Annotated in this window: 65 protein-coding genes (1 of these 65 only partly in view); 50 read left to right on the forward strand and 15 right to left on the reverse strand. The window is 58.7% G+C overall.

The features are described 5' to 3' along the window. The first annotated feature begins 552 nt into the window (after positions 1–552). The 13 genes from AAF358_21315 (at position 553) to AAF358_21375 (ending at position 8,421) form a co-directional block, all read left to right on the forward strand. Positions 553–912 (forward strand): hypothetical protein, encoded by a 360-nt coding sequence (locus AAF358_21315; GenBank protein MEM7708106.1) that lies wholly within the window; start codon positions 553–555, stop codon positions 910–912. A gap of 504 nt (positions 913–1,416) precedes the next feature. Beyond that, positions 1,417–1,671, forward strand: a complete 255-nt coding sequence (locus tag AAF358_21320; GenBank protein MEM7708107.1) for a hypothetical protein — start codon at positions 1,417–1,419, stop codon at positions 1,669–1,671. Next, positions 1,652–2,908 (forward strand): aminotransferase class V-fold PLP-dependent enzyme, encoded by a 1,257-nt coding sequence (locus tag AAF358_21325; protein MEM7708108.1) that lies wholly within the window; start codon positions 1,652–1,654, stop codon positions 2,906–2,908. The genes AAF358_21320 and AAF358_21325 overlap by 20 nt, the downstream gene beginning before the upstream one ends. Positions 2,909–3,198: 290 nt before the next feature. Next, positions 3,199–3,477 carry a type II toxin-antitoxin system RelE/ParE family toxin gene (locus tag AAF358_21330; GenBank protein ID MEM7708109.1) on the forward strand — a complete coding sequence of 93 codons (279 nt, stop codon included), beginning with the start codon at positions 3,199–3,201 and terminating at the stop codon, positions 3,475–3,477. Continuing rightward, positions 3,477–3,764, forward strand: a complete 288-nt coding sequence (locus AAF358_21335; GenBank protein MEM7708110.1) for a HigA family addiction module antitoxin — start codon at positions 3,477–3,479, stop codon at positions 3,762–3,764. The genes AAF358_21330 and AAF358_21335 overlap by 1 nt, the downstream gene beginning before the upstream one ends. Before the next feature lie 51 nt (positions 3,765–3,815). After that, positions 3,816–4,313, forward strand: a complete 498-nt coding sequence (locus tag AAF358_21340; GenBank protein MEM7708111.1) for a hypothetical protein — start codon at positions 3,816–3,818, stop codon at positions 4,311–4,313. Positions 4,314–4,400: 87 nt separating this feature from the next. Continuing rightward, positions 4,401–4,751, forward strand: coding sequence for a hypothetical protein (locus AAF358_21345; GenBank protein ID MEM7708112.1), 351 nt, complete (start codon positions 4,401–4,403; stop codon positions 4,749–4,751). 521 nt (positions 4,752–5,272) lie between these two features. Then, positions 5,273–5,617, forward strand: coding sequence for a transposase (locus AAF358_21350; protein ID MEM7708113.1), 345 nt, complete (start codon positions 5,273–5,275; stop codon positions 5,615–5,617). Positions 5,618–5,738: 121 nt separating this feature from the next. Next, positions 5,739–6,296 carry a GNAT family N-acetyltransferase gene (locus AAF358_21355; GenBank protein MEM7708114.1) on the forward strand — a complete coding sequence of 186 codons (558 nt, stop codon included), beginning with the start codon at positions 5,739–5,741 and terminating at the stop codon, positions 6,294–6,296. A 72-nt stretch (positions 6,297–6,368) separates the two neighbouring features. Continuing rightward, on the forward strand, positions 6,369–6,746 hold the full coding sequence (locus tag AAF358_21360; GenBank protein MEM7708115.1) for a hypothetical protein: 378 nt from the start codon (positions 6,369–6,371) through the stop codon (positions 6,744–6,746). Positions 6,747–6,832: 86 nt separating this feature from the next. Continuing rightward, the gene (locus tag AAF358_21365; GenBank protein ID MEM7708116.1) at positions 6,833–7,288 is read left to right on the forward strand and encodes a GNAT family N-acetyltransferase; all 456 of its coding nucleotides are present in this window, start codon (positions 6,833–6,835) and stop codon (positions 7,286–7,288) included. Between the two features lie 94 nt (positions 7,289–7,382). Then, positions 7,383–7,775, forward strand: a complete 393-nt coding sequence (locus tag AAF358_21370) for a hypothetical protein (GenBank protein MEM7708117.1) — start codon at positions 7,383–7,385, stop codon at positions 7,773–7,775. 280 nt (positions 7,776–8,055) lie between these two features. After that, entirely contained in the window at positions 8,056–8,421 is a 366-nt protein-coding gene (locus AAF358_21375; protein MEM7708118.1) for a VOC family protein, read from the forward strand. Positions 8,422–8,817: 396 nt separating this feature from the next. Here the strand turns inward: AAF358_21375 and AAF358_21380 are convergent, their stop codons facing one another. Further along, a complete protein-coding gene (locus AAF358_21380; GenBank protein ID MEM7708119.1) occupies positions 8,818–9,180 on the reverse strand; it encodes a hypothetical protein in 363 nt (120 codons plus the stop codon). 14 nt (positions 9,181–9,194) lie between these two features. Between AAF358_21380 and AAF358_21385 the strand changes: the two genes are divergently transcribed. Beyond that, entirely contained in the window at positions 9,195–9,524 is a 330-nt protein-coding gene (locus AAF358_21385; GenBank protein ID MEM7708120.1) for an antibiotic biosynthesis monooxygenase, read from the forward strand. A gap of 66 nt (positions 9,525–9,590) precedes the next feature. Here AAF358_21385 and AAF358_21390 read toward each other — a convergent pair whose 3' ends face one another. Further along, positions 9,591–10,220, reverse strand: coding sequence for an NAD(P)H-binding protein (locus AAF358_21390; protein MEM7708121.1), 630 nt, complete (start codon positions 10,218–10,220; stop codon positions 9,591–9,593). Positions 10,221–10,326: 106 nt separating this feature from the next. Between AAF358_21390 and AAF358_21395 the strand changes: the two genes are divergently transcribed. From AAF358_21395 to AAF358_21470, 16 genes are all read left to right on the forward strand, one after another. After that, complete coding sequence (locus tag AAF358_21395) at positions 10,327–10,977, forward strand: TetR/AcrR family transcriptional regulator (protein ID MEM7708122.1); 651 nt, start codon at positions 10,327–10,329, stop codon at positions 10,975–10,977. Positions 10,978–11,230: 253 nt separating this feature from the next. Beyond that, positions 11,231–11,458, forward strand: coding sequence for a hypothetical protein (locus AAF358_21400; GenBank protein ID MEM7708123.1), 228 nt, complete (start codon positions 11,231–11,233; stop codon positions 11,456–11,458). A gap of 3 nt (positions 11,459–11,461) precedes the next feature. Beyond that, positions 11,462–11,971, forward strand: a complete 510-nt coding sequence (locus AAF358_21405; GenBank protein ID MEM7708124.1) for a GNAT family N-acetyltransferase — start codon at positions 11,462–11,464, stop codon at positions 11,969–11,971. 37 nt (positions 11,972–12,008) lie between these two features. Continuing rightward, positions 12,009–12,935, forward strand: coding sequence for an NAD(P)H-binding protein (locus tag AAF358_21410; GenBank protein MEM7708125.1), 927 nt, complete (start codon positions 12,009–12,011; stop codon positions 12,933–12,935). 133 nt (positions 12,936–13,068) lie between these two features. Next, positions 13,069–13,956, forward strand: a complete 888-nt coding sequence (locus AAF358_21415; GenBank protein ID MEM7708126.1) for a c-type cytochrome — start codon at positions 13,069–13,071, stop codon at positions 13,954–13,956. Between the two features lie 115 nt (positions 13,957–14,071). Then, positions 14,072–14,488: a hypothetical protein gene (locus AAF358_21420; protein MEM7708127.1), complete on the forward strand. Its 417-nt coding sequence runs from the start codon at positions 14,072–14,074 to the stop codon at positions 14,486–14,488. Between the two features lie 60 nt (positions 14,489–14,548). Beyond that, positions 14,549–14,893 carry a DUF4440 domain-containing protein gene (locus tag AAF358_21425; GenBank protein ID MEM7708128.1) on the forward strand — a complete coding sequence of 115 codons (345 nt, stop codon included), beginning with the start codon at positions 14,549–14,551 and terminating at the stop codon, positions 14,891–14,893. Between the two features lie 65 nt (positions 14,894–14,958). Further along, positions 14,959–15,324: a DUF2200 domain-containing protein gene (locus tag AAF358_21430; GenBank protein ID MEM7708129.1), complete on the forward strand. Its 366-nt coding sequence runs from the start codon at positions 14,959–14,961 to the stop codon at positions 15,322–15,324. Between the two features lie 159 nt (positions 15,325–15,483). After that, positions 15,484–15,777: a hypothetical protein gene (locus AAF358_21435; protein ID MEM7708130.1), complete on the forward strand. Its 294-nt coding sequence runs from the start codon at positions 15,484–15,486 to the stop codon at positions 15,775–15,777. 75 nt (positions 15,778–15,852) lie between these two features. Further along, positions 15,853–16,260, forward strand: coding sequence for a hypothetical protein (locus tag AAF358_21440; GenBank protein ID MEM7708131.1), 408 nt, complete (start codon positions 15,853–15,855; stop codon positions 16,258–16,260). A gap of 37 nt (positions 16,261–16,297) precedes the next feature. Beyond that, positions 16,298–16,654, forward strand: coding sequence for a DUF1428 family protein (locus AAF358_21445; GenBank protein MEM7708132.1), 357 nt, complete (start codon positions 16,298–16,300; stop codon positions 16,652–16,654). A 67-nt stretch (positions 16,655–16,721) separates the two neighbouring features. Further along, the gene (locus AAF358_21450; protein MEM7708133.1) at positions 16,722–17,123 is read left to right on the forward strand and encodes a hypothetical protein; all 402 of its coding nucleotides are present in this window, start codon (positions 16,722–16,724) and stop codon (positions 17,121–17,123) included. Positions 17,124–17,133: 10 nt separating this feature from the next. Continuing rightward, complete coding sequence (locus AAF358_21455; protein MEM7708134.1) at positions 17,134–17,544, forward strand: DUF2784 domain-containing protein; 411 nt, start codon at positions 17,134–17,136, stop codon at positions 17,542–17,544. 28 nt (positions 17,545–17,572) lie between these two features. After that, a complete protein-coding gene (locus tag AAF358_21460; GenBank protein MEM7708135.1) occupies positions 17,573–18,238 on the forward strand; it encodes a hypothetical protein in 666 nt (221 codons plus the stop codon). 231 nt (positions 18,239–18,469) lie between these two features. Next, positions 18,470–18,952 carry a DUF3224 domain-containing protein gene (locus tag AAF358_21465; protein MEM7708136.1) on the forward strand — a complete coding sequence of 161 codons (483 nt, stop codon included), beginning with the start codon at positions 18,470–18,472 and terminating at the stop codon, positions 18,950–18,952. Between the two features lie 276 nt (positions 18,953–19,228). Then, positions 19,229–19,384, forward strand: a complete 156-nt coding sequence (locus tag AAF358_21470; protein MEM7708137.1) for a hypothetical protein — start codon at positions 19,229–19,231, stop codon at positions 19,382–19,384. Between the two features lie 431 nt (positions 19,385–19,815). On the opposite strand, the gene AAF358_21475 is transcribed toward AAF358_21470, so the two are convergent. From AAF358_21475 to AAF358_21490, 4 genes are all read right to left on the reverse strand, one after another. After that, positions 19,816–20,295, reverse strand: a complete 480-nt coding sequence (locus tag AAF358_21475; GenBank protein ID MEM7708138.1) for a potassium channel family protein — start codon at positions 20,293–20,295, stop codon at positions 19,816–19,818. After that, positions 20,292–23,399: an efflux RND transporter permease subunit gene (locus AAF358_21480; GenBank protein ID MEM7708139.1), complete on the reverse strand. Its 3,108-nt coding sequence runs from the start codon at positions 23,397–23,399 to the stop codon at positions 20,292–20,294. The genes AAF358_21475 and AAF358_21480 overlap by 4 nt, the downstream gene beginning before the upstream one ends. Before the next feature lie 8 nt (positions 23,400–23,407). Then, a complete protein-coding gene (locus AAF358_21485) occupies positions 23,408–24,403 on the reverse strand; it encodes an efflux RND transporter periplasmic adaptor subunit (protein MEM7708140.1) in 996 nt (331 codons plus the stop codon). Positions 24,404–24,522: 119 nt separating this feature from the next. Beyond that, complete coding sequence (locus AAF358_21490; GenBank protein MEM7708141.1) at positions 24,523–26,862, reverse strand: TolC family protein; 2,340 nt, start codon at positions 26,860–26,862, stop codon at positions 24,523–24,525. 236 nt (positions 26,863–27,098) lie between these two features. On the opposite strand from AAF358_21490, the gene AAF358_21495 reads away from it, so the two are divergent. The 4 genes from AAF358_21495 (at position 27,099) to AAF358_21510 (ending at position 31,503) form a co-directional block, all read left to right on the forward strand. Continuing rightward, positions 27,099–28,043 carry an AraC family transcriptional regulator ligand-binding domain-containing protein gene (locus AAF358_21495; protein ID MEM7708142.1) on the forward strand — a complete coding sequence of 315 codons (945 nt, stop codon included), beginning with the start codon at positions 27,099–27,101 and terminating at the stop codon, positions 28,041–28,043. A 193-nt stretch (positions 28,044–28,236) separates the two neighbouring features. Further along, the gene (gene hpaE, locus AAF358_21500; protein ID MEM7708143.1) at positions 28,237–29,745 is read left to right on the forward strand and encodes a 5-carboxymethyl-2-hydroxymuconate semialdehyde dehydrogenase; all 1,509 of its coding nucleotides are present in this window, start codon (positions 28,237–28,239) and stop codon (positions 29,743–29,745) included. A 29-nt stretch (positions 29,746–29,774) separates the two neighbouring features. Beyond that, entirely contained in the window at positions 29,775–30,626 is an 852-nt protein-coding gene (gene hpaD, locus AAF358_21505) for a 3,4-dihydroxyphenylacetate 2,3-dioxygenase (GenBank protein MEM7708144.1), read from the forward strand. Between the two features lie 22 nt (positions 30,627–30,648). After that, the gene (locus AAF358_21510) at positions 30,649–31,503 is read left to right on the forward strand and encodes a fumarylacetoacetate hydrolase family protein (protein MEM7708145.1); all 855 of its coding nucleotides are present in this window, start codon (positions 30,649–30,651) and stop codon (positions 31,501–31,503) included. A 24-nt stretch (positions 31,504–31,527) separates the two neighbouring features. Here AAF358_21510 and AAF358_21515 read toward each other — a convergent pair whose 3' ends face one another. Both AAF358_21515 and hpaH read right to left on the reverse strand, forming a co-directional pair. Then, positions 31,528–32,328: an aldolase/citrate lyase family protein gene (locus AAF358_21515; protein ID MEM7708146.1), complete on the reverse strand. Its 801-nt coding sequence runs from the start codon at positions 32,326–32,328 to the stop codon at positions 31,528–31,530. Continuing rightward, the gene (gene hpaH / locus AAF358_21520; protein MEM7708147.1) at positions 32,325–33,167 is read right to left on the reverse strand and encodes a 2-oxo-hept-4-ene-1,7-dioate hydratase; all 843 of its coding nucleotides are present in this window, start codon (positions 33,165–33,167) and stop codon (positions 32,325–32,327) included. The genes AAF358_21515 and hpaH overlap by 4 nt, the downstream gene beginning before the upstream one ends. Positions 33,168–33,318: 151 nt before the next feature. Between hpaH and AAF358_21525 the strand changes: the two genes are divergently transcribed. The 4 genes from AAF358_21525 to AAF358_21540 all read left to right on the forward strand — a co-directional run bounded on the left by AAF358_21525 (position 33,319) and on the right by AAF358_21540 (position 36,133). Continuing rightward, complete coding sequence (locus AAF358_21525) at positions 33,319–33,897, forward strand: hypothetical protein (GenBank protein ID MEM7708148.1); 579 nt, start codon at positions 33,319–33,321, stop codon at positions 33,895–33,897. Between the two features lie 50 nt (positions 33,898–33,947). Further along, positions 33,948–34,289 (forward strand): hypothetical protein, encoded by a 342-nt coding sequence (locus tag AAF358_21530; GenBank protein ID MEM7708149.1) that lies wholly within the window; start codon positions 33,948–33,950, stop codon positions 34,287–34,289. A 37-nt stretch (positions 34,290–34,326) separates the two neighbouring features. Beyond that, on the forward strand, positions 34,327–34,863 hold the full coding sequence (locus AAF358_21535) for an N-acetyltransferase (protein ID MEM7708150.1): 537 nt from the start codon (positions 34,327–34,329) through the stop codon (positions 34,861–34,863). Between the two features lie 154 nt (positions 34,864–35,017). Continuing rightward, positions 35,018–36,133 (forward strand): NAD(P)-dependent alcohol dehydrogenase, encoded by a 1,116-nt coding sequence (locus tag AAF358_21540; GenBank protein MEM7708151.1) that lies wholly within the window; start codon positions 35,018–35,020, stop codon positions 36,131–36,133. Here the strand turns inward: AAF358_21540 and AAF358_21545 are convergent. Next, entirely contained in the window at positions 36,130–37,410 is a 1,281-nt protein-coding gene (locus AAF358_21545) for an MFS transporter (GenBank protein ID MEM7708152.1), read from the reverse strand. The two genes, AAF358_21540 and AAF358_21545, sit on opposite strands and share 4 nt — an antisense overlap. Positions 37,411–37,433: 23 nt before the next feature. Further along, positions 37,434–37,661: an RNA-binding S4 domain-containing protein gene (locus tag AAF358_21550; protein MEM7708153.1), complete on the reverse strand. Its 228-nt coding sequence runs from the start codon at positions 37,659–37,661 to the stop codon at positions 37,434–37,436. A 229-nt stretch (positions 37,662–37,890) separates the two neighbouring features. Here AAF358_21550 and AAF358_21555 point away from each other — a divergent pair, with 229 nt between their 5' ends. After that, positions 37,891–38,766 (forward strand): isocitrate lyase/PEP mutase family protein, encoded by an 876-nt coding sequence (locus tag AAF358_21555; protein ID MEM7708154.1) that lies wholly within the window; start codon positions 37,891–37,893, stop codon positions 38,764–38,766. Between the two features lie 27 nt (positions 38,767–38,793). Here the strand turns inward: AAF358_21555 and AAF358_21560 are convergent, their stop codons facing one another. From AAF358_21560 to ccsA, 3 genes are read right to left on the reverse strand one after another with little or no spacing between them, the layout of a single operon-like run. Then, a complete protein-coding gene (locus AAF358_21560; GenBank protein ID MEM7708155.1) occupies positions 38,794–39,165 on the reverse strand; it encodes a PilZ domain-containing protein in 372 nt (123 codons plus the stop codon). A gap of 50 nt (positions 39,166–39,215) precedes the next feature. Beyond that, positions 39,216–40,505 carry an HlyC/CorC family transporter gene (locus AAF358_21565; protein ID MEM7708156.1) on the reverse strand — a complete coding sequence of 430 codons (1,290 nt, stop codon included), beginning with the start codon at positions 40,503–40,505 and terminating at the stop codon, positions 39,216–39,218. A gap of 12 nt (positions 40,506–40,517) precedes the next feature. Then, positions 40,518–41,324, reverse strand: a complete 807-nt coding sequence (gene ccsA / locus AAF358_21570) for a cytochrome c biogenesis protein CcsA (protein MEM7708157.1) — start codon at positions 41,322–41,324, stop codon at positions 40,518–40,520. Positions 41,325–41,411: 87 nt separating this feature from the next. Between ccsA and ffh the strand changes: the two genes are divergently transcribed. The 11 genes from ffh (at position 41,412) to ald (ending at position 53,252) form a co-directional block, all read left to right on the forward strand. After that, entirely contained in the window at positions 41,412–42,791 is a 1,380-nt protein-coding gene (gene ffh / locus AAF358_21575; GenBank protein ID MEM7708158.1) for a signal recognition particle protein, read from the forward strand. A gap of 168 nt (positions 42,792–42,959) precedes the next feature. Further along, the gene (gene rpsP / locus AAF358_21580) at positions 42,960–43,220 is read left to right on the forward strand and encodes a 30S ribosomal protein S16 (protein MEM7708159.1); all 261 of its coding nucleotides are present in this window, start codon (positions 42,960–42,962) and stop codon (positions 43,218–43,220) included. A gap of 7 nt (positions 43,221–43,227) precedes the next feature. Beyond that, positions 43,228–43,719, forward strand: a complete 492-nt coding sequence (gene rimM / locus AAF358_21585; GenBank protein ID MEM7708160.1) for a ribosome maturation factor RimM — start codon at positions 43,228–43,230, stop codon at positions 43,717–43,719. Between the two features lie 68 nt (positions 43,720–43,787). After that, positions 43,788–44,549: a tRNA (guanosine(37)-N1)-methyltransferase TrmD gene (trmD, locus tag AAF358_21590; GenBank protein ID MEM7708161.1), complete on the forward strand. Its 762-nt coding sequence runs from the start codon at positions 43,788–43,790 to the stop codon at positions 44,547–44,549. Then, positions 44,549–44,902 carry a 50S ribosomal protein L19 gene (gene rplS, locus AAF358_21595; protein ID MEM7708162.1) on the forward strand — a complete coding sequence of 118 codons (354 nt, stop codon included), beginning with the start codon at positions 44,549–44,551 and terminating at the stop codon, positions 44,900–44,902. The genes trmD and rplS overlap by 1 nt, the downstream gene beginning before the upstream one ends. 115 nt (positions 44,903–45,017) lie before the next feature. Then, entirely contained in the window at positions 45,018–46,949 is a 1,932-nt protein-coding gene (gene htpG / locus AAF358_21600; protein MEM7708163.1) for a molecular chaperone HtpG, read from the forward strand. Continuing rightward, positions 46,946–47,323 (forward strand): RNA-binding S4 domain-containing protein, encoded by a 378-nt coding sequence (locus AAF358_21605; protein MEM7708164.1) that lies wholly within the window; start codon positions 46,946–46,948, stop codon positions 47,321–47,323. Before htpG ends, AAF358_21605 begins: the two co-directional genes overlap by 4 nt. A gap of 155 nt (positions 47,324–47,478) precedes the next feature. Continuing rightward, positions 47,479–48,729 carry a DUF819 family protein gene (locus AAF358_21610; protein MEM7708165.1) on the forward strand — a complete coding sequence of 417 codons (1,251 nt, stop codon included), beginning with the start codon at positions 47,479–47,481 and terminating at the stop codon, positions 48,727–48,729. Positions 48,730–48,854: 125 nt separating this feature from the next. Further along, positions 48,855–50,582 carry an insulinase family protein gene (locus tag AAF358_21615; protein ID MEM7708166.1) on the forward strand — a complete coding sequence of 576 codons (1,728 nt, stop codon included), beginning with the start codon at positions 48,855–48,857 and terminating at the stop codon, positions 50,580–50,582. Beyond that, the gene (locus tag AAF358_21620; protein ID MEM7708167.1) at positions 50,579–52,084 is read left to right on the forward strand and encodes a pitrilysin family protein; all 1,506 of its coding nucleotides are present in this window, start codon (positions 50,579–50,581) and stop codon (positions 52,082–52,084) included. The genes AAF358_21615 and AAF358_21620 overlap by 4 nt, the downstream gene beginning before the upstream one ends. Positions 52,085–52,145: 61 nt before the next feature. Further along, the gene (gene ald, locus AAF358_21625; protein MEM7708168.1) at positions 52,146–53,252 is read left to right on the forward strand and encodes an alanine dehydrogenase; all 1,107 of its coding nucleotides are present in this window, start codon (positions 52,146–52,148) and stop codon (positions 53,250–53,252) included. A 19-nt stretch (positions 53,253–53,271) separates the two neighbouring features. Here the strand turns inward: ald and AAF358_21630 are convergent, their stop codons facing one another. Together AAF358_21630 and proB are read right to left on the reverse strand one after the other, a co-directional pair. Then, positions 53,272–54,570, reverse strand: coding sequence for a glutamate-5-semialdehyde dehydrogenase (locus AAF358_21630; GenBank protein ID MEM7708169.1), 1,299 nt, complete (start codon positions 54,568–54,570; stop codon positions 53,272–53,274). Next, positions 54,567–55,332, reverse strand: the 3' portion of a protein-coding gene (proB, locus tag AAF358_21635) for a glutamate 5-kinase (protein ID MEM7708170.1). The gene runs 347 nt beyond the window's last position; only the last 766 of its 1,113 coding nucleotides appear in the window; the start codon falls outside the window, past its right edge — the gene reads right to left on this strand; it ends in the stop codon at positions 54,567–54,569. The genes AAF358_21630 and proB overlap by 4 nt, the downstream gene beginning before the upstream one ends.

The following is a 55,332-nucleotide window of genomic DNA, read 5'->3' on the forward strand; positions in this document are numbered from 1 at the left end:
CTGCATGGGTGGACTCCTCCGTTTCCAATTGCATAGCAATTTTGGCACCTAGATGCCGGGCGACCGGTCCCAACCTACCGGTGGGACGTGAGGAGTCCATTTCACCACTGCAGCTGACCAGCTACGCTGGCAGCTGAGCATAGTCGTTAGGCATCTTGGGGTCAGAATGAACCTTCTAGAAATCGTCGAATCACTGTCTGAAATAGAGAGCGAGCTCACGATATATGCCGCTAAACCCTGGTCGGCCTCATCTGATGCTTTGGCAGCGGAAGAGGATGGTTCTTCGCCAAAAGCTGCCCGATCCAGAGGGTTGGATTATTTTCTAGATTTTCATAGCGCAAGAGATCTTAGAGGACTGGCTGCAGGCAGTCTCTCCAACTGCCACTGCCCAACAGCAGTGCCAACGAATAATTGAGTACGCAGAAAATGACGCATAGCGAGCAGTGCTATCCAAGTCTCTCGTCGGGTGCTTGCGGTTGGGCTCTGCCTAACAAAAGGCTTCAGCTGACCGGCTTCGCCGGCAGCTGAGCCAAGTCGTTAGGTGTCATCCGCATGAAGCGCAAAGCTGTTGGCAAAACCGACCTTATGGATCGAAATGCTTTTGTGTCCGAGGCAAATCGGCGATTTCCTGAGTTCAAGTCTCAGTATGGCGAGTCGTCCCAAGAACTATGCCTAGTCGTTAGAGCGATGGACAGACATTTAAAGAAGTTCAATCGAGCGAGGGCCATTCTCGGCAAGTCGATGATCCGGCCATCTGAAATGGAGAAGGTCAAGGCGCCAGTAGTCGCAGATCCGTTAGTGGCTGGAGTAGAACAGTGGCCTGTTTCGATGGACGGCGAATTTGAGGTCGTTGATGATGGATATTCGGAGTTCGATCATGTGTTCGCTCTAACTGTGATAACTCAGACTTGAGCTGACGGACAGTGTCGGATTTGGTCGAAACTCCATCTAAGCGGACGTTGAAAGTCCTCCTTCTCCGGGGTTCTAGATGGCCGAGAACGGCCATTTGCGGACGAATGGGATCTCCTAAGAAGCGGAGATGACACTTGGTCCCGTTCCCTGAGAATCCGAGGCCATCTCTTTCGCGGTCCATGGCAACGGCAGACTGCTCATGGTTGGCTTGTGCCGCTAGGGCGGTTAAGGGTCGATTCGCCAACTTCCATCTCGCCGCGTCGCGACGTCCGAATAACCATCGCCCGCGACATCGCGTGCCGGCCAGAATCGAATCGCTAGCAGGCACGTTGCCAGCCGGCTTTATCCACGATCATATTCGCGGTAAAAATCCTCGATTATCGTAGCAGCGTACATCACTAAAAAATGCTGTAGCGCCTGATTCTCAGTCGATTGCATTATTCGGCAATGGCAACAGCGCGCAACATACTTGACCTCTCCAAGTCTTGGTACCATGGTACCAATATGAAACTGGAACGCGTACAAACCGGTGTGCGATTGGAAAAGAGCCTTTTGAAGGTCTTGAAGGGCTTGGCCGAGCATCTGAATATTTCCCTAGGACAATTGATCGAAGGGATGGCGTTACATGCTTTTGAAGACGTCTCGCCATTTACAGAACGGACGCGCTCGAAAATCCAACAACTCAAAGAAGTGTACGAATTAGAGTTAACGGCTGATGATAGCCACAATATGGGAGATCATGATGGTGACGCGGCGTAGACTTATTGAAGGCGGGTTTCTGGCTGGCGCAGCGATAGCGTCGGGTTGTTTCAGCTCTCAAAACGCATCCCAAGAAGCGCCCTTTTGGACGCAAGTCAGAGAGGCGTTTCCTACACGCTCCGGAACGATCAGCCTATTGCACACTGGCGGCGGCGCAACACCCACTGCCACCCTGGAGCAGTTGGCCAGTTATCAAGACGCGATGGCAAGCGGAAGGGGTTATTCAGACCCTGTTTTAGCGTCACTGAAGGAGAGCGGCTCCTCTGAAGCACTCAGGATACGAATGGCAAAAGCCTTCGGATGCGAAAAGGACGAAATAGCGCTCACCCGAAACGCTATGGAAGGGCTTGCGATCGGATTGCTGGGAATTGACTTAGAGCCAGGTGACGAAGTGCTAACTACCGACGCCGACTATGATTCTTGCATCAAGATACTGCAACAACGAGCTGCGCGAGACAGTATACGCGTAAAAATCATAGATATTCCCATGCCTTCCTCACGAGATGAAGACGTTGTTGACGCCTTTGAAGCGGCTTGCACAGATCGGACCAAGCTCATTTTGCTTTGTCACATGTACAACAAAAACGGTCAGATTCTTCCAATCCGCAAAGTTTGTGACATGGCACGGAGAAAAGGAATAACGACCCTCGTTGATGGCGCCCAAAGCATTGGGCACTTTGACTTCCGGATTTCGGACCTTAATTGCGATATGTTCGCCGCCTCGCTTCACAAATGGTTTTATGCACCGCGTGGAACTGGGGTGTTTTACGTTCGCCGCGATAGGATTGAATCGATCTGGCCCATTTGGGCCAGTTGGTCGGGGAAACCCGCGGACAGCATCGAAAAGTTCGAAGATTTCGGCACCGTCTCAAAGGCCGTTAGTGCAAGCTTGGCGTCTGTGTTTGAATTTAATGATCGGATCGGCGCTGCGCGAAAGGAAAATCGACTTCGTGAGCTCAGAGATCTATGGATTGAACCTTTGTTGCAGACCGGGAGAGTATCTCTACTAACGGATCTCTCTCCATCAAGATCATGTGGCATCACAGCATTTAAGGTCGACGGTATTGAGGCAGACTATTTGGCAAATCTGATGCGACACGAACATAATATTGATATTGGCTCCATTCACTTACAGGACAAGCCAGAATTTGTTGGAAACTACTTAGCGGCGGACTTGACAAATTCGCCCACCGATTTTGATCGCTTCTTAGACGCCTTTTCTACGATCGCGACCTAAAACTGCGATATCGTCCGTTAGAGGAAACTCAACGAGGGGCTGTCTTATGGCGACTTAAGTCGCTCGCTTATGACTGTTATGACGCCAAAAGCAGACGTCCGCTTTGGGTCAAACTTATACGGTCTGGCCTCAATCGCGCGAGCGTACGCTTTCTGGAAATCTGACGCTGTCTGTAAGGTCAAATGCCGACTATTACATCAAACAAAATGCTGCAGCTGACCAGCTACGCCGGCAGCTGAGCCTAGTCGCTATGCGGTTGTTGCGTGATGCGCAACGCGCTATTATCAGGCATGATCAAGTCGTTCAGACACCGAGGCCTGAAAAAGTTTTTCGAATCCGGCTCAAAGGCAGGGATTCAGCCTCATCACTTAGAACGGCTTCGGATGCAGTTGGCTGCTTTGCACACCGCGGCATCGATAGACGATATGGCTGTCCCCGGGTTCAGGCTGCACCCATTGCGCGGTGCCCAATCTGAAAGATGGTCGATTTGGGTGAATGGAAACTGGCGGCTTACTTTCGAGTTCCGCGACGGCCATGCCTATGTTTTGGACTATGAGGATTACCACTAATGCATAATCCCCCACATCCTGGTGATTTTATTCGTTCAGTGTATCTGGAGCCGTTTTCGATCACTGGCCGCCAGCTCTCAGCAAAACTCGATGTGTCGCCGTCGACTCTCAATCGGGTTTTGAGGGGCCAAAATGGAATCAGCCCTGAAATGGCATTGCGTTTGTCCAAGACCATTGGGCGTTCGCCTGAGAGTTGGCTTGCCCTGCAGCACAATTACGATCTGTGGCATGCCGAACAGTCCTTGGATCTAGATTCTGTCCAGAAAATTGACTTTGAGGCTGCATAACAAAATGCCGCAGCTGAGCCTAGTCGCTATGCATCTTTGAGGGATGAGACGATGCTGAAGGTATTACTGAAAGGCGCCGCGTTCGGGCTAGGGTTTGCGACATCCTGCGCAATTGTCTGGATTGTGCTGGACCCTCTTTCTGCCGTTACACAGTCAAATCAGGAACAAGCTGCTGCGTTGACTCGGGAGCCGCCGTTCGAGGCCCCCAATTTCTTCGATCAAACCGTTGAGGAGCAAATATCTTCTTCCACGGTCATCGCGCTGACCCGTTACATAGATGGACCTAATGGCAAGATATCGATTCTGGACGCAATCCTGAAACGTAACCCAGGCACCGAATTCTATTATGAAGTCGGAGACCAGTTTCCAAACTCTGAGTATTTTTCAGATCCGATCGATAGTCGATTCGGGGATGGTCAAGTCGTCTTTATGTCGGGATCGCCGGCTACGATGCGCGCAGCGATGAGTTATCGAGGGGAGCGGATATCGAACCTCGGAGATATGCCTCTCGAAGTTTTTCTCGCAAAGTGCGAGGCGGAAGATGCATAAAAAAGGCTGCAGCTGACCGGGTTCGCCGGCAGCTGATGCTAGTCGTTAGGTTTCGTGAGTAGGAATAACCGGTCTCGCATACACTTTGTGCTCGCGGCCGTGCTGACCGCAGCAATCCTGGCCGCCCCGTTGCTTTTCGGTGGTGAATTCATCCGTTATCCGCAAGTGGGTATCATATGGCTCGGGTCGTCGATCTGGGCTTCAATAGAAGTGAAGCGTCTACGCTTCGCAGAATACAGGGTGTCTTACCCCTACCGTCCGATTGGTACGTTCTTTTTTGTAATGTTGCTATGGTTTTTCGCGTTTCCATGGTTTCTTGCCACGTGGATGAATGTCCGCTCGGGTGTAGCCTTGCGCAAGGAAGAGCCTCCGATTGAACTAAGTGCTTTGGCGGAGAGTCTGTTAAAACAACATGGTCACTCAGAGAATGAAACCTAACAGAAGGCTTCGGCTGACCGGCTGCGCCGGCAGCTTAGCCTAGTCGTTACAGGTCAGATGACCAGGGTCGCAGCTTTCGTCCTAGTCATTTTTGTCGCTGGCTGTGGCAGCCCAGAAATCGACCAATCAGCCAAAGCTCTTGGCGAGGCACTGATTGACGCTTCGGTCAGCGGTGAAGCCCTGAATCTTGCGAACTCTACCTCGTTCCCAGCGGTTGTTAGGTTTGGGCCAAGTCTTCCCCAGAAGCTTGCCTCAATGCGTCCGTTACTGTCCTCGGGCTGCTCCGTCGAGATGATTCCGAAGGCTGCTGCTATCGGGAGCTTCTGGGATACGCACCACTTGTATTTCGTTTGTTCAAATAGGCGAGTTTTGGGAATACGATTGAGGTATAGCAGTCGCTTGGAGAAGTTTCATGTCCGTGGCTACTGGACACCGCGTAGCCTCTAACAAGAAAGCTGCAGCTGACCTTCTAGATCCCCCGATCGAGTAGACACATTTTTCAAACTTGGGAGATGTGGTTCGTGTCATATCAAAAGCGGGTCAGAAAGATCTACGTCTACAGCAACGAGTGCAAGGCCAGGGCCGTGGAGATGAGTCTTCGCGGCGATCTTCAGGTGAAACAGGTGGTCGAAGGAATTGGTATTCACCCGATCATGCTGTCACGCTGGCGCAAGCAATACCGAGAAGGTGTGATCATGCCGAGTAAAGGTAAAAAGGTGGAAGTTGGGAAGCGCCTGAGCGATGCGGATCCCGCAGAGCTGGACCGACTTCAGAAGGAGAATGCGCGGCTCAAGGAGGAAAACGGCATCCTAAAAAAGTGGCAAAAGTTTCTGGCGGAGAAAAGGCAGAACGGTTCGGGTTCATAGCTCGGTTACAGAAACCTGTGGGTGGCGTCAAGATTGGTGAACGTGAGTCCGAAAGCATCCCAGGGCGTATTCTCCCTGAAGTCCGGATGGACCTTCTGAACTGAAACGGGGCGAGAAAAGGGTGGGCCCATTTCAAATTCGTGCCGCACGTCCTGATGAGTTAGAGATTCTTATCGCTGTCGACGACGAGTCTACCAAGCTGTATGCCGAGTCCGGGCTCCGGTTCTCGCTTGAAGCCGATCATCCGTTTGTTGTTGCTGAGTCATCGCGTTGGGCTGTGGCAATCGAACGAAAGCTTGCTCACGTCGCAGTAGATTCACAAGACAATCCGGTTGGCTTTATCACGCTTGGCTTTGTAGACGGCCATCCGTACCTTGATCAATTGGCGGTGCTTCCATCGTTCATGCGCCGGGGGATTGGCAGTGCGTTATTACGTCAAGCGATTTCGTGGAGCGGCGAGCGATCTCTTTGGCTAACAACATATTCGCATCTCACTTGGAACAGGCCGTACTATGAGCGGCATGGCTTCGTCACAGTTCCAGAGCACGAATGGGGATCAGAGCTCAGTGCGATCATTCAGGAGCAACGGGCTTCGCTGCCAGAATCGTGGCGGCGAGTTGCTATGGTCCGTACGCATGATGCCAATGGCGCCTTACCAATCGCTGCAGCTGACGATTGACTCGTCGCGCGGTTTGGCTACGGCTAGCCCTCCCGTCGCCTCAAACGAAGCTGAGCTCAGGCGTTAGGTTGCATGAGCGAAGACGAAAAACACTGGTTCTGGGCGAGATTGGCGAGTCTTGTCACGGCGTATCTTGGCTCGCTCGAGCGCAATGGGATCGCTCGTCTTTGGATAGATGACATCGTCGATCCAGAGTATGTCGAGGTATCGAAAAGTGAGAATAGAATTATCGCTCGCACCTACAGTTCTGAGGATGGGGGTAAGTCCTTCGTAAACTACAAGCTCTCAATCAAAGTACCCTATCGTTCCCTTGCCGAATTCGAGGCCGGGAGTCCGTTTAGGGGACCGGAAGATCTAGTAGGTCGTATTAATGTCAGCAAACCCAAAAGACGCGTTACGTTGGATGCAACTCAAAAAAGGCTGCAGCTGAGCGCCTACGGCGGCAGCTGATGCTTAGCGTAGGCGGAACGACACGCGTCAGCACGATTGACCTCCCGCGCTGTTTAGACCCTTGATCATTAACAGAAGCACCCACCATGCAATGGCAGAAAGAAGAATTTACAGTTTCGACCGATAGAGAGTCCTTTGATATCTCCGTCATTCACCAATTCCTCTCGGAGGATGCTTATTGGTGCCAAGGGATACCGTTAGAAACGCTGACAAGAGCGATTGAGAACTCGCTGTGTTTTGGGCTGTTCCATCAAGCTCAGCAAATCGGTTTTGCTCGCATGATTACGGATCAGGCAACCTTTGCCTATCTCGCTGATGTTTTTATCCTGCCAGGGTTTAGAGGAAAGAAGCTGAGCAAGTGGCTCATAACCTGCATCCAATCCCACCCACACCTTCAAGGGCTGCGGCGAGTAACGTTAGTCACTGCAGATGCGCAGGGTTTATATGCTCAGTTTGGCTTTACGCAGCTTAAGAATCCTGAACGGTTTATGGAAATCAATAACCCTGACACCTATAAACCTTTAGCTGCTAGACCTGAATAAGTATGGGCCTGACCCAGTGCTAGTCCCGACCGTGCGCTTCGCTCACTGCGGGTTAGCTTGACGTGAGGCGCAGTAGACGCCGAGGAAAATCGAAATGAAACTGCTAGTACTCGCCGCAATTGGCTTATGGCTCAGCGACGCTGTTGCTCAGAATGATTCAAGTTATGAGCCTGTTGAGGCGGCCGGAAAATTTCATGAAGTCATGCTCGAAAATGATCGAGTAAGGGTATTGTCTGTGAGCATCGCTCCTGGCGAAACCGTGCCTTTTCATCAGCATACGATGGAGAGTATTTTTATCACTCTTCAGCCTTCTGCTCTGGTGTTTCGTGACCTCGCGGGCAATGTAGTCAAGGAAGTGCAAAAAGATCAGTACGCTTCATTGCCTTTCACAGAGTTTCGGCAGGCTGCACCTGCGCCTCGTTCCGTCACCAACGTTGGCGAGGAAATAATGAGAGCGATACGAATCGAGCTCAAGGACGCAAAATAATGCCATCTCCGCCATTCAGATGTACGCACCCGATTGGTTTGCCAGCACCTGATGCCGGTTGTCGTGCGAATCAAGTGGCACTTGGCAGCCCTTCTGATTCTTGTGTTTTCAGGAGCAGAGGCGTGCAGTCGAGATGTGCACTCCGCTCAGCTAGGAGCCCAGGTTGGCGCTTGCGGTCGATGCCGCAAAACTCCATTTTCAAAATTGAGTCGGCATAACCTAATGCTGCGGCCGACTGGCTGCGCCCGCAGTGAGTCAAGTCGCTAGGCAGTACGCAGGAATGATCAAGCAACACATGTATGTAATTGCGGTTCAGGATTTGCATAAGGCTGCTTTGTACTATCAGGATGTTCTGGGTTTTTCCATTAAAGAAATTGGCGATGATGGATGGCGCATTTTTGAACGTGATGGATGCCGAATAATGGCTGGACATTGCCCGGACTCAATCCTACCGACTGACCTTGGGGATCATTCCTACTTTGCCTATATCATCGTCGATGATGTCGACAGCTATTATGCCGAGATTTCTGAGAACGGCGCCGATTTAGTCAAGGCCCTAAAGAGTGAAACTTGGGGTATGAGAGAATTTGGGATCCGCACCAACGATGGACATCGAATTATGTTTGGCCAAGACTTGGAGCGCTAATCTACGAAGTCATCGCCTACGAAGGCCATTAGGCCAATCCTGTGCTGAGCAAACGAGTACCAACCATGCAGTGCCAGGAGGTTCGGGGTACCAGCCTGTGCCAATGCCAATGGGCTTTAAATGTTTAAGATGAATGTCAAATTCCCAAAGTTCCAGTTCGAAGTCGAAGGCTGGGACAAATTGACCGGCCGATTCGTTTGTAGAAGGCTGGGAGTGATAGATCCAGACTGTTTTCCGGGACATGCGGTTCTCAGCATCCGACAGATCGGTGGGAAGTCCGACTCCATCGAGGAAGCCCGTTTGAGAGGCTGCAGGCAATCCATATTCCGTCTGCCACCAAAATATCTGCCGGAATACGCCAGAAAAATTGGCGCCTCGTTTTCCGTGTACATGTCATCACCAACAACCATCGTTAGCTTTATTGACGCGGACGGGTAGGGCGATATCGATGATCCATACAGCGTATTCATGACCATGACTTTGCACGAAGCGCTCTGGCTTGAAAACTGATGGCGTATCGCGGACATTATTTTGGCGATGGAAAATGCTCATCGCACCAAGATTGCCAAGAAGTTTCGGGCACTCCTCGAGGGTAAAAGGATTTTGGTTCTGGGGATTGCCGATAACCATGAATATCTGGATCCCGAGCTTGTGCAGCTTCTGAAAGTCAGGGATCCGAGGGTCCTTGGCTTTTGACAGACCTATATCTTCATAGTCCTTTCTGAGCCTTGCTGGCGTTGTGGTCACCTTGGCGAGCAATAGGAGTCAATCAGATGAGCGTAAAACGCATTTGGCATGGTTGGACCACCCCAGAAAACGCAGAGACATATCGTGCGCTGCTGCACGACTACGTATTTCCGGAGATCGAAGCGAAGAACATACCGGGCTATCTAGGTATCGAGCTGCTGCGACGGGATCACGAAGATGAGGTTGAATTCATCACCATCATGACGTTTACCTCGCTTCAGAGCGTGATGGATTTTCAGGGCGAAGACTATGCGCAGTGTTACGTTCCTGAGAAAGCGCAAAAGGTTCTAAAGCGTTGGGATCAGTTGGCTTCGCACTACGAAGCCATTGAATCAAGGCATTACTCTCAAGGTTGAGCCTACCGCTTTGCACTCCGTACCTGTTCCCTGCGGCTAATTCCAGCATTGCACCAGCACCCGCCCTTACGCGGCTTTTTTGGCACTCAAGCCCACCACTTGCCGCACGTGGCTATCCTCTTCGACTTCAGTGACAAGAAAGGTCGCCAGCGCCTCGCGTGAAACGGACTTGCCGTCTTCCGGCTCCGCACCTGCGGCTTTCGTGAATTGTGCGCTTTCCCCGTTGGTCAGGAATCCGGGTCTGGCGAAGGTGTAGTCGAGATCTGCCTCAGCCACCCGTGTCTCCATCAGTCCTGCGGCCTGCTGGTTGTTCTTGGCGATGACCCGAAGGGCACGATCTAGAAGACCTTCGGCCGGGAAGAGCAGAGCGGTAGAAGTGATCAGGACGCGTTTCATGCCGCAGGCCCGCATGGCTTCGGCGATAGCGGCACCGGAATCTGAATAGATAGTGCAGGCGGACTTGGTGGGTCTCCGTGGTCCCAGCGTTGATATCACTGCGTCATGGCCTGGGAAGACGGTCTTTAGGAACTCAGCGCTGGAAACGTCTCCGACGCGAACAGTCAACCGGTCGTGCCGCACATCGTTCAATGACTCTGCCGAGCGCACGACTCCCGTCACCGCGTGTCCAGCTGCGAGCGCCTGACGCATGACCAGCCGTCCGGTTTTGCCATTGGCTCCCAGCAATACAATTTTCATGATGATCTCTCTCCCTTTTTAGTCGAAAAATGACGGTAAAAACCATAGAATAGTACGGCGTACGATAATACGTACGTTGTACGATAAAACGCAATAGGACAAAAGTTTGCCCAGAACCAAAGGGAAGACACCGCTATCTGAGGACCGAATTCTCCGTGCAGCGGTTGCGTACGCTGACGATCGCGGCCTCGACAGTCTCAACGTTCGGCGGCTGGCCCGACAGCTCAGTGCCGGTGCGATGTCGCTCTATCACTACTTCGCCAGCAAAGACGCTTTACTGGATGCCATGGTTGAGTGGGTTGCGGCGCAGATTCCGCAGCCGGAAGCGGATGTCGGCTGGCGAGAGGCCATTACCCAGATTGCGATGGGCGCCAATGCGGTGATGATCCGACATCCCTGGGTCTGCAGTATCTGGTCAAAACGGACGCTCGGGCCAAGTAAACTTGCCTACCTGGAGGCAATTTTGCGGGTGCTGCGGGAGGGAGGCTTTTCGTTGGACGACGCGCGTGACGCTTACTGCGCCATCACGGTTCACATCGAAGGCTTTGCGCTTCAGGCTGCGGAATTTCCCATCAAACCCGAAGACTTTCAAAGTGCTGCCGCCGACTATCTGGCGTCGATCGAGGAGGCGGAGTCGATTCCGTATTTTGTTGAGCTTGTTCAGCGGCAGGTCGATCATCCCACCGCAACCGATCCATTTGCGATGGTGCTGGAGATGATCTTGGATGGCTTTGAGGCGCGAGTGAGCTCAGACTAGGTGCCGTCAGATTTCACCAAACGCGCGGTTCGCGTCGGCAGCCAGATAACGCGATGGTTTTCTTGACTGCTGGCTTTTTCTCAACCAGACTTTTGCTCATGGATTGGATCTTCAATAGGCAAGTGGTTTCTTCGTCTTTCGACGAACGGGCGGCTATTGCCTAAGAAGTTTCAGTTCCTCTTGCGTGCGCACAAACCCTAGGGATCTGAGACCGATCTCTGGGGTTTGTGCGTTTTGGCATGGGAGAAACGCCATGAAAGACTTGAAGTCACTGGTGAAAGGCAAGACCGCGAAGTTCGTTTTTTACCGAGACCGCGCGTTGCACTATCAAATTGACGGGGACTTTGTGTTCCCCGTCCCTGTGGAGGATGCTGGCTCGGCAACGTTCCATAGCGAAGAAAAGGCTTTGCTGTTGATGAGGTATATCCGAAAGCACTTAAAGCATCTGGAGGATGCAAAGCGGCAGTTACCTGCGGCCTAAGCGATGAGCCACAATTCCAGAGACAACGGCGATATGCGCATTGAGGTCGATGACTTCAAGCGCTCTCCGGTGCGTGCGCTGTTGGCAGAGCATATGACTAATATGCACGAGCTCACGCCAGCCGAGAGCGTGCACGCGCTGGATATCGAGGAGTTGCGTGCCCCGGACGTCACGTTTTGGACCGTCTGGTCCGACGAAGAGTTGCTTGGCTGTGGCGCCTTAAAGGAGCTCTCTCGTCACCACGGCGAAATCAAATCGATGAGAACGCCGGCCAGCAAGCGGCGGCGCGGAGCTGGCCGCGTGATCCTGACACATATCATTCAAGAGGCGTCCGTCAGAGGCTATGAACGCCTCAGCCTGGAAACCGGCCCAGCGGAAACCTTTGGTGCAGCGCATCGTCTGTACGAAGACTATGGCTTTCAGATCTGCGGCCCGTTTGGTGCTTACACCGAAGATCCCTACAGCGTCTTTATGACGATGGTCTTGAGCGACGCGCTGGAGGCAAGGGTCTAATCACGTGCCAGCTCTCATTCCAGGCCTTTAGCCGCACATGACGCGCCGCGTCCTCGTTCTCGGTGGCAAGGGCTTTATCGGTCGGCATGCGGTGGCAGCGTTGCAGAAGCGTGAGCTGGACCACTTGGCGATCGGCACCCGATCGCAAGCTCCGTCCAATGGGCCGCTGCAGGAACACTCCGTTGTGTTGCACGAGCGCACAACGCCAGAGGATTGGCGCGAGTTGGCTCAGGACTTCGACGTCATTTTGAACTGCGTCGGAATCTTGCGACAGGTCGGCCGCTCCACCTACGATCGCGTGCATCACCTGGCGCCCAAAGCCATCGCGAAAGCTTGTGAGACGAGCGGCACAACCTTCATTCACGTGTCCGCGCTGGGGCTTGCGGACGGTGATCGGAGCCGCTTTCTGACGTCTAAGCGACGGGGAGAGCAGGCCATTCGACAGACGAAGAGCAACTGGGTTTTGGTCCGGCCATCGCTGCTCGATGGTGAGGGTGGATTTGGTGCCGCGTGGCTGCGAGGTGTGTCCAAGCTTCCGGTGTTTGCCACACCCATGGATGCCCAGGGGCAGATTGCGGCATTAACCGCAGTCGACCTCGGCGAGGCGCTGGCGTCTCTTTGCACTACTCAACCCGAGGCTTTCAGCGCCGAGGCGTCGCGGGTCTACGAATTTGGCGGGCTGGAGACCTACAGCTTCGAAGGCTACATCCGGGGCTTAAGGCGGCGGTACAGCAATCGGCGGGCGTTGGCCATTCCCATTCCCGCGCTGCTTGCGCGCCTCGGTGCGCACCTCTGCGATCTGTTTCACTTCACGCCGTTTTCGTTTGGCCATTGGGAATTGCTGCGAAAGAACAACGTTCCTCAGCCCAATCGCCTGCCGGAGGTGCTGGGCCGCGATCCCGAGGCGGTGATTAAGGGCAGGGCGGCTGGGGGCGAGCTAACCCGCGTCAGGGTGGGGGACTAGAGAGGAGTGTTTCGCGACAACGATGTGCGATTTTGCTATCCAGCTGGCCTTGGGTTAATGATGAGTTTGCGATTTTGAGGACGCGAAGGCCCATGTTCGCTAGCGGTTTGAGTTTGGAGGCGCTGAGGTTTCGATGCGCTGGCTAATCAATATTGTTGGGTCGCTCATGACGCTGACCGCCTTGGGTTTCGGTACGGTTTACACAGTGAGTGAGCTGCGGCTGACGGATCGACAGGCTGTTCTCCACTTCACCACACCCATTCCCGAGGATAAGGCCAGCATTGAGCGGGGTCGCCACGTTGCACGCACCCGAGGGTGTTTCGGGTGTCACGGCCAGCAACTTGAGGGTTTCAACTTCGATGAACAGTGGGATTGGCCGAAACGGGCGGTTGCTCCCAACCTGGCCCAATACGCCCGAGACCACGACGCGGCCACTATGGAAGCCGCTATTCGTCAGGGCATCAGCGCTGCTGGGCGGGAACTTACGTCGATGCCTTCCTATAACTTTGTGAATCTGCGGGACGACGACCTGGCTGCGCTGATCGCTTATCTTCGAGCTGCGCCCGTGGTTGAAGCCTCATTGCCTAGTCCGGCGCTCGGCTGGGAGGCGCGATGGGGCTTCGTCCGCGGGACAGAGCTGTCGATGGCGGATTGGGCCGCCATGGTGCCACCCTTGCGGATAGATCCCGCAAAGGACCCGGAGCTGGCGGAGGGTGAATACCTCGCCATGACCATGTGCAATGAATGCCATGGTCTCGACCTCCGCGGCGACGGTTACTTCGCCAGCTTGGGGTTGGGGCCGCCGACACCCGACTTGGCGATTGTGGCGGCCTATGATCGTGCTCAGTTCGAGACGTTGATTGAGAGCGGGGTCTCTCCGGATGGACGAAGACTTGGCTTGATGGCCTTGGTTGCACCCGATCGATTTCCCTCGCTGTCCGATCAGGAGATTGACCGTCTGCATCAGTACCTGCAGTCGCTGGCGTCAAAACCTGCACCGAAGACGTTTTGGCGTCCTTGACTCCAGCGGGTCAGGGGATCTCGTATCCAGGTCCTTGTGCTTGGCGAGATCGAATGCCCATTTAAGGGTGCCCCAAAACGCTACAATCGGGCAGTCTCGAGTACGGAGCGAAATCATGATTCGAGTGTTGGGTTTGGCGTTGCTGTTGTTTGGCACAGAGGTGATGGCGATCAACTGCGGTGACCAGGGGCGCGCGTCACAGTCGGTGGTGGCCTGGTCGGGTGAGCAGGAGCTCGGCTTTTGGGAGGTGACGGACGACTCGCTGAAGGTGCTGTCACTGCAGGAACGCGACGTGGCCGTGCGCGTCACGCCGGCGCCCAAAGAACGCTACGAGCGCCTTAGGCATGCCGGTGACTGGCATCCGGAAATCGTCAGGATCGACATACTCGCGGCCGATTCTGATGACCTTTTGGTTCGCGGCTGGGGCGGCGCCAATTCGCTCCAGGACTTCAAGATCGAATCGCTGGGCAAAGGCGGCCTGAAACTGCTGCTACTCAAGCCTGTATGCGTGCGAGTGGGGCAGGACGACTAGGGCCGGCGTGTTTCGAAACAACCATCCAACGCCAGCCGGCGGTCAAGTGAGTGAGAGCCCGTGATTGTCTCTGAGGCGCTCGCCACAAAGCTCCGGGAGCTCGAAAACCGCCTGCTGCAGCCGTCCGTTCGGGAGGACGCGCAAACGGCTGGAGAACTGCTGGCGCCGGAATTCATGGAAATTGGCCAGTCCGGCAAGGTCTATGACAAAACGCAGGTTCTTGAGGCCATGAAAGCTGAGCCGCTCACTGAAGGCCTTGTGGCTGAGGAATTTGCGGCTCGTCAGCTGGCAGCGGATATCGTGCTGGTAACTTATCGATGCAAAGCCACGCTACGAAGTTCGATCTGGCGAAAGACGGCAGGTCGCTGGCAGCTTGTATTTCATCAGGGGACACCCTGCACGTAAGCTATGAGAGTCAGGTACGGGAACTTGAGAACGCCGACCGCAAACGCCTAGGGAGGGCAAACGAAATGACCACAACGCCAGCACACGACAAACGGCTAGCCAGCATTCCATTTGCCGCCGTCTATCCGGCCTATGTCAACAAAGTCGAAAAGAAGGGCCGGACCGTTGACGAGCTTCATGAGGTGCTGTCCTGGCTGACCGGCTTCAGCGCCAAGGACATCCAAGCCAAGATCGATAACGGTGAGACGATCGAGCAGTTTTTTGCCAACGCCAAAATTCATCCGAACGCGCATTTGATCAAAGGCGTTATCTGCGGTTATCGGATTGAAGACATTGAAACCCCGCTGACCAAGCAAGCTCGCTATATGGACAAGCTGGTGGACGAACTTGCCAAAGGCCGCGCCATGGACAAGATCCTGCGAACAGCCTAATGCAGTACCCGCTGGCTTAGCACCATTATGCGGTGTCCGCACAACGCGATTGACGGTATGCACAAATGCCAACGGCTTCGCGGTCGACTCTGGTTTCCGGCGCTATAATGAAAGACCGTTTCGAGAGCCCCTCTCGCTGGCCAAAGGACCCTTGAAATCATGAGTGATTCCGATCGTCGATCCGACAAGAAAAGCCGCTCAACCGCCATGCGTGCGCTCAACTCTTTGTGTGCCATCGTATTTCTGGGCGCGGCGGCATTCATGTTTTTTGCCGCCTCGAAGATGATGGCGGTAAGCGCGATGGCGCTGGCTCTGGTTGGCATTGCGGCGCCGGTCATTTCCGGTGCTGAGGGTGTTCTTGAGGTGTTTACCGGGATCGTTGAAGCACTTGTCGAAGGGCTTGTGGCTATTGTCGAGGTGATTGCCGACATTTTCGGCGGGATCTTCAGCTAACCGGGTTTGCTCGTCGCCCCGCCGTTCTTAATCCGGCTCCTGCGCGCGTTCCCACTCGAGGCCGGCTGATTTTTTATGCTACTTATCGCCATCATTCCCTGGTTTGCCTGGTTGCTCCTGGCATTGGGGCTTTGGGGTGTGCTTACCCGGCAAATCTATGGCCGACTGGGACTTCGAGGGGGCCTGGTTGTTGGATGGCTGGCTTTGCTGGCGCTGCAGACGCTTGGCGCCATTGTGTCCGCGGTGGCGACACGCCTTGACGCGATCGATCGGTTAACCTGCTACTGGGGAATTTGGGGTTGGCTTGCCCAGCTGGCGCTTTCGGCCGTGGCCTTGGCTGGTTTGATCGGTCTGCTGAAGCGCTGGCCTCGGAAGCCGGATGGTCGCAGAGAACGAGTCGGCGCAACGTTTGCGCTGTGGGCCGCCTTCAGCGTAGTTGTCGTTTTTGCCCATCTTCGTTCTGCCGTACTGTGTACTGTCTAGGGTCTGAGAACCCAACCGACGCTGCAGGGGACGATCAATGGAAAACTATGTCGATGGATTTGTGTTTCCGATTCCCACGGACCGCCTGGAGGCCTATCAGAGTCTCGCCGAGGCGGTGGCGGAGATCTGGAAAGAGCATGGCGCGCTCGACTACCAAGAGTTTGTGGGTGATGACCTGGCGTTGGCGGGGACCCAAGGCTTCCCCGGCGTTTTGAGCAGCGCTGACGACGAATGCGTGATCTTCGGTTGGGTGGCGTTTGAATCGCGAGAGGCTCGCGATCTGGCCAATCAGAAGGTTGCGTCGGACCCCAGGGTGGCAGAGCTGATGGCCGCTTCGAACACGGGCTTTGACGCCAGCCGGATGGCCTACGGCGGCTTCCGGCGGTTGGTCTAGCTGGGTTTCGGTTGCGGCGCCCGCACCGTTGCCGCAACCTGTTGGAAGGTTCTAGAGGCCGTTGTCCATGAGCATGCTTTCGTGGGTCTTCGTCGTGAAGATCGCGGCAACCATTCTTGTATGGTGCATTCCGCTGCTGATTTTTCCCCAAGCGATGCTGCTTGCGGTGGGCTTTCCGGAGCAAGACTCCTATATGTTCGTCCGCATGCTCGGCTGGGCATACGTCGCCCTGTGTGTTGGGTATGGATTTGGGCTGCGCGCGTCTCTTGAGGGCGAGCGGCTGGCGGGGCCAATCTGGGTAGGCATAGTGAGCAACGGGGGCGCCTTTTGCTATCTGCTCTTTTATGGGCTCAAGGGCACCTGGGCTTCGTGGGGGCTGGCCGTTCAAACGATCGCCTGGGGTTCCGTGATTGCGACCGCGCTGATTACCGCGGGCCTGGTCGTCTTCGGCGTGCTGGACCGGGACTAGCAGTCGTCGCGTGGAGAACGGAGCGTTCTACCGCCTCGCCGCTGACGCGATTCTCCTCGTTCATGCCCTTTTTGTGGCGTTTGTGGTGTTGGGTCTGGTGCTGATCCTGCTGGGGAAAGGCTGGCGGTGGCGCTGGGTCAGAAATCCATGGTTCCGTCTGGCTCATCTGGCGGCCATCGCCTTTGTTGTGGTGGAATCCTGGCTCGGTGCAGTCTGTCCGCTCACCGTGTGGGAGCTTGCGTTGCGAGAGAAAGCCGGGGATTCGGTCTATGCCGGCGCCTTCATCGCGCACTGGCTCGAGGCCGTGCTTTACTATCGGGCGCCACCCTGGGTTTTCATCACGGTCTATACCGCCTTCGGCGGGCTTGTCATTGCGAGTTGGTTTTGGGTCCCACCTAGGCGTCTGCGAAGGCCCCGCTGAGCTCGCCCTTCGTGTAGGAGCCAAAACGTTGCTCAAGCCTCACCACGTGATCTTCTTTTGCCAGCAGGATGGGCCTGAGGCCGATGACTTGCTCAGCGTCGGCCTTGTCGAGGGGACTGGAAACGTACACCTAGGGCAGGGTACTGCAAACCGACGGTTCTTTTTCCGCTTCGGTTTTATTGAGCTGTTATGGGTTCACGATGAGCAGGAGGCGCGGTCCAAGCTGGTTGCGCCGACACGGCTTTGGGAGCGATGGGAGCAGCGCGAAGGGATAGCCTGCCCATACGGGCTGTGTTTTTCGTCAGCGACTGGGATCGGTGACGGGCTTCCTTTTCCCGCCTGGCCCTATTGCCCTTCATACCTGCCTCATGGACGAAGTTTATTGTTTGCCGAGTCGATGCCGATGTCTGAGCCTGAGGTATTTGTTTTGAGCTGGCCGCAGGATCAGACGCCGCCAGACAATGAACCGGTGGAACATCAGCTCGGCCTCGGCGGCATGCGATCGGTCTCACTGGGGGTTCCTGAGCCCAATGGGGTGTCAAATTCGCTGGGCGCGGCGACGGCTGCTGGGATGCTTCAGATACATCCAAGCCCCAGCCCGTCATTAATCATCGAGTTCGACGCGCAAGTATCCGTCGAAATTGAAATACCAAAGCTCGGTCTGACCCTGCGTGGGCGAGAGGCTGAGAATTGAGGACAACGAATCAGGTTGTCGCAATCGGGCGCGGTTGGGCCCGACGTAGGCCCGTGTTTCCGTTGCTAGCCGGCGCATCGTGCCTTTTGAAAGATTGAGCAGGGGACTCACGCAACTTTCGGATTTCGGTAAGCTTGTGCTGAGTGAATAGCTAGGTGTGAGCTGCAAGTGAGGCGCAAGATGGACCAGGGTGATGAAAGAACCCGTACGAACAGGCTGGCCCGCTTTCTAATGGCCCAACAAAAATGGCGTCCGGCGCTGCTGATGATCAGCATTGTTCTCAGCAGCGCTGCGTTTGCCGGGGAGAAGACGAACATGACGCAAGCGACAGGTACCTTTGATGTCAGCATGACACCCGCCTCGGAAGCCGCCGAGGAAGCCGGCGTGACACTCGGACAGTTTTCGCTGACCAAAACGTTTACCGGCGACATGGTTGGTAACGCTTCGGGTCAGATGCTGACGGCGACGAGCGCCGTCAAAGGCTCTGCCGGTTATGTGGCCATCGAACGATTCTCAGGCACGGTACACGGAAAGAACGGGACGTTTGTCCTGCAGCATACGGGCACCATGCAGGGCCAATCGCAGGCCTTGACCATCACGATCGTGCCGGATTCGGGTACGGGGGAGCTTGCGGGCATCTCCGGTACCTTCAAGCTGCAGATCGATGAAGGTACACACCACTACACGCTCGAGTACTCGCTGCCAGAAGGATGATGACAGAGCGTTCAGGGAAGAGTATCTAGCCAGCGGCGCCCCGATCAGTTTGGGCGGGTGTCCGCTCGATCGGTTGGCGCAGGAACGAGATAATCGTCGTCGATTTCCCAGAAGCCCGGCACCTTTTGACGCAGTGGACGCCCATGTTCGCTGCCGGGTGCAAAGTTGTAAGGTAATCGTGAATTTGCTGGATTCTCGATCATTGCCGTAACCCCCCAAGCCCGGATGTCCCGCGGGCCAGGTGTTGACCACCGGCAGACCTTCACGGCCGAGGTAGTGCCAAAATTCGGCACCGACAAACAACGCGTCTTCGAAAGAGTTGCCGACGCCGTGCACGTAGATAAACGCCTCTTTACGCTTGGTGCGCGCCAGCGCTTGAAGCAGGTACTTGCCGCCGGTCTTAAAATCCTCGTCGATACGCCGTTGCAGTGACTCCGGTAATACAAACTGACCGTTCACGATTTCGTACGGATAAGGCCCGGGCGGGGTTCGGGCAATTTCCCGAACGCTCGCAAGCGTGAGCGGAATATTTTGCCGCCGATTGCCGGTTTGCACATCTGATTCCAGCTCTGCCCAGCTGAGGGCTGGCACAAGAAGAACGTCAGCAACGCCGATGGCAAACGAAGGGTCGTGCTCAAAGCTATAACGAGGCTGGCCGGTTTCCGGGTCGTTGGTGGGCGCGCGGTCGATGGCATACAGCACTTCTACGGTTTAGCTGGTCAACGCTGGATCGAGCGCCTCGTTGCCTAGCCCATAAACCATCGGCGTCGGCATCAGGGTTCGAATACTGGATCACGCCGCGCATATTAGCGTGACTGCAATGAGCAGGCTTGAGGTACAGAGATTGCTGAATTGTCATTGTCTCACGGGGCGCTGTCTTGGGTTGTCGTCAACGGGTCCGGACCATGGTCCTCGGGTGGAAAAGGGTCGGGGAGCGTTTTGGTCATCAGCTGAAATATACAGGCGGTGCTCGCGCCAAACAGCAGCAAGCCGGTCATCGCCTCAAACACGCTGAGCAGCTGCCAGTTTGTAGACAGCGTGATGTCGCCAAAGCCTAGCGTGGTAGCGGTAACGACAGAGAAGTAAAGCGCATTAGGGAGCGTATCGAATTCTTCTAGCTCGCAATAGACCAGTGCCCACAGCGTGGCTTCCAGCAAATGAACCGCAATCAGCGCGAGGACAGCGAGGCTGAGAAAGGCGGGGCGTCGCGGAGAATGTCTGCCCACCGATGGTGCCGGAAACGCGAGGCATAACAGGAACCCGAGATAGCTGAGCGCTGTCATGTGGAACAACACGGTGATGAGAGAAAGCGCAATCCCCAGCAGGAACTGCGGTTCGCTCACGGCGCCGGTTCCAGCAACGGCTCGCTCGACGGAGTTGCCTTCTGAGTCCGAAACAGCAGTGAATACAGTACGGGGACCAGGAGCAGCGTAATGCCGGTGGCAAACAGCAACCCGAAAAGGATGGCTACGGCCATGGTTTCGAACATCGGTCCACCGCTCAGCCATAGCGGCAGCATGCCGCCTATCGTGGTCGCTGTGGTGAGCAGAATCGGGCGGGCACGCTGCTGCGCGGCTTCAACGATCGCCCGATCAGGAGACAGGCCGTTCTCCTCGATCTCCAGCTTGATGCGATCGAGCAGCACAATCGCGTTGTTAATGACGATGCCCGACAGCGAAATAATCCCCAGGAAGGTGAAAAAGCCAAAATCCATTCCGGTGATGAGCAGTCCGGCGACAACGCCGATGAGGCCAAGCGGAATCGTGATCAGCACAATGGCTGATTTGCGCATGGAGTTAAACTGTAAAATCAGCAGCATCACGATCGCCACGACGGCAACCGGCATCGCCGCCAGTACGGAGCTTGCCGCCTCGTCGGATTCTTCGGTTTCCCCACCCTCAATGTATCCATAGCCAGACTTCCAGCTTTGTCTGAAGTCCTCTAGCCAGGGCCGAAAGGTCTCGAGCACTTCGGCCACCGTGACGCCGATCTCGAGCTGGACTTGAATGGTGATCATCCGTTCCCGGTCGAGCCTCTCGATTCGAGCGGGCTCCCAGACAACGTCCACGTCCGCCACCTGGCTAAGCGGGACAACCGCTCCGGTGCTTTGAGCGAAGATCGTGATGTTCTCTAGCTTGCTCAGGTCATCACGATCGGAGCTGGTAGATCGCATCATGATCGGAATCGTCTCATCGTCCTCCCGAAACTCGCTGAGCTGAACGCCCGTCAGGCTGGCGTTGAGCGATGTGGCGATATCCTGATTGGTGACGCCGGCCCGGAATGCTCGTGCCTGGTCCACCTCTACCACCATTTTCTTACTCTGTGGGCCCCAGGTGTCTTTCACGGCGGTGACCACGTCGTAGTCCCATAGCTTGGCTTTGATTTCGGACTGGAGCGCAAAAAGTTCGTCAAACTCCGGTCCATACAGCTTTATCTCGATTGGGTAAGCCACGGGCGGCCCATTGGCGAGCCGTTTGATCTGCAGCCGTGCGTCCGGATGATGATTGAAGACGAAATCCTCAACGGCGAGCTTGACGGGGTCGAGCGAGGCACTGCCGTTAACGTTGACGATAAATGCGGACAGCGAATTGCGAGGATTTTCCGGCGTGAAAGCCAGCACAAAGCGCGGTCCTCCGGTGCCAATTAAACCGGTCCAACCGGTGACTCCAATTGCTTCCGGATTGGACGGGTCGACACGCTGGCTTTGAAGAAATTGTTCAATATCGCTCACCATGCGCTCGGTTGCGGCAATATCTGAACCCGGCGGGAGCTCAATCGTAGCGGTCAGCGCGGGATCTTCTGAAGGCGCAATAAACACCTGCGGCACAAACCTCATACAGGCGATGGCTCCGACAAATAGGCCAACAACCAGCAAGACAAACAACAGTCGTATACGCATCACCCCGGCCAGCAGGCCTCGATACCAGCGGTAGAACGCGGTGTTGAACTCGTCGGGCGCGTCAGCGCCTCGCACCTCGACCCTGATAAAAGGCGTAAGCATGGGAATAAACGTCATGGCGAGCGTCCAGGACAGCAGCAACGCGATGGTCACCACATAGAAAATGGACGCCGTAAATTCGCCGACGGCTGACTCCGCCAGGGCTATGGGCGTGAAGGCCGCTGCGGTGGTCAGCGAGGATATCAGCAGGGGAACCATCATTTCACCCGCCGCGTGCACGGCGGCGTCCAGCGTCGATTCGCCGTTTTGCCGGCGAACGATGACCGCTTCGACCACAACAATGGCGTTGTCCACCAGAAGTCCCAAGGCGATGATCAGCGCGGCCAGCGAGATCTGATCGATTCCAATATCGAAAAACGACATGAAAACAAAGGTCGAAACCATCACTGCGGGGATCAGAGCTGCCACCACCAGGCCGGTCCGGATACCCAGGGAAATCACCATCACGACGATGACGATTGCCACCGCCTGAACCAGATTGCTAACAAACGCGTCAACGCTGTTCCCGGTTAGCTTAGATTGGAGAAACATCGGTTTGACGGACATGCCAAGTGGCAGGGACTGCTCGACAACTTCGGTCAGTTCATCCAGGCGCTGGCCGAGCGTCAGTATGTTGCCCCCATCGCGCATGGAGACGGCCAGCAGGATTCCGGGCTCGCCGCTGATGCTCGCTTTATCGCTCACCGGGTCCTCGTAGGCACGGTAGATCTGGGCCACGTCGCCAAGCTGAATCAGGGCTCGGCTGCCGGGAATTTCAATGATGGATTCGGCCAGATCCTCAACGGTGTCCAGATTGCCCGTCGGTTCGAGCACAATTTTTTCTCGCCCGACAGTCACGTCACCGCCGGAGGATAAGATGTTCAATGACTCAAGGATTTGCTCAAGCTGCTGCGGGGAAACGCCCAGCTCGGTTAGCCGGGCGTTGTCGTATTCAATGTAGATGGCATCTTCGATGTCGCCGTAGAGATCGACTTTGGCCACGTCCGGCTCTTTCCGCAGCAAGTCCCGTATATCCAATGCGGCGTCGCGTAGCTCCTTCGGTGTGAATCCCCGCCCAACGAGGCCGTAGAGGTGGCCATAAGTGTCCCCATACTCGTCATTGACGAGTGGTGTGCTCGTTCCTGAGGGCAATTCCGACGTGACGTTTTCAACCTTTGTTCGCATGTCGTCAAAGATCGGCTGCATGTTGTCATAGCTGTCTTTGAATTCGACCGTAACAATGGAAACGCCGGTGATCGACTCGCTGGTGATCTCATCGACTTCGGGCATCTCCTGAATTTCTTCTTCAATCGCGTCGGTGACCAGCTGCTCAACGCGTTCTGGGCTGGCACCAGGAAAGAACGTTGTTACTGTGGCAACGCGAATCGTGAAGCCGGGATCCTGGGCTTTGGGCAGCGCCAGGTAGGCAGTCAGGCCACTGAAAAAAAGCGCGATCACGGCGGTGATCGTGACGCGGTTGTAGCGAATCGCGGCGGCGGTTAGGTTCATCTTTTGACCTAGGGCTGCTGAACGAGCATGCCGTCCCGGGCGTTAATCTGCCCGGCCGTGACAACCCGCTCGCCCGCGGCCACGCCGCTGAGTATTTCCATGCCGAGCTCGGACAGCTCGCCGGTGCTGACCGGGCGACGCTCGAGCATCGCCGCGCCGGAGCGCTGATCCGTAGGTGCTACGACGTAGACGAAAGTGCCACTTTCGTCTTTTACGACCGCTGCAGCCGGTAGATAGAGGCGTTGCGAATCCGCTTCCGCGCCGACAAACTGGAAACGGACTTCAGCCGCCAGGTTGGCGCGGATCTCATCGGGCAGGGTGGTCAGGGCCAGCGTCACCGGGAAGGTTCGGCTGTTGCCCGTGCCGACGCCAACCTCTGAGACGATGCCTTCAAAGGTCCGCTCCGGAAACGCGGGAAAGCGGACTGAGCCGGCCAGCCCGTTGGAAAACGAGGCTATCAGGCTCTCAGGCACCGACAGCTGCACCTCCCAGCCTTCACCACAGTTCACCGTCGCCACCGTCTGGCCGGCAGTGACGTTCTCGTTGCTTTCGATCTGCAGGTCAGCGATGGTGCAGCTCGCTGCCGCGAGAAGGCGGGTGTACTGCAGATTCAGTCGAGCGAGTCTCGCCGCCTGAATGGAGGCGTTGTGTGACGCTTTCGCTGACTCCGCATCAGCCAGCGCCGTGTCTAATTCATTGCGCGAAGCGTTGTCGTTGGTATATAGCTGGCGTACGCGCTGGTATTCCGCCTCGGCGTTTCGTCGACTGGCGTTGGCACTAGCCTGGTCCGCCAGGGCCTGTTCGAGCTCCACGGCAAACGTTTCCTGATCGAGCGCGGCGACCAGTTCGCCCGGCGCCAGCGCGTCTCCAACATTGACCGGCACGTCCGCGACCGTCCCTGAGACCTTAAAACTGAGCTCGGCCTCTTCCGCTGATCGCGCTGAGCCGCTGAATACGCGCTCGCGCAATGCGGCAGAACCGCTGCCTGCGACGATAGACTTCACCGGCCTCAGCGGCGGCTCGCGGTTAGGCGGTTCTTCCTGGCACCCGGTCAAGAGCGCGCAAATGAGGGGCGTGCAAAATAGCAGTGCGGGTGAGCTAGGAAGGTTTGAGAGTCCACGCATCATCGATTGGTCCCTTGGTTTGCTTGGGCAAAATCCAGCAGCTGCTCAAGCCAGGCATCCGCTTCGCTGGTGGACACCGCAAAGTCAAAGAAGCTCACGCTGCGCTGTAGCCGTACCAGGTTCTGCAGATGGGTAAAGACCGCGTTGGCGGCTGCCAGTCTGGCGCTGATGAAAGCATTTTGTGCATCGATCAAGTCAATGTAGCTGGCCGTGCCCCGAACGTAGGAATCGGTTACGAGGTCCAGCGTGCTGCGGGCCGCGTTGGCGGTTTCATTCGCAAATCCGATGTTGAGTCGGCTGGACACCACGTCAGCAAGCGCCGAGCGTGCTTGCGCTTCGATGATGTCGCTGGTTTGTTGCAGGGTGAGCTCCAGCGAATCAAGCTGAAACTCAGCACGTCGCTGGGCGGCGCGAATGGCCCCGCCCTCGAACAGGCTCCAGGTCGCCTCAACGCCGACGCTCCAGTCTCGGTCAAAGTCGGTGCTTACCAGCGCATCACGATCATCGATTATCTCGCTGGCCTCGCCGACCGCGCTGATTGTGGGGACATAGCGGCGACGCTCGGCGGCGAGCAACAGACGATCTTGCGCGTCGATCTCAGCTCGGAGCGAGGCTAGTTCCGGAGCGTTCAGGAGCGCCTTCTCGGCCAAAAAGTCGCTAAGCGTTTCCACGCCGACGGGACCCGCCAGGAATCGGTCAAAACGGTCGTCGCCAAAGATCTGAGGCGTGACGATGCCGGTTTCATCCACCTGGAACGGCAGGGCGATCGGCTGTTGGAGCACCCGGTTCAGCTCAAACTGCTGCTGCTCGTAAGCCGCCTGCGCCTGAGTGACACTCTGCTGGTCGATCCCGAGTTCGGTCTCAAAACGAAACACCTCAGATCGGCTCGTCGAACCGACCTGGTATCGGAACTTGGCTCTTTCGAGGTTTGCGCGAGTCAGGTCAAGATTTTCGATCTGGATATCCCGTTCGGTCTTGGCGATCAGCAGCCCGAGGTAAGTCTGTGCAGCGGTCTCGATCACGTCCAGCTCGGTGGCGTACAAATCCGCGTCTCGCGCCTGCTCGAGAAACCTTTGGGACCGATAGCTGCTTGAGAGCTGCTCGGAGTAGATGTTCTGCGCGAGCGTCAGGCTAGCCTGCGTGGTTGTCGTCGGACCGTTCAGTGCCAGGTCTCGATCCTGGTCCAACCAGCTGAGGTCACCGGTCAGCTGTGGCAGCAGCGCACCCTTGGCGACGTTGCTGTCTTCGCGGGCCACATCGAGATCGCGGGCTGCGATGGCACGCTGCAGATTGCGTTCGAGCGCCTCCTCGACCGCCGCCCGAAGCGTCAGGACCCGGCCTGTGGGAAGGTCCTCATTCAGGATCTCTGAGGCGAAAATCAGTTCGAATGACGGCTGGAATCCAATCGCTTCTGCGGTTCGGCGATTGATCACCAGACGGTCGCGAACGTCCAGCGTAATCACCAGATCCTTTGTCGATCGGCCGAGGGCGAGATCTCTGACATCGATCGCCAGCCGGCGCGCGAGTTGGTCGGGCGGGATTACCAGGGTGCGACCCATCAGGAAGCCGGCAAGCACATCCCCGCGGCCAAGCGAGGAAAAGGTTGCGAGTTTTGACGCCTCGGCGCGGCGGATCAGCTGGCTGTAGTCCTGCGGACTCACCTTTTGCAGTGGCGTGACGAACAGTGCGTCAACCCCTTCCGGGACAAAGCCGAGCGTCGTCGAATCCGCCGGGTCTTGCTCTAGCACGCTCAGCGCGAAATCGACAGACGCCTGAAGCTCATCAATCAGCACGGCGATGCTCGGCACTGCGCTGAGGAGACTGGCGTCGATCAGAACCGCTACGTGTTCGGCGCCGGTTGCCGCCTGAAATTCTGCCAGTGCGCCGGCAAAGTCCAGCGACGTAGTGAGCAGGTGCAGGTTTTCGATAGCGCTGGACCCGGCGTCAGTCACCGAAAAACCTTGGATCTCCGGCTGAATGACGGTGGCAGCAATCAAGGGTTTTGCTGGACGAAAATCCGCCGCCACGCTGCTGGCGATGATGTCGAGGGCGATTACCATGTCGGCGCGGGAATCGGACAGCGCACGCTCGATGGCTTGCCGCGCGCTGTCGGCCGTCCATCGATGGGAAAAGTCATCGTCTTCCAGAATCTGGTAAGTCAGCTGTGTGTCGCTAAGGCTGCTGAGCTCCGATCGAAGCTGTGCGCGAGATACCGCATCGAGCGAGCTGGTTGGATCGCCAACGACCGCGATATTGACGGTTGCCGCAGCACTAAGCTGGCAGAACAGGACGGCCAGCCATACGACCCAATGGTTCCGCTTCAAGTTAACGAGAAACATCAATGATCCAACACACCACGGGCCGTCTCACTGAAAGCAACTGCTGATCCTTTTTCTTGACAGGTGCCCGGGGGGGGCGTGTATATAACCGGACTCAAGTGTGCATCACGTGCCTCGGATCGGGCAGGACTTTGAACTCAAATAGTCGGACAAAACGCGCCATTGTGACCACGCCGCGTGCCCACGCGACCTTTGGTGCGACGACGGCCGCGTTTCTGCTGTCACGCGGCTGGACCATGAATAAGATCAATGAGGCATGCGGCGTTACGGGTCTACAACTTGTGAACCCAAACGAGCGCTTGCCGGATGACGTGCTGCCCAGGCTCTGGCACGCGGTATGGAAGGAGTCCTCGGATGAGGCGCTGACCTTGAAGATGGCCAGGGCGGCACCGTTTTCGTGTTTCGCCGGGCTCGCCGAGGGCATGCAGTTTGCCGGTAACCTGGAGGAGGCGCTTTCCCTGCTGGCGAAAAACCGAGTGCTGTTGGCCGATCGCCTGGAGGTGGCTTTGGTCGAAGTTGATGGCGCGGTGATGCTGCAGGGCACACACCCTAGCGACGCTATTGACGAAGGCCGAACCTCTGAGCTTGCCGCGGCCCTAATTGTCCGGTTGGTTCGTGAAGTACTCAAAGTTGAGGGCGCAGTGAAGGGCATTTCGCTGCAATACGCTGCCTGGGGTCCTAAACAGGCTTACCATGAATACTTTGAAGTGCCGGTAAAATTTGAACAGGCCGAGTCCGGGATCATTTTCCACGCCGACAAGATGACAGCCGCGATCAGTCACGCCAACGCCGAGATGTTCTCTTATGTCGATGAACATTTTTCGCAGGCCATTAAACACATCATGGCAGCCGGCTATCCGGCACAACTTTCGAAGCTTCGCTCGGCGATTGCTGATAACGCCAGCATCGGCGTTTTTGATGGTCGGGCAGCCGCCGAGAAGGCCTATATGAGTCTTCGGTCGGCGCAGCGCCTCGCGGCGTCTTATCAGTTGACGCTCAATCAATTGATCGATGAGGTTCGCGCAGAGTTTGCCGAAGAGCTACTGGGTGACCCGGAGTTCTCGATAGCGCAGGTCGCTCAGCTGGTTGGCTATTCTGACGATCGGGCTTTCCGACGGGCATTCAAGCGCTGGACCGAGCAAACGCCGTCCTACTTTCGACGTTCGCGAGGCATCGAGTAACGTCACCCATGCCCGTTTGGTTTGATTTTCAGGGCTTTTTTGTCGCGTCAGCTCGGTCTTCGGCTAGCGACAGCTGAACAACATTGTCTTTTGACGCTTGACACCCCTCGGTATCGCGTTAATATTTAACACGTTAAATAAAGGCACCCGCAACACGTGACCCTTTTGCTCCGAAACTGTGGGAGACGACAGCATGACCGCGGTCAGCAGTAACGTTGAAAAGCTGGGAACCTACCTGGAGCGATTCCGTCAGGCGGGCATCCTTAATCGAATTAATGGCGTCGACTCATGGGGTGGCGCTGGAACGTTCGATCTATTCTCACCGGTCGACAAATCCCTGATTTGCCAAGTTGCAAAGTCCACACCCGCTGACGTCGATGAAGCGGCAGAAGCTGCCCGTGACGCCTTTTTTGCTTGGCGTGATATGCCTGCGCTTCAGCGAAAGAAGATTTTGATCAACGTTGCTGAGGCCATCGAAGGTCGGGCTGAAGAGATTGCGCTGTGCGAATGCTGGGATACCGGCCAAACGATCCGCTTTATGTCCAAGGCAGCGCTGCGGGGTGCCGAGAATTTCCGGTACTTTGCCGATCAGGTCACCGCAGCGCGCGACGGTCAGCAGCTCCGATCGCCCACCCTGATGAACATCACAACGCGGGTCCCGATTGGTCCAGTTGGCGTCATCACGCCCTGGAATACACCGTTTATGCTTTCCACCTGGAAGATTGCGCCGGCGCTGGCCGCCGGTTGTACGGTGGTGCACAAGCCGGCGGAAGACTCGCCGCTCACGGCTCGGCTGCTCGTGGAGATCGCTGAAGAGGCTGGCCTGCCGCCCGGCGTCCTCAACACGGTTAACGGCTATGGCCACGACGCGGGCAAGCGTCTAACCGAACATCCGGACATCAAAGCAATTGCGTTCGTGGGTGAAAGCCGCACGGGGGCGATCATCACCAAACAAGGGGCGGACACGCTCAAGCGCATGCACCTTGAGCTGGGCGGCAAAAACCCGGTCATTGTGTTCGACGATGCGGACCTGGAGCGTGCGCTCGACGCGGTTATCTTTATGATTTTCTCCATCAATGGAGAGCGGTGCACCTCGTCGTCGAGGCTGCTGATTCAGGACTCCATCAAGGAGGCTTTTGAGGCCAAGCTGATCGAGCGGATCAACAACATCAAGGTGGGCCACCCGCTGGACCCGGCGACGGAGATTGGGCCGCTGGTCACCGAAGAACACTACAACAAGGTTACGTCCTATTTTGCGATTGCCAAAGAGGACGGGGCGACCGTTGCTGCCGGGGGAGAAACGATCGGCAATCACGGCTATTTCATCCGCCCGACCTTGTTTACCAACGCTAATAACCAGATGCGGATTGCTCAGGAGGAGATCTTTGGTCCGGTGCTAACCTCCATTCCGTTCGCCACGGAAGAAGAAGCCCTGGCGATCGCCAACGACACGCAGTACGGCCTGACAGGCTATGTGTGGACCAACGATTTGACGCGGGCGCTGCGCTTCACCGACCAGCTCGAAGCCGGGATGATTTGGGTCAACTCCGAGAACGTTCGGCACCTGCCGACACCCTTCGGAGGCATCAAGGCATCGGGTATCGGGCGCGACGGCGGAGACTGGTCGTTCGATTTCTATATGGAGCAAAAGCACGTGGGTTTCGCCACCGGTCAGCACAAAATGATGCGCCTAGGCGCGTGATTGGCTAAGAGTCAGACGCAGAGGAAGCCATGGGAGAAATTGTACTCGCCGCGAAAATGACGCACGTGCCCACGCTGCTTATGTCAGAGCAGGAGGGGCCGATCAAAGGCAAGCGTGCCGCGGCCATCAGTGGGCATTTGGAAATCGCGCGCCGAGCCCGGGCGGCGAAGGTGGATACGGTGGTGATCTGCGACACGCATTGGGTGATCAACGCGGGTTTTCACGTGAACGCCAACGAGCGGTTTGAGGGCCTGTTTACCTCCAACGAGTTTCCGCAGTTCATCCAGAATCTCGAGTACGCGTACGCCGGGAACCCGGCGTTGGGCGACGCGATTGCTCAAACCGCTACCGAAAAAGGGATCTATACCCTTTGCCATCATCTGGACAGCCTCGAGCTGGAGTACGGCACGCTGGTCCCCATGCGCTTCATGTCCCGGGAACACGAGATGAAGGTTGTATCGGTCGGCGCTTGGTGTACGGTCCATACCCACGAGGAGAGTCGCCTGCTGGGCGAGGCGATCCGGGACGCCGTTGAAGCGTCCGACAGCCGCGTGCTGCTGGTTGCCTCCGGCTCGCTCAGTCATCAAATCTGGGCCAACAAAGACTATGCCGCCAACAACGGAACGTTCACGATCAGTTCTGAGTTCAATCGGCAGATGGACCTGCACGTGCTGGATATGTGGCAGCGCGGCGATCACGCAACCTTTTTGAAGATGCTGGGTGACTACGCCAGGCACTGTACCGGGGAAGGTTTTATGCACGATACGGCGATGCTTTATGGGGCACTCGGCTGGGATCGATACGACTCGCCCTGTGAGGTGATTACCGAGTACTTCCCATCGTCGGGCACGGGGCAGACCAACGTGGTTTTCCCCGTCTAGTCAGCATGAGGGGAAAGCGATAATGCGATTGGCCACCTACCGTGCCGACGGTGAGCAGTTTTACGGCGCTGTCACCGAGGAGGGCATGCTGGCGCTGTCACCTGCTTTTCCGCAGTGGCCGACGCTCTATGATGCGGTCGCTGAGGGTGGGTTGGCCCAGCTAATCGACGCGGCCAACGGCAGCGGCCCAACCCACACCGACTTCGTCTGGGAAATGGTTCTGCCGAACGCACCCCGCATCCTCTGCGTCGGGGTGAACTTTCCGGACCGAAACGCCGAATACCAGGATGGCAGCGCGCAGCCCAAATTTATGTCGCTGTTTCCGCGTTTTGCCAGCGGCTTTACCGGCCACAATCGACCGCTGGTTCGACCACCCGAAAGCCACACGCTGGACTACGAAGGGGAGGTGGCGATTGTGATCGGCAAAGCCGGCCGGCGAGTTGCGGCGGCCGAGGCTTACGATCACATTGCTGCCCTGACAATCTGCAACGAAGGCACGATCCGGGAGTGGGTTCGCCACGCGAAGTTCAACGTGACGCAGGGCAAGAACTGGGACTGCTCGGGCGCTATGGGGCCATGGCTGGCGCCGTTCACAGACGCGTCTCAGCTGGACGAAGCGCGGATTCAGACGCGGGTAAACGGCGAGGTCCGGCAGGACGATGTCCTGGCCAACATGATGTTTCCGGTGCGCCAGGAGATCGCCTACATCTCGACTTTCATGACGCTGCGTCCTGGCGACATCATCGTGACCGGGACCCCGACCGGCGCGGGTGCGCGGCTGGATCCACCCAGCTATCTAAAACCCGGCGATGTGGTGGAGGTGGAGGTCAGCGGAATCGGGACGCTGCGCAATACGGTGGAAGACGAACCGGCGTAACCACTTCAAACGGCGGCAGCCTCTTCAGTAGCCGGCGGGCGAGTCGTCCTCGTCAGTTCCGCGACATTGGGCAGCCAGCGCTCTGGCGGCATTGCCGATCAGCAGCGTGTCGACCCCCACGCCGACAAAGCTGGCGCCGGCGGCTACGTAGTCTCCGATCTCGGCCGGATCGAGGCAAAGCAGTCCCGCATACTTGCCTGCTGCTCGGACGGTGGCGATGCCATCTTTGATGGCCCTGATCACCTCGGGGTGGCTCACGCCGCCAACGTGCCCCATGGACGCGGAAAGATCAGATGGACCAAAAAACACGCCGTCGATGCCGTCGGTGGCGGCGATCGCGGGTAGATTTTCTAGCGACTGCACGGTCTCTGCCTGAACAACCACACACATCTCCCTGTTGGCGTCATGAAGATAGCCAGGAACCGTGTTCCAGCCGGCGGCTCGTGCCATCGAGGTACCCATGCCGCGGATGCCATCAGGTGGATACTTGACGGCCCGGACTAGCTCTGCAGCCTGATCCGGCGTATCCACCATCGGCACTACAAAGCTCTGAACGCCGATGTCACAGAGCTTTTTCAGCAACGCCGGCGATCCGTCGACGGGGCGCACGATGGGCGCTACGTCGTGCGGCGCGAGCGCTCTGAGGTGATGCATGACATCCCTCAGTTCGAACGGTCCATGCTCATGGTCCACCACCAGCCAGTCGAAGCCCGCCATGCCACAGATTTCTGCAACCGAGGCGTCAGGGATGCCTAGCCAGAGGCCGTATTGAGGTTCACCGGTTTCGAGCCGGGAGAGCATGGCATTGCGTTGAAGCCTGTTCATATAAATCTCACGTCGATCTTGCCCAGGGGGCCATAGTCGGCCAGTACGTGGTCGCCAGCCTTGACCGGCACTGGCCGAGTGAAAGAGCCGGCGAGCACCACCTGGCCTGGCTCCAGTCCGATCCCGTAGGGGGCAAAGCGTCGGCAGACCCAGCGGATACCATGCGCCGGGTGACCCATGACCCCACCGGCCAGGCCGGTCTCCTCCACCTCGCCGTTGAGCCGCAGCATGGCGCCGGCCCAGGGGAGATTGATGGCCGAAGGTCGAACCTTCTGTTTGCCCAGAAGGTAGCCGGCGTTGGCGGCGTTGTCGGCGACCGTATCAAAGACCTTTCGGGTATAGCCGGTCTCCGGGTCCACGCGAAAGCTTCGCGCTGCAATCAGCTCCAGTGCTGGCACGACATAGTCGGTAGCCGCCAAAACCTGGTCAACGGTGACGTCGTCGCCGGACAGTGGCGCTTTGAGAACGAACGCAAATTCGACCTCAATACGCGGATCGGTAAAGTCGCCGGCACAGATTTCGTCGCTTGAGGAAAAGTCCATATCGTCGAGCAGGACGCCAAAGTCCGGGGTATCGATTTTCATGGCCAGCTGCATTGCGCGCGAGGTCAGGCCAATTTTGTAGCCGGTGACGGTTCGACCGTCCTGGATCTTGCGGTCCACCCAGGCTTTCTGGATCGCGTAGGCGTCCTCCAGAGTCATATCGGGAATCGACAGGGAAAGCGGCCGTATTTGCCGGCGCTGCCGCTCAGCTTCGTAGAGCTGCTGAGCGGCCGCTAGAATCTGATCTTCGGTGATGGGCATCAGCGTTGGGTGAGCCGTTGAGGAGAAAGAAAACATGTTAACTAACTGCAGGCGGGTTGTTAAGGCAAGCTGGCCAACGAATCAGTTGTTAATACTCGCGATGCAGGACGAGGCCCCGTCAGTCAGGGCAAGCATTCGCCAGATCCTGCGGCAGGACGACAAAAATTTGCTGTAATGCCGCCTCACTATGAGCATTTTTGAACACATCTCCGTTTTTCTTTCGATCATCCTGGGCTTGGCGATTGTTCACCTGCTGGGTGGGTTGTCGCTGATTCTCGATCGTCGGGTCCAGGCTCGGGTCTATTGGGTCCACCTGCTGTGGGTCGCCAACTTGCTGTTTGTCAGCGTACTGGTCTGGCTGGGCAATTTTGTGCTTTCAGACGTTGAAGTCTTCAGCGTGTGGCATTTCCTGAATCTGGTTGCCTATTGCATGGTGATTTACCTGATGAGTGGTCTGCTGTTTCCGGTTCGGGGCGGCGAGGTAACCGATTTTCGCGCGCACTTTGAGGCCAATCGCGTGCGTTTCTTCAGTCTCGGGCTGCTGTTTGTCCTGACTGACATCGTCGACGGTTTGCTGGAACACCTGGCGATTGGTCTTCCGCTGGCGCCGGGCCAGTTCATCACCCTGGGGCTGGAGTTCGTTTTGTTCGTCGGCGGCCTCAAAACGGCCAGCGAGCGCTATCACGGTGCCGTCGCTGTGCTGTTTTGTCTCGGCTCGATCGGCTGGCTGGTCAGCCTTGTTATGATTGGCGTTGTCACGACCTGATGTAGCAGCATCAGGTCAGCAAACTTGTCAGCGGGGCAGGAGGGGCATCCATGGCAGCAACACTCGATCCGACGGAAGCGATTCGTACCGAGGCGGCCGGCTATTCCTCGGCGGTCACCGGGAAGTCGTGCAACCAGCAGTCATTCAAGGTGGGCAAAGGCACGTTTCTGTTTATTGGGCCCGGGCCTAAAGGGCAGGGCTACAAGGCGATGTTCAAGCTGGATCAGTCAATGCCGCAAGCGAGAGAGCTAGCCGAGGAAGCACCGCAGCGTTTTGAAGTTGGCAAAACCGGCTGGGTGACCGCTCGGTTTTCCGCGGACCAACCGCTGCCGAAGCGCCTCTGGAAAAAGTGGCTCAAAGAGTCCTACCAGCGCACCAGCGGCGCGGGATGAGTTCCCGGTTCGTCATCACCATGGCGAAGGTCCCGCAGTGACAACCATTATTAGGACAGCCGGCGAGGGAGACGCTGAAGTTGTGCGGCAGCTTCATCTGAGCGCCTTCGACGATAGCGAAAGCCAGGAGGTCGCCGAGCTGGCGGCCAGGCTTTTGGGGGAGGCGGACAGCCCCGAAACCCTCAATCTACTGGCCGTGACGGACGGGACGGCTTCGGGTCACGTGGCGTTCAGCAAAGTGTCTCTCAGCGGATCTCCCGAGTTACGAGCTTCTATTCTGGCCCCGCTGGGCGTGGCGGCCGGCTTGCAGCGGTCGGGCATCGGCTCACAGCTCGTTCGTTATGGTATGCAACACCTCACGGATGCCGGCGTGGCGTTGGTATTTGTCTACGGTGATCCAGGCTACTACGGCCGTTTTGATTTCAGCTCAGAGGTAGCGCTGACCTTTGAGGCGCCGTATCCGCTCCAATACCCCCACGGCTGGCAGGCGCGGGTCATCGACCCTGAGGTTGAGCTGCCCTCATCCTGCAAGCTTACGTGCGTGACGGCGTTATCCGACCCGGGGCTCTGGTAGAAGCAACCAGCGGAATCCCTCGAAGGCTGAGGTCTGCGATGTCACAACGTCCTCGCCGACCAGCCCGATCGCCGCTGGGTCTTTTGGCCCTGTCGTGGCTGCATTGGGATGACTATTCTTGCGCTTCTTCTTTGACCTGAGGCCACGCCGTCAGATGAAAAAGCGCTACAAGCTAGGATTTGGATTTCTGGGTCTGCTCGCCGGCGCCTTTGCGGTGCTGCTGGTTGCCATCAGCCGTAACAGCGACTGTCCGGCAGATATCCCGTCCTCCGATTCACCCGACGCGATGACCGCGGTGGTCCAGCATTGTTACGGCGGCCCAGAGGTGTTGACCCTTACCCGTGAGGACCGCCCGACGGTCGGCGAAAAAGAGGTTTTGATCCGGATCGTTGCCGCCGGCGTCAATCCGCTCGACTGGCACTTCATGCGGGGGACCCCCTACGTGATGCGGTTGATGTCGGGCATCGGCAAGCCCGGTGATCAACGGGTCGGCGTGGACTTCGCCGGCACCGTCGAGGCCATTGGTCCCGGTGTAACCCGGTTTAAGCAAGGTGACCGCGTCTTTGGTGGCGCGAACGGCGCGTTTGGCGAATATGTGGTGCGCTCAGAAGATCGGGCGATTGCCATCATCCCGGAGAACATCAGCTTTGAGCAGGCCGCTGGCGTGGGAATCGCCGGTGTCACCGCGCTGCAGGCGCTCACCGACAAAGGGAAGCTCCAACGCGGTGAGAAGGTCCTGATCAACGGTGCCTCGGGCGGCGTAGGGACGTTTGCGGTCCAGATCGCTAAGGCGATGGGGGCGGAGGTCACCGGCATTTGCAGCGGCCGCAATCGGGAGCTGGTGCTGGGGCTCGGCGCGGACTACGTGATCGACTACAAGGTCGAGAATTTTACCGAGCAGGACAAGCAGTACGACCTCATCGTCGACAACGTCGGCAACCACTCGCTGTCGCGCCTGCGGGGAGTTCTTGTGCCCACGGGCAGACTCGTGATTGTGGGCGGCAAAAAAGGTGACTGGATCGCCCCTCTGGTGCCGACCATCAAGACCATGATCGTCGGACCCTTTGTCGATCAGGAGATTCAGACCCTCCTGGCGGTTTTGACCCAGGAGTCGGTGGAGAAGCTGGCCGCGATGATGGGGGCGGGGGAAGTCACGCCCGTCATCGATCAGCGTTTCGACCTGGCGGATGTTCGCAACGCGATTGCCTACTCGGAGTCTGGACGAGCCCGGGGCAAGATCATTCTGGAGATCGACCCCGAATCACTCTAGCTGGCGGGTGCTGGCCCGGGCTCCGACCCCGTGTCTGACCCAGCGGTGGTTGAGCGCTGCGGCTGAAAACGCCGCAGCAGCGCCACCAGAGCGGCCACCACAATCAACATGATGATCAGCCCGTTGAGCGCGGGCAGGTAGCTCTCGTCAGCCACCCGGCGCATGCCCAGGAACTGGATGCCAGCCGCACCGGCCAGCGAGTCCACCATGGTGAACAGACCGAGAATTCGACCGTAAGAGGGTCCAGCAAAAAACTCTGCGAGCACAAGCTGGATGGCCGAGAAGGCGCCGGCAAAACCGACGCCGTAAACCACCGCGTAGCCAAAGAGCGTCAGGTTGCTGCTCGGGTCAACCATGCGGAGCACCACCAGTCCGAGCATCAGGTTGATGATCGACAGCAGCAGGATCCACACTTTGTTGAAGTGGTCGCCCAGGTAGCCAAACAACACTTTCCCGACAATGGCGCTCCAGAAAAACACGCTGAAGATCACCGGCAGCTCGCCTCGATCGACCCCGAGGTCCTGCCCCAGAAAAATCGACTGGTGCTGCAGGATGCCGACGATACAAAACCACAGCGCGGCGGTTGCCACCATCATGAGGTAAAACGCCGGCAGCTTGACGGCCTCCATGAGGGTGATGCCGGGGACGTTTGCTGGCTCGACGGCAGAAGCCTTTGGCGCCGCTTCTTCATCGGTACGATCCGTATCGGGTCGCTGGTTGCGGATCAGCAGCAGCCCCATACCCATCATGATCCCGCCCACGATGGCGATGAGCGTGATGGCCTCACGCCAGCCCTGTTCGGCCAGGGTGGTTTTGGCCAGCAGCGGAAAAAGCGCGCCGCCGAGGCTCGAGGCCATCAGAAAGATGCCCACCGCGAGGCCTCGTCGCTCGACGAACCAGCGTGACAAAATGAGCATGCTCGCCACCAGGCCGCAGCCAGCCAGACCGACGGAGCAGGTGAGGTAAATCAGGGTCATTTGGTTGAGCGTGCTGATGTGGGCGTAGAAGCCGAGCGGCACCACAATCAGAATGACGCCAAAGAACATGATTCGCCGAGCGGGGTAGCGATCGCACAGCGCGCCTAAGATCGGCGTCAGCAGCGCCGTCAGCAGCAGAAACAGAGACGCCGGGCGCGTAACCTCCGCTTCATTCCAGCCAAACTCAGCCGTCAACTCCGGATAGAGCAGCGGCAGCGTGTTGAGCAGGATTCCGTTAGTGGCCATGTAGAGCAGAAACAGGCCGGCGAGGACCCACCAGGCGTAGTCAATTTTTTTCATCGGGTGAATCTCAACCTATGGAATCAGTGGTTGGCGGGATCAGGTGACGGAGACGCCATGCATCGGGCGATGAGATGTTCGTCCTCGAACACGATTTGATCTCCATCAACAATTTTGCGCCGTTTTCGGGTTTCGATCTGGCCGTTGACGAGGACCGCGCCGGCAGCAATCAGCATCTTGGCCTCACCGCCGCTGCCGACGACGCCGCTGATCTTGAGCACCTTGAACAGCTCAACGGGCTGCCGGTTCAATTCAACTTCCTGCTGGGACAGCGCCTGGTTGCTCCCGTGTTGCGGCCCACTAAGATGGGTGGGCCAAAATCACCGCCGCCGAGCCAGCACGGCGGGGCCTGAGCCCGATATGCGCTGACGGACGGGTGTGTAATAGTGGCAGGGTGACGGCGGCAGTGCCAGACCTTCAACAAAAATACCAACCGACCCGGCCAGCCGCCTGCTGCTCGGGCTGACAGGGAGACAGGCAATGGCTGATCCTCGCTTGAGGCAGATGATTGAGAACCAGCAGATGGTGGTTGCGCCGGGCGTTTTTGACATGATGGCGGCCCACATCGCCAACGGAATCGGCTTCGACGCCGTCTACGCCTCAGGCTACTGGCTCACCGCTTCCTATCTGGGAATCCCCGACGCCGGCATCGCGACCTTCACCGATATGTTAAACCGCGTCAGCCGCCTGTGTGAGATCAGCAACGCCCCGGTTGTCGCTGATGCGGATACGGGATATGGCGGCCTGCTGAATCTTCACCATACGGTCAAGGGTTACGAAAAGGCTGGCGTATCAGGCTTCCAGTTTGAAGACCAGGTGTTTCCCAAAAAGTGTGGGCACACCAAGAACCGGATGGTCGTTCCGCTGGAGGAGATGGTCGACAAGATCAAGGTGGCGCTCGATGCGCGCACCGACAGCAACATGCTGCTCATCGCCCGGACCGACGCCCGCACGGACTACGGCCTCGACGTGGCGCTGGAGCGGGGGCAGGCGTTTGCAGAAGCTGGTGCAGATCTGGTGTTTGTTGAGGCGCTGGAGACCGAGGAGGAGATGCGTAAGGCGACGGCCACCATTGGACATCCCATGATGGCCAACATGGCGGACGGAGGCCATACGCCGATCTTTAGTGGAGACAAGCTTCAGGAAATCGGGTACTCGCTTGCCATCTTTCCGGCCATCACCGCGCTATCGGCCATGGCGGCGGTGGAGTCGGCGCTTAAACACATCAAGGCCACCGGTACCAGCCAGGGTTCGCCGGTGCCGCGCTTCGACTTTCAGGAGATGTGTGTGCTGCTGGGCTTCGAGGACGTGTGGGACTTTGAAAAGCGCTGGGGGGTGGGTCACCAGTCGGACTGATCGCTGGCCGTCGCGGCGGGCATTGGGTCAGCCCAGGCTGCTGAGCTCCCGCGTAAGCAGCGAGGCGTCACCGAGGTTGAGTTCCACCAGCCGCTTCAGGTGGACAAAGCTGTCCATGTCGATCTTTTGGCAGATAAAGCCAATGCGCTGGTCGGCCACATGCGCCACCGTCACCGACATGCTGATGATGGCGCTGCCCTCGAGCTTGACCTCGATGCGGTAGAAGTCACCCTGCTTACCGGACCAGTCTTCGGGACGCTTGAGGAGCGCCCCTTTCAGTGAGATGTCGATCAGCTCGCTTTCCCAGGCCTGCGAACCCGAGTACAGGTGTACGCGGGCCTCGATGTTGAAGCGGGAAAAGCGGCGGCGTTCAGCGCCGCTGGGCTCGGACTCACTCACAATAAAAGCCTGAAAAAACAGGAGCGTCTGGATTATATCTCAAACACGCCTCAGTGCACGGTAGGCTGGGTGACCCCCGCACCCTCCGGTGGCGCACCACGAACCTCTACGCTTTTGATGACGTTATCGTGCAGTGCGGTGATCGTGAAGGTCAGGCCGTCGATCAGCACCTCGGTGCCCGCCTCTGGAATGGTCTGCAGGTGTTCCAGCAGCAGACCGTTGACGGTCCGCGGGCCCTCGGTTGGCAGCGCCCAGCCGAGCCGGCGGTTCAGGGAGCGCACGTTCTCCGCCCCGTCGATCAGCAGGGTCCCGTCGCGGCGGCGCGTCGGGCGGCGAATTCGGTTGCGCGGCTCGGTGGTAAATTCGCCGACGATTTCCTCCAGGATGTCGTCCAGTGTAATCAGCCCTTGAATGTCGCCGTATTCGTCTACGACCAGCCCCAGGCGCCGCTCCCGCTCCTGAAACTCCAGCAGCTGCTGGGTGAGGCTGGTGGTCTCCGGGACAAAATAGGGTTTGCGTATCAGTCCACGAAGGGAGGCCAGATCGAGCGTACCGGCGGCGAGCCGATTAACCACGGTGCGCACGTGCAGCACGCCGGTGACCTCTTCAAAATCGCCTTCGATCACCGGCAGCCGCGTATAAAAACTGTTGCGGATCTGATCAACGATGCTTCCCCAGTCGTCCTTGAGGTCCAGGCACACCATGTCGTTACGCGGCACCATGGCGTCCGATACGCTGGCCTGCTCAAGATCCAGGATGTTGAGCAACATGGACCGGTAGCTGCCGGTGGCGCGGGTGCTGGAGTCGCTGAGCATGGTGCGCAGCTCGTCTCGGCTGAGCTGATCGGATCGGCTGAAAGACCGCATACCAAACAGCTTCAGCAAGCCGTTGGCGGCCCAGTTGATGAGCGCAACCACCGGGTAAAGCAGCCGCAGCAGCCAGCCCAGGGGCGACGACACCGGATAAGCCAGGCTCTCGGGATGCACCGCAGCCCAGGTCTTGGGGGCCACCTCGGCGAAGATCAGCACCAGAGGTGTAAACACAAACGGCATGATGATCGGCCCGAGGTCGCTGTAGAGGCGGATGCTGATCACCGTGGCCAGGCTGGTAGCAAAGATGTTGACCAGGTTGTTGCCGAGCAAAATGATGCCGATCAGCCGGTCGGGCTCTGCCAGGAGTTTGGCAACCCGCGCGGCCTTCTTGTCACCTTCGCTGGCGCGATGCCGAAGCTTGTAGCGATTCACCGCCATCAGGGCGGTTTCGGAAGAGGAGAAGAAGCCGGACAGCAGGAGCAGGACCGCCAGGCCGATCAGCAGGTACGCTAGGGGAATGTCGTCCAAGGTTGGGGCCTGTCAGGCAACTCGCTTCAGAATCAGTTCCAAAACCAGTTTGCTCCCAAAATAGGCGACCAGCAACACGGCGGCGCCGGCCAGGGTCAGCCTGACAGCGGTGCGTCCGCGCCAGCCAAACTGCCAACGGCCCCAGAGCAAGAGGCCAAAAACCACCCAGGCGCAGATCGACAGAACGGTCTTGTGGACCAGATGCTGGGCCATCATGTCGTCGACAAACAGCATCCCGGTGACCAGGGCCAGGGTGAGCAACAGAAAACCCATGGTGATGACCTGGAACAACAGCTGTTCCATCCGCTGTAGCGGTGGCAGGTTGTTGAGCACCAGCAGGCCACCGCCCCGCAGGGCCCGATCCTGCAGCAGGATCACGGTCGCCTGGGCGGCGGCGATACAGAGCAGGGCGAACGCCATCACCGACAGGGCCGCGTGAACATTGAGTTGCCAGCCGAGTTCCTTGAGCACCACAATCTTCACGCCCCAGACCAGCTGGAGCGATACGGTCAACGCGGCCAGGGGAAACAAAACCAATCCCAGGTTCATCACCGGTCGAATGAGCGTGCCCGCGAGCACCATCATGACCGTGAGCCAGGCAGCGGCGGACAGCATGTAGAAAAACCCGAGATTCAGCTGACCCTCAGAGCCGCTCAGGATCCAGAGCAACGCACCGTGGCACAGCGCAGCGGCGGCGATGGCGAGCAGCAGCGGCCGGCGGTGTGCGTCCTGGCTGGGCGCGCGAATGCGCATCAGCGCAAGCGTTGCGCCGACAATATAGAGAAAGATGCTGGGCAGACCCGCAATGACCGGACTCATCCGGAAATCATCGCATAAATCGGCGGTGTGATGCCCGCTTTGCCGGCTTATAATGGCCTCCCGCTTAGTTATTGGTATTCGGCTCCTATGTTCCAGTCGCTGTCAGATCGCCTCGCCGCAACCTTCCAACAGGTCCGTGGCCACGGCCGCATCACCGAAGAGAACATCACCCAATCGCTCCGCGATGTCCGCATAGCGCTGCTGGAGGCCGACGTTGCCCTGCCGGTGGTGACGCAGTTTGTTGCGCAGGTTAAGACACGTGCGTTGGGGCAGGAGGTGCTGCGTTCAATCAGCCCGGATCAGGCCTTTATTAAGGTGGTTCAGGATGAGCTGACCGAGATCCTGGGTGGCCAAAACGCGGCGCTCAACCTGAACGTGCAGCCGCCGGCAGTCATTCTTCTGGCCGGTTTGCAGGGCTCGGGTAAGACCACCACCACCGGCAAGCTCGCCCGACTGCTCAAAAACGAACACGGCAAGAAGGTGATGGTGGTGAGCTGCGACGTGCATCGCCCAGCCGCCATCGACCAGCTCCAGACGCTCGCCGCGCAGGAGGAGGTCGCGTTTCACCCCTCTGACGTCAGTCAGAAAGCTGAGGCGATCGCCAAAGATGCGCTGGCCGCCGCCAAAAAACAGTTTATGGACGTGCTGCTCGTCGACACCGCCGGGCGCCTGGCGATTGACGAAGCGCTTATGGCTGAGGTGCAGCGCATCGCTGGCGCTGTTACGCCTGCGGAGACGCTGTTTGTGGTGGACGCCATGACGGGACAGGACGCCGCCGCGACCGCCAAGGCGTTTCACGACGCGTTGGCCATTACCGGCGTGGTGCTGACCAAGGTTGATGGTGACGCTCGCGGTGGCGCTGCGCTGTCGGTCCGCCAGGTGACCGGGCAACCGGTAAAATTCATGGGGGTCGGGGAAAAGACTGACGCGCTGCAGGCGTTCCATCCCGAGAGGATCGCATCACGCATCCTCGGCATGGGTGACGTGCTGACGCTGGTCGAGGAAGCACAGCGAAAGGTTGACGCGGACAAGGCGCAGAAGCTGGCGCGGAAGGTCAGCCGTGGCAAGCGCTTTAGCCTCGAGGACTTTCGCGATCAGCTTGAGCAGATGCAGAACATGGGCGGGATGACCTCCATGATGGACAAGCTGCCCGGCATGGGTCAGATTCCGGACGCGGTGAAGTCCAAGGTGGATGACCGCGACACCGTTCGAATGATCGCGATGATCAACTCGATGACCCCCCAGGAGCGACAGTTCCCTGATTTAATGAATAAAGGCTCCCGCAAGCGCCGCGTCGCCAACGGGTCCGGTACCACTATCCAGGACCTCAACAAGCTGCTGAAGCAGTACAACCAGATGCAGCGCATGATGAAGAAGTTTGGCAAGGGCGGTATGAAGGGCCTGATGAAAAAAATGCAGGGCCGGATGCCCCCTGGCGGGATGCCGCCCGGCTTTCCGGGGCGTTAGCCGCCGCAGGCGCAAGGATCCGGCCGCCTGGCTGGGATCTGGACCGGTATCCGAAGCGGGGCCGAAAAACCCCGCAAAAGCCTTTATTTTTGACGTCCGTGATGTAAAATGGCGCGCTTTTGTTTGCGCAGGTAGCCACGCGGTGGCCCCTCAGCAGGATTAATAAGAATGGTTAGAATCAGATTGTCTCGAGGCGGCGCCAAGAAGCGGCCCTTTTATCACGTGGTCGTGACCGATCAGCGCAACAAGCGCGACGGACGTTACATCGAGCGCGTCGGCTTCTTCAACCCCGTAGCCCGGGGACAGGAAGAGCGTCTTCGCCTGGATGCCGAGCGCATCGCCCATTGGGTGGGTGTTGGCGCGCAGATTTCTGATCGCGTGCGCTCACTCATGAAGGAAGCGCAAGCCGCCGAAGCGGCCGCAGCGTAAGTCAGCCGTGGTCGAGCGCGTCGTTTTAGGGCGCGTGGCCGGCCACCATGGGCTTCGCGGCTGGCTGAAAGTGCTGTCGTTTACCGACCCGCGCGAAGGCCTGTTTGCTTACGAGTCGCTGTATTTGGGCGACAGTGCGGCGGTTGAGTTCGAGAGTCAGGTTCGCGGCAAGCTGCTGCTGCTGCGGCCAGCCGGGGCGAGCAGCCGCGAAGACGCTGAGGTCTGGCGAGACGCGGAAATCTGGCTGCCAAAGAGTGACATGCCAGAGCCTGAGCCGGGCGAATACTACTGGCACGACCTCGAGGGCTGCAGCGTTGAGACTGTCGATGGACAGCCGCTCGGAACGGTGGATCGGATGATGGCCACCGGAGCCAACGACGTGATGGTGGTCCTGGGTACACAGGAGATCTTGATCCCGTTTGTCCAGGGCGTTTACGTGATGAGCGTGGACATCGGATCGAAACGGATCACGGTGGACTGGGATCCGGAGGCGCTTTAGCGACCAGCCCGAGCCAGGCGCTGGGTCGACCGAAGCGGCCTCACGGAACGCGACCGGGCGGGTTGATGATGCGAATCGACGTGATAACGCTGTTTCCCGACGGTTTCAGCCGTTGTCTGGAAATGGGCGTCACCGGTCGGGCCTTGCGCGACGGCCTGGCGGAGCTAAAGACCTGGAATCCCCGGGACTTTGCCCCCGATGCCCGAGGTACCGTGGACGATCGTCCCTTTGGGGGCGGACCGGGCATGGTGATGGCAGCGCCGGTGCTGGCCAGCTGCATTGACGCGGCTTTGGCGGATGCGGCGCCTGCGCCGATCCGCTATCTGAGTCCGCAGGGCCAGCGGATCTGTCAGGGTGACCTGGAGCGCTGGGCCGAGGAGCCCAGAAATGTTTGGCTCTGTGGTCGTTATGAAGGGGTCGATGAGCGACTGCTCGATCGGCCCAATTTGGAACAGTGGTCGCTTGGCGATTTTGTGCTGAGCGGTGGCGAGCTGGCCGCAGCCGCGGTGCTGGATGGCGTGATCCGTCTCCTGCCGGGGGCGCTGGGCCACGCTGAGTCTGCTGACCAGGACTCGTTCAGCAGCGGTTTGCTGGACTGCCCGCACTACACCCGACCGGTGGAGTGGCGGGGACAGGAAGTCCCGGAGGTCCTGCGGTCCGGGGACCATGGCGCGGTAGCGCGCTGGCGGCTGAAGCAGTCGCTGGGACAGACCTGGCTAAAGCGGCCAGAGCTGCTGAATGAACGTGGCATGTCGCCTGACGAGGCGCACCTGCTGGAAGAATTTTTACAAGAGCGGCACGACGGTGCCCGAAACCAGAGAGAACCGTGATGAGCGACATCATCAAACAACTCGAACAAGAACAGATGGGCCGGGAGCTTCCGGATTTTGGTCCGGGCGATACCGTAGTGGTCAACGTCAAGGTTGTTGAAGGCAGCCGCGAGCGCCTCCAGGCGTTCGAAGGGACGGTGATTGCGCTGCGAAACCGGGGTTTGAACTCGGCGTTCACGGTGCGCAAGATCTCTCACGGCGAAGGCGTCGAGCGGGTCTTTCAGACCTACAGCCCGCAGATCGATTCTGTGACCGTCAAACGTCGCGGTCGGGTACGACGCGCCAAGCTCTACTACCTGCGCGGTCGCGAGGGTAAAGCGGCTCGGATCAAGGAGAAACTCGCGCGGCGGTAACGCCCGCCGCGTCGACAAGAAAACCCGGTTCGCGCCGGGTTTTTTTGTGGGCGCTTGAAAAATGGGGTATCCGCTCCCAACTGCCTAGCAACACTCAGAAACAGATCGAATCGCTATGACCGAAACGCTCAAGCCCGAACAGCATGAATTTCAGGCGGAGGTGCGTCAGGTGCTGGACCTGATGGTTCACTCCCTGTACTCCAATAAAGAAATTTTTCTCCGTGAGCTGATTTCGAACGCGTCAGACGCGCTGGATAAGCTGCGTTTTGAGGCGCTCTCCGATGACTCCCTCTACGCCGGCGACGCTGAGCTCAAGGTGCAGGTGTCGTTTGATAAAGATGCCGGGACGCTCATGGTCTCCGACAACGGCATCGGCATGAGTCACGACGAGCTGCTGGAAAACCTGGGTACCATCGCCCGGTCCGGGACGCGAAAGTTTCTCGATGCGCTCAGCGGTGACGCGCGCACCGATTCCAATCTGATTGGTCAGTTCGGCGTTGGCTTTTACTCGGCGTTTATCGTCGCGGACCAGGTCACCGTGCAGTCCCGGCGCGCGGGAGATGACGAGACGTGGCAGTGGGTATCCGACGGACAGGGGGCTTTTACGCTGGAGCCGGTCGGGGAAGATGCGGTCAATCGCGGCACGCGCATTATTCTCACGCTCAAGGAAGACGAAAGTGAGTTCCTGGCCGATTACCGGCTTCGCTCGCTGATCAGCAAGTATTCAGACCACATTGCGTTTCCTATCCAGATGCACAAAGTGCAGCCGCCGCCGGCCGCTGAGGAAGACAGCGACGAGGACATCGTCGACGTGCCGGCTGAGCCCGAGTGGGAATCGGTCAACCAGGCTTCAGCACTCTGGTCTCGTCCGCGGCAAGAGATCGATGACGACGAGTACAAGAGCTTCTACAAGCACGTCTCCAACGACTTCAACGACCCGCTGCGGTGGTCTCACAACCGGGTTGAGGGCAATCAGTCGTTTACGACACTGCTGTACCTGCCGGAGAAGCCGCCGTTCGATCTGATGATGGGGCGCGAGGAGCGCCATGGCCTGAAGCTTTACGTGCGTCGGGTCTTCATCATGGACGCCGCTGAGCAGCTGCTGCCAACCTATCTGCGCTTTGTGCGAGGTGTGGTGGATTCCGACGATCTGCCGCTGAACGTGTCGCGGGAAATTCTGCAGGACAACGCGCTGGTGAAGAAAATCCGCGCGTCGGTGGTCAAGCGTGTGCTCGGCATGCTGGAGCAGCTCACCGACGAGACCGAAACCTACAAGGAGTTCTGGAAGGGGTTCGGGGAGGTGCTGAAGGAAGGGGTAGTGGAGGACTTTTCCAACCAGGAGAAGCTGCTGAAACTCGCTCGCTTTGCGTCGACCGCCAACAGCGACGCGGAGCCGACCACCAGCCTCGACGACTACCTGGGGCGCATGAATTCCGGGCAGGACAAGATTTACTACGTGACCGCCGACAGCCACCAGGCGGCGCTGAACAGCCCGCACCTTGAGGTCTTTCGAAAGCAGGGTATCGAGGTGCTGCTGATGTCTGACCGGGTGGACGAGTGGATGATGGGCCACGTCCGTGAGTACGACGGCAAGCCTTTCCAGTCCGTGGCCAAAGGTGATCTCGACCTGTCCAATCTGGAAGACGAAGACGCCAAGAAGCAGCGTGAAGAAAAAGCCAGCGAGGCCGCGCCGTTGCTGGATCGCCTCAAAAAGGCCCTGGATGAGCAGGTGGAAGAGGTGAAGGTCAGCAATCGTTTGACCGACTCACCGTCCTGCATTGTGCTGGCTGAACACGATATGGCCCTGCACATGCAGCAGCTGATGAAGCAGGCCGGGCACGAGATGCCGGGCTCCAAGCCGTCGCTGGAGATCAATCCGGATCATCCGCTGGTCGCGCGGGCTTCGGCCGTGACCGACGAGGAACGCTTTTCCGACTGGGCCCACCTGCTCTTTGAGCAGGCGCTGCTGGCCGAAGGTGGGCAGCTGTCCGATCCGGCGTCCTACGTGAAGCGGGTCAACAGCTTGTTAACCGCATCTGACGACTGAAAACGCTGAGCGATTCGGTTCGCATCGATCGCTGGCTTTGGGCGGCCCGGCTGTTCAAGACCCGCGGGTTGGCCAAAGCAGCGCTCGACGGCGGTAAGGTCGATCTCAACGGTCAGCGCGCGAAGCCTTCTAAGGCGGTCAAAGTCGGCGACCGGCTGGAGGTGAGCCGCGAAGACTTTCGCCTCGAACTTGAGGTCCTGGGGCTGAGCGACCGCCGCCTGGGCGCTGCGCTGGCGGCCGAGCTGTATCAGGAAAGTGAGGCCAGTGCGGCCGCCCGCGAGGAGGCGCTGGCGCGACGGCGCGAGCGCAGGGACGCGGGTCGGCCCGACAAACGATCTCGCCGCCTGCTAAAAGCGCTCAAGGGGATCCGCTAACGGCTTGGCCCCTTGGGTCCGGTCCCTGATTGGGCGCGCGTCTAAGGGTTGACGCAGCGACCCGGTCCGTCAATCATGCCCGCCCAGCACCGCCGGATGAGGAGCGCCGCTCCAGACATCCGGGCTCGATCCAGCCTCTCCGGAGTCCGCGTTCCATGGAAGAAAACACCGCCCTGATCACTAATGATGCTGTGGTATTTGGCCTGCTGGCGCTGATTCTTGGGCTGGTTTTTTACACCAGTCACAGCACGGCCCGGTTCTGGCGGAAGTTCTACGGCGTAGTTCCTGCGCTACTCCTTTGTTACTTCATTCCGGCCATCTTCAACACGCTCGGTGTGATCGACGGGGAAGCCTCGCGACTTTACTTTGTCGCCTCTCGATACCTGCTGCCGGCCGCGTTGATTCTGCTGACGTTGAGCATCGACCTGAAGGGTGTGATTGGGCTCGGACCTAAGGCGCTCATCATGTTTTTCACCGGCACCGTCGGGGTCATGATCGGCGGACCGATCGCGCTGCTGTTGGTGGGACTTGCGGTGCCGGAGCTGCTGCAGGCAGACGGGCCGGAGGCAGTCTGGCGCGGAATGACAACGGTTGCCGGCAGCTGGATCGGTGGCGGAGCCAACCAGGCGGCGATGAAAGAGGTGTTCGAGGTCGGCAACGATGTCTTTGCGCAGATGGTTGCGGTTGACGTGATTGTCGCCAACATCTGGATGGCGGTGCTCCTGATCATGGCCGGTAACCAGAAGCGCATCGATGCCTTCACCGGAGCTGATGACTCCAGCATTGACGTGCTGAAAAACAAGATCGAAACCTATGAGGCGGAACACGCTCGCGTCATCACCACCAAAGACTTGATGCTGATGGCCATGGTGGCGTTCGGCGGTACCGGCATTGCGCACGCCTGCGCGGGCTTTATTGCGCCCACGCTGGCTGAAGCAGCGCCCGGCCTGAGCCGCTTCAGCCTGACCTCTACCTTTTTCTGGATCGTCGTCATCGCAACCACCATCGGTCTGGTCGTGTCTTTTACCCGAACGCGCGAGCTTGAGGATGCTGGCGCCTCAAAGGTAGGTTCGGCTTTTGTCTACATTCTGGTTGCTACGATCGGCATGCACATGGACATTAAGGCCGTGGCGGAAGCGCCGCTGCTGTTTGCGGTCGGGCTGGTGTGGATCAGCATTCACGCGGGGCTGCTGCTGACCGTGGGCTACCTCATCAAGGCACCGCTGTTTTTTGTTGCGGTGGGAAGCCAGGCGAACGTGGGTGGCGCAGCCTCAGCGCCGGTGGTGGCGTCCGCCTTTCACCCCTCCCTGGCGCCGGTCGGCGTGTTGCTGGCGGTGCTGGGATATGCCCTCGGGACTTATGGTGCTTGGATCTGCGGGCAAATGATGCGCATCGTATCCGGATGACGCAGTTCATCGTGGATATGGTAGCAGCGAGGAAGGCGCTGAACTAAGATAGCGCGGCTAAATTCTGGCCGCTTTAGGCTGACGGGCAGGCCCACACCTGTGGGGTGCCGAAGCAGGAGTAACCAATGCGAGTAGTTTTAGGAATGATGTGTTTGGTGCTGGCCGCAGCGGCTAACGCGCAGAGCACCAAAATGGCTGACGTGGCCCGAGAGGTGACGTTGGAAAACGGGATGCGGCTGGTCATGGTGCAACGGCCCGGGCAACCCAACATTGCCGCCGGTTGGGTCGCACACGTCGGCTCGGCCAACGAAAGTCCCGGCATTACCGGTATCTCACATCTGTTTGAACACATGATGTTCAAAGGCTCGCCGCGGATTGGAACCCGAGATGCCGAGCTGGATGCACAGCTTCAGGACCAGCTCGACGAGCTGCGCAGCGAAATGTTTGCGCTGGAGCGCGGCTACCGCGATCAGGTGCGGCTGGGGCAGGGCAAAGCGATCACCGACCCGGCACTGCAAACGGCGGCGATGGCTGAGCTTCAGACGCGTTTCGACGAACTGGTTAAGAGCCAGCGCGAAAACATGATCAAAGACGAGTTCGACCAGATTTACACGGAAGCCGGCGCCAGCGGCATGAACGCTTTTACAAACCGGGACATGACGGTCTATTTCATTCGGGTTCCGCGCAACAAGCTCGAGCTGTGGTTCTGGATGGAGAGCGAGCGCCTCGCGCAGCCGGTGTTTCGCGAGTTTTACTCCGAGCGGGATGTCGTTTTTGAAGAGCGGCGGCTGCGGACGGACTCGACGCCGACCGGTGCACAGGACGAGGTTTTTGAATCGCTGCTGTGGCGTGGGCATCCCTATGGATGGCCCGTGATCGGTTGGCCGAGCGACATTGCGGCAATAACGCGTGAACAGGCTGAAGCCTTTTACGATCTCTACTATGCGCCGGCCAACATTACCCTGGCAATCGTCGGAGACTTCGACGAAGCCCAGGCCATCGAGTGGGCGGAAAGTTACTTCGGACGAATTCCGCCCGGCCGGGATAACCCGCCGGATGTCATCACGCTCGCGATGCCTCAGCTGGGAAACCTGGTCTATCGGGCCGAGGTGGATGCACCGCCGTCAGCCACCGTAACCTGGCGAACGACGGCTTTCACCGGTGAGAGTGACGGGGCGCTCCAAGTCCTTTCCAGCGTGCTCAGCGGTAAGACGGGTCGGCTCTACAAGCGTTTGGTGCTGGAAGATCAGATTGCCACCAACGTCGGTGCTGGCGCTGACAGCGGCAAATACGACGGCTCGTTCGCCGTTTATGCACAGGGCAAGCAGGGGGTTTCCCCGGACCAGCTCCAGGCGGTGCTGCAGGAGGAAGTGGCTAAGGTTGTCGCTGACGGCATCACCGACTACGAGCTTGAGAAGGTGAAGAACCAGCTTGCTGCTGAAAAGTATCGGCGACTGGAAGATCCCTTTTTCCTGCTGATCCAGCTGCTGTACTACGACGGCCTGCGCGACTGGCGCACGATGGATACCTCCTATGAGGACGTTGAAGTGGTCTCCGCCGATCAGGTGCAAGCCGCTGCCGCCGAGTACCTGATGCCTGAGCTCGCCGCCACCAAACTCTATACCCGAAAGGCGAGCAGCGAGCCGGAGGATCCGGAGCTGGCGGCCTTCGACGCGGGCACGCAGGCCCAGATCAAGGGGATGCTGGGACAAATGCAGGGCCGCAGCGCTGAAGAGTTGGGCCAGGGCCTGGCTCGGCTCGAGCAGATGCGTGGGCAGGTGCCACCGGAGGCGCAGCCGGCCATTGACTACATGATCAAGCGGGTCACCGCCATGCTGGAGGAAGCCAAATGATGCGCCTGAATAAGCAGTTGAAGTCCGCCACGCTGATCGGGGTCGCCGTACTTTTCCTCGGCGCTTGTGCCACCGGCGGTGCCGGTCAGGCCAACCATCCCGACGAGCTGGTCTTTGGTGACCGTGAGCTCACCTTTCTGGATCGCGAGGATTACCGCTACGAGCTGCCGGGCGGGGACGTCATGTACCTGGTCACTGACCGTGCGCTGCCGCTGGTCAAGATGCGCATCTATTCCCGCGCGGGCAACTACCTGCTCGGTGATCTGCCAACCGGGAGCGGCGGCTTGACCGCGAGCATGCTGCGGGACGGTGGTGCCGGTGAACTTAAGCCCGCCGATCTCGATGAGCGGCTGGACTTTCTGGCGACCAACGTGAGTTTCTCGATTGGCAACACCGGCGCCAGCGCTTCGCTCGACAGTCTCAGCAGCAACTTTGAGGAAAGCCTGAGCCTGATGATGGATATGCTGGTCGCCCCGCAGTTTGACGACGAGCGACTCCGAATTGCGGTCGACCGACAGGTTGAGGCGATGCGCCGACGCAATGACGATACGCGCTCCATCGAGCCGCGTGTCTGGTCGCAGCTGATGCTGGGCGAAGACTTCTTTGCGACGCGGGTTGCCACGCAGGCGAGCGTTGAGAGCATCAGTCCTGACGTGATGCGTGACGTAGTGGGGCGGATCTTTGGTCGCGGAGACCTCGTGATTGCGATCAGCGGCGATATCGATGCTGACACCGCGCAGGCAGCGCTCGGCAAGGCTTTGGCGCGGTTGCCCGAAGCTTCCGAGCTGCCCCCGATCCCCGACACGCTAAGCCCCGGCGACCCGGGGGTTTACACGGTGTTTAAAGACGACGTAAACCAGACGCGGGTCACGGTCGGACTGCCCGGCCCTCGGGTGAACAACCCGGACGAGTTTGCCATCGCTGTGATGAACGACATTCTGGGTGGCGGAGGCTTTACGAGCCGCATCACCTCCCGGGTGCGGAGCGATGAAGGCTTGGCGTATTCGGCGGGCAGTCGATTTCAGCTGGGGCGCCACTACGACGGTCAGTTTCGTGCCTTCTTCCAGTCCAAGAACGCGAGCGTGCCGCAGGCACTGGCCATCGTGCTCGAGGAGGTCGAGCGGATACGCACTGCCCCGGTGACCGAACAGGAGTTGAGCACCGCCATCGAGTCGCGGCTTGCTTTTCTGGCGGACCTTTACGCGAGCGCCGAGTCGGCCTCACGGCGCTTCGCCGCCGACGAGATCAATAGCGAACCGGCAGACCGCTGGCGCACCTTTGAGGCAAACATCCGCAAAGTCAGCATCGCGGACGTGCAACGTGTGGCGGAAAAATACCTGGATCCGGCGCAGCTGCGAATTCTGCTGGTTGGCAAAATTGATGAAGCCCTCGCCGGCGATGGCAATCACGGCACCGTTGAGTCCGTGACGGGTAAAACGATCCGAACGATTGCGCTGAAAGATCCGCTGACCCAGCAGCCGCTGGCTGACGCGGCCCCCTGACGACTGACGGCAACGGGGCTGCTGGGCGGGGTTAAGCCGCAGCCCCCGAGGAGTGATGAGCATGCAGATTGGTGTACCGAAAGAGATCAAGAATCATGAGTACCGGATTGGGCTCATCCCGTCCTCGGTGCGTGAACTGACGGCCCGTGGCCATCAGGTTGTCATACAGCAGGGTGCGGGTCTTGGTATTGGACTCACCGACGACGACTACACGGCTGTGGGCGCCACTATCGCGCCTGACGCTGCGGCGGTGTTCGACCAGTCCGAGATGATCGTTAAGGTCAAGGAACCGCAGGCGGTAGAGCGTGCGATGCTGAAGGAGCACCACTTGCTCTTCACCTACCTTCATCTGGCGCCAGACCCGGACCAGACTCGGGACCTGGTTGATTCCGGCGCTTGCTGCATTGCCTACGAGACGGTGACGGACTCAGAGGGGCGCCTGCCCCTGCTGGCGCCCATGTCCGAAGTAGCTGGACGTCTTTCCGTGCAGGCGGGAGCCGCGTCACTCGAAAAGGCTCGCGGGGGCGCTGGTGTCCTGCTCGGGGGCGTGCCGGGCGTGGACCCGGGCAAAGTGGTTATCATCGGCGGTGGCGTGGTCGGCATCAACGCGGCACAGATGGCGGTGGGGCTGGGTGCCAACGTGACCGTGCTCGACCGCTCGCTGGACGTGCTGCGCCGGATCGACCTGCAGTTCGACAGCCGCCTGAATACCGTGTTTTCCACCACCGAGTCGGTCGAGCGGCTGTGCATCGATGCAGACCTCGTGATTGGCGGTGTGCTGATTCCTGGCGCCGCCGCGCCCAAGCTGGTGACGCGGGAGATCATTCGGCAGATGCGGATGGGCAGCGTCTTTGTGGACGTTGCCATCGACCAGGGGGGGTGTTCGGAGACCTCCAAGCCTACAACCCACGACAATCCGCGTTACGTGGTCGATGATGTTGTGCACTACTGTGTGGCCAACATGCCGGGTGCCGTACCCCGTACGTCAACGTTTGCGCTGAACAATGCGACGCTGCCGTTTGTGCTGGCGCTGGCGGAGAAAGGCGCCGAAAAGGCGATGGCGGACGATCCTCATCTGCGCAATGGGCTGAACGTGTACCAGGGCAAGGTCACCCAGAAAGAGGTCGCTGAGGCGCTGGGCTACGAATACTCACCGCCGCCGGCCTGACCGGAGGGTAACTGAAGAGCTACTGGCGGGTCTGCCCGGTGCCTCGGACCAGCCACTTGTAGCTGGTCAGTTCGGGAAGCGCCATCGGACCACGGGCGTGTAACTTTTGCGTGCTGATCCCAATCTCAGCGCCCATCCCGAACTGGGCGCCATCGGTAAACGCGGTCGACGCATTGGCATAGACCGCTGCCGCGTCCACGGCCCTCAGCCAGGTTTCAATGACGGTGGTGTCCTCGGCCACGACAGACTCGCTGTGGCCCGAGGAATAGCGTGCCACGTGCTCCAACGCTTCGTTCAGATCGTTGACCACCTTAATCGCCAGCTTCATCGCCAGGAATTCCCGACCAAAGTCCTCCGGCTGGGCCCGGCGCAGCGGTCCGCCGTAGTGACCGTCCAGAACCCGAAAGGCGGCTGCATCCGCAAACACCTCAGCGTCGAAATGGTCGCCGAGCTTCGCCACAATCCCGGGCAGCTCGTCGAGTAGGGATTCGTGGATCAGCAGTGTGTCCAGCGCGTTGCACACGCTCACTCGGCGCGCCTTGGAGTTCGTCACGATGGCGCGAGCTTTTTCGACGTCCGCGCTAGCGTCGACATAGACATGCACAATGCCAGCGCCGGTTTCAATGACGGGCACCCGGGCGTGTTCCCGGACGTGGTCGATCAGGCCCTGACTCCCCCGGGGTATCGCGACGTTCACGACGTCAACTGCCTCAAGCACGGGTTTGAGCGCGGCCCGTTCAGCCGGTGCCAGGGTCACGGCGTCGGCGGACAGCTCATGCTCCGCCAGCGCTGCCTGGATGATCTGAACGATGGCTTCATTGGAGTCTTTGGCGTCGCGGCTGCCCTTCAGGAGGGCCGCATTGCCGCTTTTCAGGCACAGCGCGGCCACGTCGACCGTCACGTTGGGGCGCGACTCGAAAATGATGGCGACCACGCCTAGCGGCACGCGCACCTTTTCCAGCTGAAGGCCGTTGGGCAGCATACGCCGCTCCAGGATCTCTCCGGCAGGGCAGGGAAGCTCAGCCACCGCCTCCAGGTCACTGGCTATTGCCTCGATCCGCTCCGGCGAGAGCAGCAGTCGGTCATATTTGGGATTGGCCGGATCCATGCGGTCCAGATCTCGGCGGTTGGCCTCCAGCACGGCTTCCGCCGACTCACGGAGCCTGGCGGCGATGGTCAAGACCGCTTCGGACAGCGCCGCGGGGGCGGCGAGATTCAGCTGCCGGGCAGCTACCTTGACTCGCGCGAGCGACTGATCAACGTCCCTCAGAAGCGCGGCGGTGGGGTCGGCGTCGTTGGTTCGGGCGGCGTTTGTCATGGCTCGATATACAGATAGTCGTAATGGATCAGGGGTTTTTGGCGCTGCTTGCCCAAACGCTGGGCGGCGGTCTCTGAACTATATTCGGCTCGACCATACCCAATCGGGCGGCGGCTTGTATCGACGATCGTCACAATATCGCCTCGCTCGAAGTGGCCCGCAAGTTCGCTGATTCCAACCGGCAGCAGACTGGCCAGCCGATCGGGTGCGCGCAGCGCCTGCGCGGCGCCGTCGTTCACCACCACAAGCGCGCTGCCGGCGGGCGCTGCGGCAAGCCAGCGTCTGGGCTGGGTGGCGGGTGTTGGGTCTGCGGGAAATACCGTGCCATGCCCGGAACCTGAGCAAATATCGCTGATGACCTTCGGACGCCGGCCGTGGGCAATCCAAACCTCGGTTCCCAGCCGCGCCAGTCGCTGCGCGCTGCGGACCTTGCTGGCAATGCCGCCCCGACCAAATTCGGACCGATCCTCCCCCTGTTTTGGCTGAACCGACTGGCCATCCCAGGTCTTGATGAGCCGACTGCCCGGGGCGCCGGGCGGTCCGTCGTACACCCCTTCGACGTTGGTCAGCATGATCAGCTGCGAAGCGCCCAGCATCGACGCGAGCAGGGCGGCCAGCTCGTCGTTGTCGGTAAACATCAGCTCGGTGACCGAAACCACGTCGTTTTCATTGACCACCGGCACAACACCATGCTTCAGCGCGCTCACCAGACAGCCTCGCATGTTGAGGTAATGTCGGCGGGTCGCAAAATCATCTCGGGTG

The organism is Pseudomonadota bacterium (assembly GCA_039033415.1).
Taxonomy (GTDB): domain Bacteria; phylum Pseudomonadota; class Gammaproteobacteria; order Xanthomonadales; family SZUA-38; genus JANQOZ01.

What these genes read in the sequence shown, in the direction of transcription:
- AAF358_21315 (MEM7708106.1), top strand. Translation starts at nt 553, where the DNA reads ATGAAGCGCAAAGCTGTTGGCAAAACCGACCTTATGGATCGAAATGCT.
- AAF358_21320 (MEM7708107.1), top strand. Translation starts at nt 1,417, where the DNA reads ATGAAACTGGAACGCGTACAAACCGGTGTGCGATTGGAAAAGAGCCTT.
- AAF358_21325 (MEM7708108.1), top strand. Translation starts at nt 1,652, where the DNA reads ATGATGGTGACGCGGCGTAGACTTATTGAAGGCGGGTTTCTGGCTGGC.
- AAF358_21330 (MEM7708109.1), top strand. Translation starts at nt 3,199, where the DNA reads ATGATCAAGTCGTTCAGACACCGAGGCCTGAAAAAGTTTTTCGAATCC.
- AAF358_21335 (MEM7708110.1), top strand. Translation starts at nt 3,477, where the DNA reads ATGCATAATCCCCCACATCCTGGTGATTTTATTCGTTCAGTGTATCTG.
- AAF358_21340 (MEM7708111.1), top strand. Translation starts at nt 3,816, where the DNA reads ATGCTGAAGGTATTACTGAAAGGCGCCGCGTTCGGGCTAGGGTTTGCG.
- AAF358_21360 (MEM7708115.1), top strand. Translation starts at nt 6,369, where the DNA reads ATGAGCGAAGACGAAAAACACTGGTTCTGGGCGAGATTGGCGAGTCTT.
- AAF358_21365 (MEM7708116.1), top strand. Translation starts at nt 6,833, where the DNA reads ATGCAATGGCAGAAAGAAGAATTTACAGTTTCGACCGATAGAGAGTCC.
- AAF358_21370 (MEM7708117.1), top strand. Translation starts at nt 7,383, where the DNA reads ATGAAACTGCTAGTACTCGCCGCAATTGGCTTATGGCTCAGCGACGCT.
- AAF358_21375 (MEM7708118.1), top strand. Translation starts at nt 8,056, where the DNA reads ATGATCAAGCAACACATGTATGTAATTGCGGTTCAGGATTTGCATAAG.
- AAF358_21385 (MEM7708120.1), top strand. Translation starts at nt 9,195, where the DNA reads ATGAGCGTAAAACGCATTTGGCATGGTTGGACCACCCCAGAAAACGCA.
- AAF358_21390 (MEM7708121.1), bottom strand. Translation starts at nt 10,220, where the DNA reads ATGAAAATTGTATTGCTGGGAGCCAATGGCAAAACCGGACGGCTGGTC.
- AAF358_21400 (MEM7708123.1), top strand. Translation starts at nt 11,231, where the DNA reads ATGAAAGACTTGAAGTCACTGGTGAAAGGCAAGACCGCGAAGTTCGTT.
- AAF358_21405 (MEM7708124.1), top strand. Translation starts at nt 11,462, where the DNA reads ATGAGCCACAATTCCAGAGACAACGGCGATATGCGCATTGAGGTCGAT.
- AAF358_21410 (MEM7708125.1), top strand. Translation starts at nt 12,009, where the DNA reads ATGACGCGCCGCGTCCTCGTTCTCGGTGGCAAGGGCTTTATCGGTCGG.
- AAF358_21415 (MEM7708126.1), top strand. Translation starts at nt 13,069, where the DNA reads ATGCGCTGGCTAATCAATATTGTTGGGTCGCTCATGACGCTGACCGCC.
- AAF358_21420 (MEM7708127.1), top strand. Translation starts at nt 14,072, where the DNA reads ATGATTCGAGTGTTGGGTTTGGCGTTGCTGTTGTTTGGCACAGAGGTG.
- AAF358_21430 (MEM7708129.1), top strand. Translation starts at nt 14,959, where the DNA reads ATGACCACAACGCCAGCACACGACAAACGGCTAGCCAGCATTCCATTT.
- AAF358_21435 (MEM7708130.1), top strand. Translation starts at nt 15,484, where the DNA reads ATGAGTGATTCCGATCGTCGATCCGACAAGAAAAGCCGCTCAACCGCC.
- AAF358_21440 (MEM7708131.1), top strand. Translation starts at nt 15,853, where the DNA reads ATGCTACTTATCGCCATCATTCCCTGGTTTGCCTGGTTGCTCCTGGCA.
- AAF358_21445 (MEM7708132.1), top strand. Translation starts at nt 16,298, where the DNA reads ATGGAAAACTATGTCGATGGATTTGTGTTTCCGATTCCCACGGACCGC.
- AAF358_21450 (MEM7708133.1), top strand. Translation starts at nt 16,722, where the DNA reads ATGAGCATGCTTTCGTGGGTCTTCGTCGTGAAGATCGCGGCAACCATT.
- AAF358_21465 (MEM7708136.1), top strand. Translation starts at nt 18,470, where the DNA reads ATGGCCCAACAAAAATGGCGTCCGGCGCTGCTGATGATCAGCATTGTT.
- AAF358_21480 (MEM7708139.1), bottom strand. Translation starts at nt 23,399, where the DNA reads ATGAACCTAACCGCCGCCGCGATTCGCTACAACCGCGTCACGATCACC.
- AAF358_21490 (MEM7708141.1), bottom strand. Translation starts at nt 26,862, where the DNA reads ATGTTTCTCGTTAACTTGAAGCGGAACCATTGGGTCGTATGGCTGGCC.
- AAF358_21495 (MEM7708142.1), top strand. Translation starts at nt 27,099, where the DNA reads ATGAATAAGATCAATGAGGCATGCGGCGTTACGGGTCTACAACTTGTG.
- hpaE (MEM7708143.1), top strand. Translation starts at nt 28,237, where the DNA reads ATGACCGCGGTCAGCAGTAACGTTGAAAAGCTGGGAACCTACCTGGAG.
- hpaD (MEM7708144.1), top strand. Translation starts at nt 29,775, where the DNA reads ATGGGAGAAATTGTACTCGCCGCGAAAATGACGCACGTGCCCACGCTG.
- AAF358_21510 (MEM7708145.1), top strand. Translation starts at nt 30,649, where the DNA reads ATGCGATTGGCCACCTACCGTGCCGACGGTGAGCAGTTTTACGGCGCT.
- AAF358_21515 (MEM7708146.1), bottom strand. Translation starts at nt 32,328, where the DNA reads ATGAACAGGCTTCAACGCAATGCCATGCTCTCCCGGCTCGAAACCGGT.
- hpaH (MEM7708147.1), bottom strand. Translation starts at nt 33,167, where the DNA reads ATGTTTTCTTTCTCCTCAACGGCTCACCCAACGCTGATGCCCATCACC.
- AAF358_21525 (MEM7708148.1), top strand. Translation starts at nt 33,319, where the DNA reads ATGAGCATTTTTGAACACATCTCCGTTTTTCTTTCGATCATCCTGGGC.
- AAF358_21530 (MEM7708149.1), top strand. Translation starts at nt 33,948, where the DNA reads ATGGCAGCAACACTCGATCCGACGGAAGCGATTCGTACCGAGGCGGCC.
- AAF358_21540 (MEM7708151.1), top strand. Translation starts at nt 35,018, where the DNA reads ATGAAAAAGCGCTACAAGCTAGGATTTGGATTTCTGGGTCTGCTCGCC.
- AAF358_21545 (MEM7708152.1), bottom strand. Translation starts at nt 37,410, where the DNA reads ATGAAAAAAATTGACTACGCCTGGTGGGTCCTCGCCGGCCTGTTTCTG.
- AAF358_21555 (MEM7708154.1), top strand. Translation starts at nt 37,891, where the DNA reads ATGGCTGATCCTCGCTTGAGGCAGATGATTGAGAACCAGCAGATGGTG.
- ccsA (MEM7708157.1), bottom strand. Translation starts at nt 41,324, where the DNA reads ATGAGTCCGGTCATTGCGGGTCTGCCCAGCATCTTTCTCTATATTGTC.
- ffh (MEM7708158.1), top strand. Translation starts at nt 41,412, where the DNA reads ATGTTCCAGTCGCTGTCAGATCGCCTCGCCGCAACCTTCCAACAGGTC.
- rpsP (MEM7708159.1), top strand. Translation starts at nt 42,960, where the DNA reads ATGGTTAGAATCAGATTGTCTCGAGGCGGCGCCAAGAAGCGGCCCTTT.
- trmD (MEM7708161.1), top strand. Translation starts at nt 43,788, where the DNA reads ATGCGAATCGACGTGATAACGCTGTTTCCCGACGGTTTCAGCCGTTGT.
- rplS (MEM7708162.1), top strand. Translation starts at nt 44,549, where the DNA reads ATGAGCGACATCATCAAACAACTCGAACAAGAACAGATGGGCCGGGAG.
- htpG (MEM7708163.1), top strand. Translation starts at nt 45,018, where the DNA reads ATGACCGAAACGCTCAAGCCCGAACAGCATGAATTTCAGGCGGAGGTG.
- AAF358_21610 (MEM7708165.1), top strand. Translation starts at nt 47,479, where the DNA reads ATGGAAGAAAACACCGCCCTGATCACTAATGATGCTGTGGTATTTGGC.
- AAF358_21615 (MEM7708166.1), top strand. Translation starts at nt 48,855, where the DNA reads ATGCGAGTAGTTTTAGGAATGATGTGTTTGGTGCTGGCCGCAGCGGCT.
- AAF358_21620 (MEM7708167.1), top strand. Translation starts at nt 50,579, where the DNA reads ATGATGCGCCTGAATAAGCAGTTGAAGTCCGCCACGCTGATCGGGGTC.
- ald (MEM7708168.1), top strand. Translation starts at nt 52,146, where the DNA reads ATGCAGATTGGTGTACCGAAAGAGATCAAGAATCATGAGTACCGGATT.
- AAF358_21630 (MEM7708169.1), bottom strand. Translation starts at nt 54,570, where the DNA reads ATGACAAACGCCGCCCGAACCAACGACGCCGACCCCACCGCCGCGCTT.